Consider the following 55,395-nt stretch of genomic DNA (forward strand, 5'->3'; position numbering starts at 1 on the left):
ACGAGATTCGCCGGCTCGAGGCACAGGAGCTCGGCCTCGATGGTCCTGCTTTGCCGAAGCGGTCCGCAGAGGCGTGGAAACCGAAGCCGATGGGCCCGGGCGGCGGGGGCTACGACCCAGCGAAGCGCAGAGGCGGCGGTCGCCGGCGCTGACGGCGGGCGTCGCGCGTCGCGTCCGGCCGGCGGCGAGGCGGCCGGCCCGCGCCGGCTGTGCGATGCTGAGGCGATCGGCCCGCCCGGGCTACCGCAGCGCGTGATTGACCCTTGGGCTGCTCCGACCTATCCCTCAGTCGAACCAGGGGAGGGGACGCCATGCAGGCACCGCGCCGAACCGTTCTCGCATCCGGCCTCGCCGCGGCGGCCGCGCTCGCCGCGCCCGCTGTGCTGCGTGCCCAGCCGGCGAAGATGCGGCTTTCGCACCAGTATCCGCCCGCCCATCACATCGCACGCGTGCTCGCCGCCTTCGCGGCGGACGTGAACGCCAAGCAGGCCGGCGTCGAGGTCGAGGTATTCCCCGCCGAGCAGCTCGCCCGGATCGCCGAGAACTTCCCGGGTGTGGCCAGAGGCGCCTTCGAGGCAGCGGTTGCGACCAACTTCACCTGGGGCAACACGATCCCGGAGATGAGCGCGCCGACCATCCCGTTCCTGTTCACTGAGCTAGAGCGGATCCGCAAGTTCCCCGGCTCTGACGCCGCGCGTTTCCTGGACGAGGCGACCGCACGCCGGGCCGTCCGCTCAGTCGGCTGGCTGTTCACGACGCGGATGTCGATCTTCACCTCCGGTCGGAAGCCGATCATCACGCTGGCCGACTTCCAGGGCTTGAAGATCCGCGGCATCAATCCGCTCATCGACACGGGCCTGCGCGCGGTCGGCGCCGCGCCTGCGGCGACGCCGGCGCCGGAGGTGGTCGGCGCCCTCCAATCAGGCGTGCTCGATGCGGGGCTGACCGACGTCTCGGCTGCGGTGTCGCGCCGCTTCTACGAGGTGCAGCGCTATGGCACGGTGACACCGTTTTTCGGCGTGTTCACGCAAGTCTATGTCAATCCGCGTTTCTGGGATCAACTTGCGCCTTCTGCCCGCGCCGCACTCGAGGCAAGCCTCCGAAAGGCCGAAACCGAAGCGATCGCGGCAACCGAGGCTACGGCCGCCGCGGCCGTTGGCGAACTTCGCGGCAAGGGGATGATCATCCACGAGCAGACAGCGGAAGAGCAGGCTGCTTGGAAGGCGGCCATGCAGCCTCCCGTGATCGAGGCGTTCCGCCGCGCCGCCCCAGAGGGCGGCCCGCGCATCCTCGCCTTGCTCGAGGCTCTGTCGGCCTGACGGGGCACGCGCACGGGCGACGACTGTGCGCGTGTTTCAGATCAGCGAGATCGCGATCACCGTTCTGAGCCGGCTTGCCGCCGCGCTTGGCGCCCTCTGCGGTCTCGTCTGCTTCCTGCTCGTCTGCGTATCGGTCGCCTGGCGCTACTTCCTTGGTGCGCCGCAGCCCTGGATCGATCATGTGGCCGCTTGGCTCGTCGTCGCGCTCGTGATGTTGGCTGCGGCCGAGACGCAGCGGCGCCGCGAACACATTGGCGTTGAGGTCGTGACGGGCCGCCTCCGCGGTGTCGCGCGCAGGGCAGCGCATATCCTCGGCACCGCCTCGGTTGCCGCGGTTGCTGCCATCCTGCTCCATGAGGGACTCGAGACGGTTGCGTTCAGCCGAATGATCGGGATCGCGACCAACATCGAAGCGGTGCCGCTGTGGTGGGTGCAGCTCTTGATCCCGCTCGGGGCTGGGTTGTTGCTTGCCGTTGCGATCGTCCAGCTCGTGCAGCTGTTCGCCGGCATCGAGGCGAAGGGAGCGGCCCCCGGCGACGCGCAGTCTTTGCCCGGGCGCGAGTGAACGTCCCGTCGCCATGACGTTCTTCGCGACACTGGCGGGGCTGCTTGTGCTGCTCTACCTGGGCGTGCCGATGTTCGCGGCCATGACGCTGCTCTCGCTTGGCGTGCTGTGGGGGACCGAGGGCACGATCGCGACCCTTGGCGAGTTCGTGTTCGGCAAGCTCGACAGCTACCTGCTCGTCGCGGTGCCGCTGTTCATGCTGATGGCCGAGTTCATGGTCCGCGGGCGCGTGGTGGACGACCTCTTCCATACTGCCCACACGCTCCTGCGCCACATCCGTGGCGGTATTGGTGTCGCGACCGTCGCGGCCTGCACCGTGTTTGCCGCGATCTCCGGGTCTTCGGTCGCAACGGCTCTGACGATCGGCAAGGTCGCGATTCCGCAGATGCTTCGCTACGGCTACTCGAGGCGGGGTGCCTTCGGCGTGGTCGCTGGCGGCGGCACGCTCGGCATCCTCATCCCGCCTTCGGCCCCGATGGTGCTCTACGCCTATGTCACCGAGGCCTCGGTGGGGGCGCTGTTCGCCGCAGGCGTGCTGCCTGGGCTGATGATGGCGGCGATGTTCGCCCTCTGGTGCGTGGTGACCGAAGGCCGGCCCGTAGCCGTCGAGGGGGATGACGCGGGGCGGCCGCTCACGCGCGCACCGGCGAGAGAGATGTGGGCGGCGCTCAAGCGCAGCATCTGGGCGCTGACGCTGCCCCCCTTCGTGCTGGGCGGGATCTATTTCGGCATCTTCACCCCCACCGAAGCGGCCGGCACCGGAGCGCTTTGGGCGCTCGTCATCGCCGCCCTCGTCTATCGCCGCATGACCCTGCGCGCGCTCTGGGAGAGCCTCTCGGAGGCGACCCGCACCACCGCGATGCTGTTCATGATCATCGTCGGCGCGTCGCTCTACGGCTACATGCTGACGAAGCTTCGCGCTCCGCAGGAGCTGACGCAGCTTGTAGTCGAGCTCGGGCTTGGCCGCGCTGGGTTCCTGCTCGCTATGGCGGTGCTTCTCTTCTTGCTCGGCCTGATCCTCGAGAGCTTCTCGATCATCCTGCTGACCACTCCCGCGATCCTGCCGGTGCTTGATGCGCTTGCGATCGACAAGGTGTGGTACGGCGTGCTGCTCACGCTCAACCTCGAGCTCGCCCTGATCTCGCCACCGGTGGCGCTGAACCTCGTGGTGATCAAGGCAATCACCGGTGCGCCGCTTTCAGAGGTGAATCTTGCCGCGATTCCCTACATGGCGATGCTTGCGGCAGGCATCGTGCTCATCATCGCCGTCCCCGAGATCGCGCTCTGGCTGCCGCGCGTCGCTGGCTACTGAGGCTCAGCCCTTCAGGCCCGGAAGATGGCCAGGCCTGCCGAACAGGTGGCCCTGGCCGTGCGTGGCACCGAGTTCGCTGAGCATCGCGGCCTCCGCCTCGGTCTCCACCTGCGCGGCGATCACCTGTGCGCCTGAGGCACGGCAGAGCTGGACGATCTGGCCGAGGAGGGCGCGGTCGCGACCGCCCTGGGCCGCCCCTCTGACGAAATGGCCGTCGATCTTGACGTAGTCGACACGAAAGCGGCGCAAGTGCCGAATACCGGAGGCGCCTGCTCCGAAGTCATCGAGGCACACCGCGTAACCGCGCTGGTGCAGTGCATCGATGAGCGCAGCGGCTGCATCCGCGTCCTCGATGTCAGCGGTTTCAGTGATCTCGATCAGCAAGCGACCGGGCGCGACGGAAGCGGAGTCGAGCAGGTCGAGGCAGCGCTGGGCGAAACCTCGGTCGGACAATGAAAGCGCCGAGATGTTGACGGCGATCCGGACGGAAGCGCAGGCGGTCAACGCCTCGAGAGCGGTGGCGAGCACGGCGGCGTCGAGTGTTTGGGCGAGACCCGTCGCTTCGGCAAGCGTGGTAAAGGCCTGCGGGTCAGGACGTGTTCCGTCGGCCCCTGGGAGCGGGCGAAGCAGCGCCTCGAAATACGCAACCTTTCGGTCCTCCAGCCTGACCACCGGCTGGAACACAAGCTGGAATCGTCGGCGCGCGATCGTCGCCTCGATCTCGGCTGCCTCACCTACGAGGGTCTCAATGAAGCGCCTGAAGCCCACCGTGCCCTGATCGCCGAGCGCCTTGGCGAGCACGCTTCTCCCGCCTGCTGCGAAGCGGCTGACCATGAGCCGCAGGGCGCGCACGGCCTGGGCCGCATCACCGTCCCCGATCTCGAGAGGGATGTCGGTCGCCGTGACGTGCAGCGCGGCGGAGGCCGGCGTTCGGTCGCGTGCGAGCTGTTCGATCGCGCGCTCCAGTGCGACCGTGTCAAGCCCGCCCGAGTGGATGAGGCCCCATCTCCCCCCACCGAACTCGGCGGCAGTGCCGCCCTCTGCCGCGTGGCCGATCGCTGTGCCGATTCCGTCGAGGAGCTCCTCTCGGGCACCGTGTCCGATCATCGCTGTTGCTTCCGCTAGGCCGTCGACCTCGACCAGGGCGAGGTGTGCCGCGGCTCCACCGCAAGACTGCTCGCGCAGCCTTGGCTCGGCGATGCGAAGGAACGCGTCCCGGTCCCTGAGCACGGCGGAGAGTGCCGGAGGCGGCGCAGGGAGCTGGCCGAAGGTCAAACAGAAGCGCTCGCCGCTGCGGGCAGCGAGGCCAGCGAGAGCGAAAGGGGTGCGCGGCGGATCGGCGAGTCGCACCCAGATCGGGGCGAGCCGGCCACGCTCGCTGAGATGGGCGAGGGCGGTCTCGAGCGCGGCATGGTCCTCCGCCGCGACAAGGCGCGACAGCGGCTGGCCGAGGTAGGCATCGCCAGGGCGGCCGAGGCGTGACTGAAAGGCACCGGCAGCGAAGGTGACACGCTGGTCGAGATCGATCTCGACGAGCAGGTCGGAGGCGGCAAAGGCGAACGCCAGCAGCCGCTCGCGCAAGCTGACGTTGGCGAGCCGGATATCCGTATCACTCCGGCCGTGCTCTGGCGTTCCCGTCACTTTCCCCGGTCCATCGTCGCCTGCCGAGCATGGCCCAAGCCGGTCAAAGCAGGGTTAACAGAAGGTGTCAGTCGGATGAGAGACTTTGACCCATCGACCCTGGGATGAAGCTGTTGCGGGCGTTGCAAGGCTATGGTGCGACGGTCGAGCGTTGCGCGAGAAGCGGAGGAGGGGGCATGGCCAGAGGCGATATGGAGCGGATCCTTGGAGCGCTGATCGGGGGCGCCGCCTCGGGAGGCCTGCGGCCGTCGCGGCGGAGGCGGCGCGTGCCTCCGCCCCTGATCGATGTCCGTGTTGGCGGAACGCGAAGCGCGACACGCACGCTCGCGAGCCTGGCCGCTGCGGTGCTCGGTTCCGTTCTCAGCGGCGCCGGAAGCGGGTCGATGCCCCCGCAGCCGTCCAGGCAGGGACGCGACGCGCCGCTGGACACGGTCCAGCGCATTCCGCCTCCGCCGGCACCGCCCGGAAAAGCGCCGCAGAACCCCTGGGCGGCACCTGCGCCGCCTCGCGGGACGATATCGCGCCCCGCCCCGGAGCCGAGGGAGGCGGAGGACGCGGAGGCCCTGCTGATCCTCCGGGCCATGATCTCCTGTGCACGGGCCGATGGGTCGCTTGATGCTGACGAACGTGCGGCGATCGCAACCCAGCTCGACCAAGCCGGCCTTGACCAACAAGCGCGCGACCTCGTTCTCGCGGAGTTCGCAAGGCCGGCAGCGGTGGCCGAGATCGCCCGCGAGGTGGGTGACCCCGTGCTCGCCGCCCAGGTATATGCCGCAGCCTATCTGGCCGCCGGAGAACTCGGCCCCGCCGAGCGCGCCTGGCTCGATGCCTTCGCCACGGCCACACGGCTCGACCCGAACGCCGTGCGGTCCATCGAGGAGCGGCTCTCGGAGGGGTGATTGTTCGGAAGTAGCGTTCTCCTCCGGCGGCGGCCCACGACGCCCAATACGCGCGCGCCTTGACGATTTGATCGTCGTGCCTGCGAGTGCCTCTGGCCGCCAGCGGCTAGCAGAGGTAGGAGAGAGCGCGTGGCGGGGAGGAAACGGGGCATGGAGCTGACCGAGCGTGAAGCGGCGCTGAAGTCACGAGCGAGAGCGTTCGCTGAAGCCGTGGTCGCGCCACGGGCCGCCGAGATCGACCGCACTGAATCGTATCCTTGGGATCTTGTCGCGGCCCTGCGCGAGGCCGGTTTCCTCGGCATGACGATCCCCGAGGCGCTCGGTGGCCGCGCGGCCAGCTATTTTGATGCGGTTCTCGTGATCGAAGAGATGGCGCGGCACTGCGCCGTTGCCGGGCGGATCTGCGTCGAGGCGAACATGGGCGCGCTCGGCGCTGTGATGGCCTATGGCACCGAGGATCAGAAGCGGCTTGCCGCCGACCTCGTGCTCGGCGAGGGCGACAAGCCGGCGATCTGCATCACCGAGCCAGAGGCCGGGTCGGCCGCAACAGAGATGAGGACGCGGGCCGAGCGCCGCCAGGGTGGATGGGTGATCAATGGCCGCAAGCACTGGATCACCGGCGGCGGCGTCTCGAAGCTGCACCTCATCTTCGCCCGAGCCGTCGAGAACGGGGTGGAGCAGGGGATCGGTGGGTTCATCGCGGTGCGCCGTGGCGAAGGCGATCCGCCCGGCCTTGTGATCGGCCCGCGCCAGCACGCGATGGGGGTACGCGGCATTCCCGAGACCGTGGTCGAGCTCCGCGACCTGTTCATTCCTGACACAATGGTCCTGCCTAGTCCGGGTGGCTTCCGTCGCGGCTTCGGCGCGCTGATGGATGCCTACAACGCTCAAAGGGTTGGGGCGGCGACCGTCGCCCTTGGCATCGCCGCCGGAGCACTCGATCACGCGATCGCCTACGCCCGCAGGCGCGAGCAGTTCGGCCGGCCAATTGCTGAGTTTCAAGGCATCCAGTGGATGCTTGCCGACATGGCGGTGGCGGTGGATGCCGCTCGGGCGATGGTGCACCGCGCCGCACGGTCACGCGGTCCGAATGGCTTTCCCGATCCTGTGCTCGCGGCAAAGGCGAAGATCCTCGCCGCCGAGACGGCCGTAAAGGTAACCAACGATGCGCTCCAGATCTGGGGGAGCGCGGGTTATGCACGCGACAACCCGATGGAGCGCATGGTTCGGGATGCGCGGATGTTCACCATCGCCGGCGGCACGGCGCAGATCCTGCGCAATCTCGTCGCTTCAGATTTGCTTGGCATGAAGCTGCCGCAGACCCGGGATGGCTGGCTACGCGTCGCCGAGCGACGTGCTGCGGCCGAGTAGGAACCCTCAAAGCACGAGCGCTGCCGCCCCGTCGCGGCGCCAAGAAGCGGCAGCTCGGCGATCGGCATACCATCGATGCTCGTGACGCCGATGTCCAACGGTTCGGCATCGCGCTCTGCTTCGATCTGTGTTGTCCGACCTCACCGTCCGGGTGCTGCAGGAGCGGCTATCTCATCCGCCTACGCGACGGGGGCTCAACCACCGGGGCCAACCGTGCGTTCCAGACACCGCGGCATTCGACTGCGAACAAGGCAACACGCCGGACATCGGCCCTGGCACCGGGGATCGGTGAAGGCCTGACCTCTGTGGCTGGTCGCCCCGTTCACCCCGTTCTGGCTGAGTTTGCCAAAATCCTTCCTGCACGTTGGCCTTGGACAAAAGGGGCCGTTAAATCTTCCTCCATCCACACCAGCGATATAGGCGCAATGGAGGCCTTGGCGGGATGAAGGCTGCGCTTGCTGGTGTGGTCAACTGGTTCGGCGCATCGACAACCGAGGCGCGCGCGACCGGCTCCGCACGCCCGAAGCCGGGCGAGCGACCCCGTACAGTGCCCATGGTTGCGGAAAGCGAGCCTGAGCCGAGGCCCGATCCGCCACGTGCTTGGACCCCACGTCGGATCCAACTTGCCGCGACGCTGTGGGGCGAGGGCTTCGTCTCGCCGGGCGGCGAGGAGGAGGCGCTTCGGTTGAGCAAGCCGCTCGGCCTGCAGGAGAGCCACAGCCTGCTCAATATTGGCGCGGGGATGGGCGGCGCAGCGCGTGCCATCACGACTGCGTGGGGCACCTGGGTCAGCGGTTATGAGGAGAACGCCGACCTTGCCGCCGCTGGCGAGGCGCTCTCGAAGAAGGCCAAGCTGGAGAAGAAGGCTGAGATTAGACACTACGATCCGGCCGCACCGCAGTTCCGTCCCAACTTCTTCCATCATGCCCTCGTGCAGGAAGCTCTCTGGACCGTGGAGGACAAGCCTCGGCTGCTCGCCGCGGTGGCAGCGGCGCTCAAGCCAAACGGGCAGCTCGTGATGACCGATCTCACGCTCGGTGAGGTTCCCCTCGATCCCAACGACGAGACCGCGAGGGCCTGGGAGCGGCTCGATCGGGGGCCCGCCTGTCTCGTCCACCCGCAAGCCGAGACCGTGCTCATGGCTCGGCTCGGCTTCGACGTGCGGATCGCCGAGGACATCAGCCCCCGACACGTGCAGCAGGCAGTTGCGGCATGGCGCGGCATGTTGGAGATCCTCCTCGCTCAGCCTCCGACGCGTGCTCAGGCGCTTTCCATCCTCCAGGAGGCTGAGCTGTGGCTCAGGCGTCTCTCCTTGATCCGGTCCGGGAAGCTGAAGGTTATGCGGTGGCACGCCATCCGGCGCTGACGCCGGCTCCAAGACGCTTGGCGGTTGACAGGCCCAGGGGCTTTCCCTATTCGCCAGCGCTCGTTTGGCCCTACAGGTGCATCATGCGCATCCGGAACTCGCTCAAGTCTGCGAAGACGCGGGACAAGAACAACCGTCTCGTGCGTCGGCGGGGCCGTCTTTACGTGATCAACAAGAAGAACCCGCGGATGAAGGCCCGCCAGGGCTGACGGTCTCGCGTCGGGAGGCGCGGCCAGTTGACGCCTCTCTCTTTGCCGGCTCGCCGCCTCACGTTTAGGCCGGCGCAGCTGAGGAGAGCGGCATCACGCACTTGCGTATGTCCTGCCAAACCGTCACTTCTCGGTCATGAGGACGGGAAAGGGACTGCGCCAATGCTAGCGATGCCTGCACCGAGGGCCGAGATCCTCGCGCGCCGTGCTGAGGTCATCTCCGCTCTCGCGGAACGCGTCGGCCCAGGCAACGTGATCGCGGAACCACTGCGCCTGAAGGCCTACGAGACGGACGCGTTCACCGCTTACCGCCGGGTACCGCTCGCGGTGGTTCTGCCGGAGACGACGGCCCAGCTCGCTGCTGCGCTCAGATACTGCAACGAGCAGGGCATCCGCGTGGTGCCGCGCGCAGCCGGCACCTCGCTTTCCGGAGGAGCGCTGCCGCTGGAGGACGCGGTGGTGATCGGTGTCGCGCGCATGAACCGTATCCTTGAGGTTGACCTTGCCGATCGTTTCGCGCGCGTTCAGGCGGGAGTGACCAACATCGCCATCACCCGCGCCGTCGAGGGAGAGGGGTTCTTCTACGCGCCCGATCCCTCGAGCCAGCTCGCCTGCATGATCGCGGGCAACGTCGCGATGAACTCCGGTGGCGCCCATTGCCTTAAGTATGGTGTAACGGCGAACAACCTGCTCGGCCTCACCATGGTCACGGTCGAAGGGGAGGTGATGGAGGTCGGCGGCGCCCATCTTGACTGCGCCGGATACGACTGGCTTGGGCTTATCACCGGGTCCGAGGGCCAGCTCGGCATCGTCACGGAGGTGACGGTGCGTATCCTACGGGCCGCCGAGGGGGCGCGCGCGATGCTCGTGGGCTTTGGCGCGACGGATGTTGCCGCAGCGGCCGTGGCCGACATCATCGCGTCTGGCATCATCCCAGTGGCGCTCGAGTTCATGGACCGTGCCTGCATCCATGCGTGCGAGGCCTTCGCCCAGGCGGGCTATCCCCTCGATGCCGACGCGCTTCTGATCATCGAGGTCGAGGGTTCGGAGCAGGAGCAGGAGGTTCTGCTGGGAAAGCTCGCCGCGATCTGCGAACGGCACGCGCCGACGACGATGCGGATCGCGAAGACCGCAGAGGAGAGCGCAGCGATCTGGAAGGGGCGCAAGGGCGCGTTCGGCGCGATCGGCCGGATTAGCCCTGACTATCTCTGCATGGACGGAACGATCCCTCCAGCCAGGCTGCCTGAGGCAATGCGGGCCATCAAAACCCTCTCGGAACGGTATCGGCTCGAGGTCGCAAACGTCTTCCACGCGGGCGACGGCAACCTGCACCCGTTGATCATGTTCGACGCGAACGACGCCGATAGCTTCGCGCGTGCGGAGGCGCTCGGCGCCGACATCCTGAAGCTATGTGTCGAGCTCGGAGGATGCCTGACCGGCGAACATGGTGTTGGCGTCGAGAAGCGCGACCTGATGACGGTTCAATTCCGCGCCGTGGATCTCGATCAACAGAGGCGCATCAAGAGCGCCTTCGACCCCGGCTGGATCCTGAACCCGCACAAGGTGTTCCCCCTGGTGAGCGCCTGAGCCAATGCCACCGGGTGGGGCCGCTTCAGCGCTCGAGGCGCCGGCAGACGAGGCGGCGCTGGTGGCCCGGATCGCGGCGGCCCATGCAGCAGGGGAACCTCTCGCGATCTGGGGCAATCGGACCAAAGCGAGCCTCGGCCGGCCCGTCCAGACTGCGGCCGCCATTTCCACCCGTGCGCTCTCCGGCATCACGCTCTACAGCCCATCCGAACTCGTGATCGCCGCGCGCGCCGGTACCCCGGTGGCCGAGCTCGAGGCTGCGCTCTCTGCGGAGGGGCAGCATCTTGTCGCCGAGCCGCCCGATCTCTCGGCCCTATGTGGTCCCGAGGATGGGCCTCCTGACGGCCCTCCGACGATCGGTGGCGTCGTCGCCTGCAACCTCTCGGGACCACGCCGGATCGCGCTCGGCGCCATGCGCGACCACGTACTCGGCGTGCGTGCCGTCAATGGAGCCGGGGAGGTGATCACCTCTGGCGGGCGGGTGCTGAAGAACGTTACCGGACTCGACCTCTGCAAGCTTCTGTCGGGGAGCCGGGGGACCCTCGCGGTTCTGACGGAGGTGACGCTTAAGGTCCTGCCAGCGCCGGAAGCAACGGCCACTCTCGTGCTGCGCGGTCTGACGGCCGAGGAGGGTGTGGTGGCCCTGGCCGCTGGGCTCGGTTCTCCCTTTGGCGTTACCGGCGCTGCCTTCCTTCCCGACGAGGCGGCCGAAGCCGCACCAGCGCTCGGCCCAGGCGGCTCAGCGACCATTCTGAGGCTTGAGGAGTTCGCCGAGTTCATCCCCTACCGAGCGGAGCGGCTTTCGGCCCTGCTCGCGACTCACGGCGTGGTGCGGTGCCTTGATGATGCGACGTCCCGGGTTCTGTGGCGGTCGGTACGTGACGCTGCCCCGCTGTGCGTGAGCGCCGCCGAGGGGGTGTGGCGCCTCTCCGTGCGGCCCTCATCGGGGCCAAGGATTCTCGCGAGCCTCAAGAGCTGGGGGCTGCGCTGCCTTCTCGACTGGGGTGGGGGCCTTGTCTGGGCTACCGGGCCGGCGACGGAGTCGTCGCACATCGCGGTCTCGGCTGCTGCAGCTGCCGCGGGCGGCGCGTTTTGGACGGTGCGCGCACCCCCCTCCCTCCGTGCCGCTCTGCCCGTGGTACCGCCCGAGAGTCCAAGCGTCGCTGCATTAACACGGCGCGTCAAGGCGGCGTTCGACCCCAAAGGAATTCTCAGTCCCGGCCGCATCTTTGCCGGGATATGATCGGGACATCATGGGCCCGCGTGACGCGCCCGCGGCGATGAGGGGGGTTCTGTGACGATCCTGTTCTTTCTTCTGCTTTTGCCAGTCCTCGCGCTCGGCTTCACCGGGCTGACGCTCATGTTCCTCGACGTGCTGCATCTCGGCTCCCGCTCGCGCGCGGAGTGGGCACGCGATGCGCTTGCATTCTTCTTCGGCTTCCTCGCGCTCGCCGGTCTTGTGTGGGACATCGCCTCAGGTGAGCTGTTCCGCACCGAGAGCTTCACCATGTTCCTCGGCATCTACGGTATGAACTTCGTCCTCCTCGGGATCGCTTTCGTGCTGCTTGCGCTCCCGCACACCGGCGCGAAGCGACAGGAGTGAACCTGCGGCACCGATGCAAACCAGCTTCACAACGGAACAACTGCGCGACGCCGACACGGCTGAGGCGAACCGCATCCTCAGGACCTGCGTTCATTGCGGGTTGTGCACCGCCACTTGCCCCACGTTCCTCCTGCTCGGGGACGAGCTCGACAGCCCGCGCGGCCGCATTTACCTGATAAAGGATATGCTGGAGAACAACCGCCCAGCCACAGCCGAGGTGGTTCAGCATATCGACCGCTGCCTCTCCTGCCTTTCTTGCATGACGACGTGCCCGTCAAGCGTGCACTACATGCACCTTATCGACCACGCCCGCCGACATGTGGAGGAGACGTTCGAGCGGCCGGTCCCCGAGAGGCTGGTCCGCTCACTGCTCGCTACTGTGCTGCCGCGCGTCTGGATGTTCAGGCTCGCAGTGCTGGTTGCCTCGATCGTGAAGCCGGTTGGCCGGTTCCTTCCAGGAAGGGGTCCGTTCGCGCAACGTCTCCGCGCGATGCTTGCGCTCGCTCCTTCACGCGTGCCATCGCCGAGTGCGGTCGAGCGTCCGGGCGTGCATCCTGCAGCCGGGCGGCGCCGCTTCCGCATGGCACTGCTCGCAGGCTGCGCCCAGCAGGTGCTCGCTCCAGAAATCAATGAGGCGACGATCCGCTTGCTTACCCGCCTTGGTGTCGAGGTGGTCGTTCCGAAGGGGGCTGGTTGCTGTGGTGCACTCGTGCACCATATGAGGCGGCATGAGGCGGCGATTGCTGCCGCCAAGCGCAATGTTGCCGCTTGGTGGGCCGAGGTCGAGGGGGAGGGCCTTGATGCAATCGTGATCAACGCCTCCGGCTGTGGCACCACGGTCAAAAATTACGGCTACATGCTTCGCGAGGAGCCGGGGTGGGCGGAGAAAGCAACGAAGATTTCGGCGCTTGCGAAGGACATCACGGAGGTGCTCGAGATGGTCGGCTACGCGCCGACACGGGCTGCACCCCCCCTTCGGGTCACCTACCACGCGGCATGCTCGATGCAGCACGGGCAGAGGCTCACCGCGCTGCCAAAAGCGCTGCTAAAACGTGCTGGCTTCGCCGTAGCCGATCCGCCGGAGGGGCATATCTGCTGCGGTAGCGCCGGCACCTACAACCTGCTCCAACCGGAAATCGCCGCACAGCTGCGCGAGCGTAAGCTCGCCAACATTGCGGCCACCCGCCCGGACGTGGTGGTGACGGGGAACATCGGCTGCATAAGCCAGCTATCGGGCGGGCCTGTGCCAGTAATCCATTCCGTGTTGCTGCTCGATTGGATGTCGGGTGGCCCGGTTCCTGCGGCGCTATGCGCTCACCCTGCAGTGGGCAAGGCGGCGCTTGTGGAGCACCCCGCTTCGGGGTGATGCTTACGGTATGGCGATCCTCCGCCGCGGACTACTCCTCTGCTTGCTCAGTGCGCCTGTGCTGGCCCAGGCCCCGGCCCCAGCGCAGCGTCAGCGTCTGACGCTTGAGCAGATGTTCGAGGCGCTACGGCACGCGCCCGACGACGCCTCGGCACGCGCCGTTGAGGCTCAGATCTGGCAGGTGTGGATACAGGGCGGTTCGCCCGCGGTTCAGCTGCTCATGCGGCGAGGAATTCGCCACCTCGAGAGCAGGTCGCTCGAGGATGCGATCGAGGATTTCAACGCCGTCATCGCGCTGGCTCCGGAGCTGCCGGAGGGTTGGAACAAAAGGGCTACGGCCTATTATCTTGCGGGCGATTATCAGAACGCGCTTCGGGACATTCGCGAAACGCTGGCGAGAGAGCCAAGGCATTTCGGTGCCCTCGTCGGCCTCTCGCACATTCTCGAGGCCGATGGAGATCCTCGGGGGGCGTTGCGTGCCTATGAACAAGCGCTGGCAATCCACCCACGCCTTGCCGGGCACGAGCAACGGTTGAAGGATCTTCGCAGGAAGGCGCTCGGTGAGGAAAGTTGAGCCGAGATGGCCGTTGCGCGTAGTGGCCACGAGGCCTGCGAGGGCATCTTTGATCGCCCGCATCTCGACTAAGCAATCGTCTCTGCAAGAATCAGGCTGCAGCGCGAATTCTAGGCTCAGGACCCATTAGGCTCTGGACTCATAACCACCAAGTGACGGTTGCGGCGAGGTAGACGGCGCTGAGGAAGACGTCTGCGCGTCGGTCGTATCGCGTGGCGATGCGTCGGAAATCCTTGAGGCGGCAGAAGACGCGCTCGATCAGGTTTCGCTTGCGCCAGACGCTCCGGTCGAAGGGGTGGTGCTGTTTGCGGGTGGGGTTGTTCGGGATCACCGGCAGGATGCCGCGGGCGAGGAGGAAGCTGCGGATGCCGTTGCTGTCATAGGCAGCGTCGGCGATGCAGAGCTTCGCTGACGGCCAGGGAGCAAGCAGCGCCAGTGCCACTGGCGCATCGCCGTGCTGGCCGGCGGTCAGTTCGAAACCGATCGGGCGGCCAAGATGATCGGTCAGCGCGTGGATCTTGGTAGTCCGCCCGCCCCGCGGCGGGCCCCATCGCGGCTTGCCGCGATGGGTTCCCCGACCGCCCGATGGCTTGCGCGCGCTCCCCCCCTTTTCCACCCCCGGCGCTGCGATGGGCCTTCACATGGCTGCTGTCGAGCAAAAGCTCGGCCGGCGGGCCGCCAGCCCTGGCGAGCGCGCGGAACACGCGCTGCCACACGCCCTTGGCTCTCCAGCGCACGAAACGGTTGTACAGCGTCTTGCGCGGGCCGTAGACAGCCGGCGCATCGACCCAACGCCCGCCAGAGCGCAGCACATGGACGATGCCGCTGATCACACGCCGGTCATCCACCCGAGGCTTGCCGCGTGTGTCCGAAGGCAGCAGCGGCGCAAGTCGCTGCATCTGCGCCTCGCTCAGAGAGACACAGATCACTCATCCCGGTTCCCCTCCATCGCCGCCAAGGGAACCACCCCGAATCACACCAGCCCGCGTCGCTCAAAGAACTTTATGAACACATTATGGGTCCTGAGCCTAGAGCCGACGGCGCGGGCGCTCGCGCTGATGGACCGGCTCGGCCCGGCGCTCGAGGCGCTCGCCGAAGCCCTCGCACCGGCGGTGCCGTTCGACCCGGCGATCGATCGTCGCGACTTCCGGATCGCCTTTCAGGACGACATCGCGATCGCGCTCCTGCCGCGGCTTATGCCTGTGCTCGGGGCGGAGGCGCCGCGCTGCACGCTGACGGTCCGGCGTACGGATTGGAAGACCGCGCCCGGGCAGCTCGAAAGGGCGGAGGTCTCGATCGTCCTCGGATACCTCGCGGAGGACCTCCCGGCCAACGCCAGGCGGCGGGTCGTCGTGAACGGCCATTTCGTGGTTCTGCGGGCGGACGGCGCCCCCGAGCCGATCTCGCTCGACGAGTATTGCCGGCGTCATCACGTGCTGGTGACGCCGGCGGGCGATCTTCGGGGACGGGCAGACATGGCGCTCGAGGCCCTTGGCCGGAAGCGCCGCGTCGTGCCCAACCTGACCGATTGCACGCTTCTTCCCTCGGTGCTCGCCGGGACGGAGCTGATCGCGACCGTTCCGGATTTCGTGGCCGAGACGCTCGCCGCGCAGGGAGGACTGAGGATCGACCCCACACCCTTCGACCCCCTGCCGGCCGTGATCAGCATGGCCTGGCGCGGAACGACCGACGGCGACCCTGCAGAACGTTGGCTGCGCGGGCGGATCGTCTCGTTGCTGAAGCGGAGCTAGGTCCGGTACAGACCGGTTGCGCGGCCGCGCGCGCTGTAGCGTCGTTCGCGGATCGCTCGAGCTATCCGTGCAGCGCCTGACCGATCGTGCGGGTCAGAAGCTCACGCGGCTCTCCTCGGCGACGGTGACGGGAAAGGTCGGCAGGAGCGGCAGGAGCGGCTGGAACGTGTAGCGAGCGATCACGCGAAAGGTCATCAGCCGGTTCACGTCCACCATCCCGCACCCCTCGCAGGCGATGGCGAGGCCTTCACCGAGGAAGGGGGAGCGCGCCCGTGCGAGCGACTGGGCTTCGGTGGCGGTCTTGCCCATCGATGCCGCCCGCACCGCCTCCGCCGCGGCCTGCTGCACCGAGATGAGCGTGAAGGCGTAGCGAGAGAAATCGATGATCGCGAAGACGAGGGCGAGGAAGACGGGCATCACGACCGCGAACTCGAGGGCGGCCGCCCCCGCGCTGCAACGGGGCAGTCCGTGGGCGCGTCGCGTCCTCGGCGGTCTAGCGCACACGTGCCACCGCATCGCCACGCAGAGTTGAGGGAAGAACGAAACCGCCGAGGCCGACGATCGCGGAGAACGGACGCGTCACGGTGACCGCGATATAGGTGCCTGACGGCGCTCCGGCACACGGCGTCCCCTCGCAGGAAACGACGGCCGTTCCGCCCCCGGGGCAGGCGCAAAACGGCGCGGAGGCGGTCACGGTCGTCCCGGTGCCCGAGCCGCCGAGCGCGGCCCTCGCGGCGGCGGTGATGCCCGCCTGGTCGGTGGGGAAGCTCATCGCGAACTGCGCCCCCGCACGGGCCGCGTTTTCGAGCCGGATCGCCTGGTGCATCGCGGCTCCGATGTCGGCGAGGCCGGCAAGCAGAAGCACCATAACAGGCGCGATGAAGGCGAACTCGACCGCTGAGGCGCCGCGCCGGCAGCGGAACAACGCGCGCCGCGACGGGCCCGGGAGCCTCACGGGCCGTGTGCTCATTCGACCAGCCTCACGACACGGATCTGCGGAAGATCGTTTCGCGGGTCGAGCCCGAGCGCCCCGCAGCCATCGACAGCGATGGTCTGGGTCGTCGTCCCGACGAGCTCGATCGATTCCGCAATGAAGGCCTTGCAGGTCGAGTTCACGCCGCCGAAATTGCCGTTGATCCTGAGGTCGGCCGAGGGGAAGTAAAACAGGCCCTGGGTTGTGATGCCTGCGCCGCCATTCAGCGTCACGTCGTTGCCGGAAGCCGCCCGCGGGTCCTGGTACATCAGGATGCCCCGGTAGATGCCGGACCCGCCGATGAGGTTGATGGTCGCCCCGCCGTTGATCCTCGGCCCGCCGACCATCCTTGGGTTGCCGGTGAACACGAAGGTCACGCCCTGCCCCGGCGAGCAGGACGGGCAGGAAATGTTGGCCTGCGCGTTGACCTCGAGATTGCCGTTCTGGATCACGTAGACTCCGGGCGTCATCGTCACTGTGCCTGCGAGCCTCACCCGGCCGCAGTAGCGGCCGGGTGACATGGTCGCGCGGGCGTTGGAGCCGACGGTGTAGTTCGTCTGAGTGCAGGTACCTGTCGGTTCCGGCAGCGGAATGCCCGTTCCCGGCACATCCGGCGCGAACGGGTCGGGGATCGGGGGCTGGAACGACGCGGCGGGGCGTTGGAGGGTGACGTTTTCCTCGCAGCCGATCTCGATCGTGCCGACAGCGCTCATGGTGTAGGCGTTCACGGAGGCGGTGCCGAACTGGCGGATCGAAGTGTTCGAGGCAAGGCTGCAATTCGGCGCATTCACGGTCGCCGTGCCGCCGGCTTCGAGGTCACTCTCCTGTGTGAGCGCGCCGCCCGCCCGGCCGAGGGCGAGCACGCAGGCCGTGCCGGAGTCGATCGTGAGCGCGGTGGCGACGGCACGTGCACGCACCGTCGCTCTCCGGTCGAGGAACAGGGACGCGAGCTGCAGCGGCAGCTCGCGTTCCACGATCACCTCGACCGCGCGCGTGTTGCCGGCGTTCAGCCCCGAGAGCGGCGGGCGGTTCACGATCACGCGGGTGCCGCCGGCGCCGTCGCTGAACCCGTTGCGTGCGCTCGTCTCGCGCGCGGCCGCGACTGCGTCCCGCCCGAACGCGACGGCAATTGCACCCGCTTGGGCGGCCGTATCCGCGGCCGTCTGCGCCTCACGTCGGGCGAGGTACCAGGCACCTCCCTCTGTCGCGAGGCCGGCGAAGCCGATCAGAGCGGTCGCCATCACTCCGAAGGCGATCGCGGCCGTCATGTTGACCATTGGCGAACAACTTCGGGACACGTTCGGCACGGTTCGTGATGCGCTCCAACAGGGCACGGAGCAGTAGTCAACCGCGGATGGGGTTCGGGCGTGACGGCAGATCAGTCACACTGAAGAGCCCGCTTCGTCGTGCGGGGCCGCCCAAGGGCGGCCTCGTGTTGTTTACGGTCCGCAAACACGCTCTCCCGCATCCTGAGAGCAGTGCCCTATGGCCACGCTGCTCGCGCTTGCGATCATCCTCTGCCTCATCGCCGCGGCCTGGCGTGATCTCGCGGTGCGGCGTATCCCGAACGGCCTCGCCGCCGTAGTCGCTGTCGCCGGAGCCGCGCTTCGCACGCTCGAGGGGCCGGCAGCGTTCGCCGCGACCGCCGCAACGTCGGCGCTTCTCTTCGCCGCCCTTTTCCTCCTGTTCGCCCGCGGCTGGCTCGGCGGGGGCGATGTCAAGCTCGCCACCCCCGTCGCACTCGGCCTTCCGCCGGAGGCCGTCTGGCCGTTCATCGTCCTCACGGCGCTCGCCGGCGGCGTTCTCTCGGCAGTCTACCTTCTCGCGATCCGTGCGAGGCCGCGGCAGCCCTCACCGCAAGGCCGAGGCCGCTCCGTGCTTCGGCGCGTTCTGGCTGCTGAGTGTTGGCGGGTCAGGCGTCGCGGGCCTTTACCGTATGGTATCGCATTGTGTGCGAGTGGTGTGCTGCTGATCGCAAACGGCCAGCTGCAGGGTTGACCGACGGCCATTTGCATCGTCCTGATCGGTCTGATCGTCCTCTCCGCGACGGCGCTTGCGATCATCGGCGCGCGAATGATCTTTCCTCCCCGCACCGTTGTCACCGTCGTCGAGCCGTCCGCTCCGACCGCTGCACCGGCCGCCACGACGGTCAGGGTGCTCGTGGCCGCCCGTCCTCTCCCGGCCGGAACGCTTCTCCGCGGCGAGGACATCGCGGTTCGCGAGCTTGCGGAGGCCGACGCGGCCGAGGGATTGATCCGTGACAGCGCCGAGACGCGCACGGAACTCGGGGGCGCTCTGGTCCGCCGCTTCCTCGACAAGGGTGAACCGCTCGTGCTCGGCGACGTTCTTCGGCCGCGCGACCGCGGCTTCCTCGCCGCCGTGCTGATGCCGAACCGGAGGGCGATCACGGTCGGCGTCGATGCTGTCACGGGCGCGGCGGGCCTGATCTGGCCTGGAGACCGCGTGGATCTCTTGCTGACGCAGACGCTCGATGAGCGCGTGGCGGTGCTGTCGCGACGTGTCGTCGGCGAAACGGTGCTGCACGATGTCCGGGTCATCGCGGTCGACCAGCAGCTGACCCAGGGCGCGGCGGGTGCGAGCGCGAGCCCTGACGGCAGGGTCGCCCGCACCGTCACGCTCGAGGTTACCCCGGAGGAGGCGGAGCGTGTGGCGGTCGCCGCGCAGCTCGGCCGGCTGTCGCTGACGATCCGCTCCATGGCCATCGAGACGGCCGATCCGCCCCCGGCGCGTCGTTCGGTGTTCGGAGGCGACGTCTCACCCGCCTTGGCACAGACGGATCCGGCAGATCGGCCCGTCGGCGCGAGGCTTCGGATCATCCAGGGTGACGACCGCCAGGACATCGTCTTCCCATGACGCGCGCCGCGCTCCGTCGCCTCTGTTTCCCGTTGGCGCTCGCGGTGGCGGTGCTCGCCGCCGGCCTCTGCCTTCCTGTCGCGGCGGAGGCGCAGACCCGGCAAGCCGTCTCGGTCGAGCTCGGCGGCGGACAGCTCGTGACCCTGCCGCGCGCCGCATCCACCGTTTTCGCCGCCGATCCGCGCGTGGCCCGCGTTCAGGCGGCCTCTCCCACCACGCTGTTCATCTCCGGCGTCGGGCGCGGGCGAACCGTGGTGGTCGCGACCGCGGCGGATGGCAGCGAGATCGCAACCTACGAGGTGACCGTCGGCGGTCCCGCCGGCGCGGCGGCAGCAGCGGCCGCTGGTGGTAGCCCGCGCGCAGCTGCGGCAACCGCCGCGGCCATCGAGGCGGCAATCCGAGCGGCCATCCCGCGCGCCTCCGTCTCGGCACGTCGCGTCCCCGGCGGCATCGTGCTCGCGGGCGAGGTGCCGACACCGGCGGACGCTCAGCTCGCCCTTGGGATCGCGCGCAACGGCTTGGGCGAGAACGAGCGCGTGTTCGACCAGCTGCGTACGCAGAGCGTGATGCAGGTGAATCTGCGCGTGCGCGTCGCCGAGGTCTCACGCGTCGTCACGCGCGAACTCGGCTTCAACTGGCAGGTGCTCGGGAGTTCCGGAAACTTCGCCTTCGGGCTGGTCACGGGAGGGCTTGCCGGTAGCGAGATCGGCCGGCCGATCAGCGGCACCGTCAACGGCCTTCTCGGCGCCGGCTACAGCGGCGGCTCCTGGGACGTCAATCTGCTGATCGATGCGCTTGCGCAGGATCAGCTGATCTCGATCCTCGCCGAGCCGAACCTCGTGGCCCAAAGCGGCGAGACCGCCTCGTTCCTCGCAGGCGGCGAGTTCCCCGTTCCGGTCGCGTCACAGAATGACCGGGTGACGGTCGAGTTCAAGCAGTTCGGCGTCTCGCTCGCCTTCGTTCCCACCGTACTCGACAATGGCCGGATAAGCCTCCGCGTCCGCCCCGAGGTCAGCGAGCTGACGAATGACGGCGCGATCAGGCTGCCGCTTGCGGGTGGCGTCGTCGAGATCCCGGCGCTCCGCGTCCGCCGCGCCGAGACGACGGTCGAGCTCGGCAGCGGGCAGTCCTTCGCGATCGCGGGGCTGCTTCAGGACGGCTCGCGCATGACCGGCGCTGGTCTGCCCTATCTCAGCGAGCTTCCCGTGATCGGCGCCCTGTTCCGCTCTGACCGGTTCCGACGTAACGAGACCGAGCTCGTCATCATCATCATCACGCCCTATCTCGTCCAGCCCGTCTCCGACCCGCGTGCGCTGCGGCTGCCGACAGACGGGTTCAAGCCGGCGAACGACATCGAGCGGATCCTGCTCAACCGGCAGCGGGCACGCACGGCGCCGCCGCCGCGCGTTCCCGGCCAGGCCGGATTCATTCTGGAGTGAGCGTCATGCGGCGATGGCGGAGCGGTCCTCTCTTGGCGGTGCTGCTGGTCGCCGGCTGCGCCGGTCTCTCGGATCCGTTCGAACGCCCTGGCACCTGGACGGTGCGGGGGGTGAACGAGTCGAACCTCAGGGCGATGATCGTGAACCCGGCCGATCTCGAGCGCGGCGAGGGCGACCCGCGCGGCCGGTCGCGTCAGGCTGCGGGCGCGATCGAACGGCTCGAGGACGACGCGGTGAAGCCTCTTCCGGAGGTGCGCACCTCGCCGGCTTTCGGGCGCGGCGCGTCGGGGGGCGGCGGTGCACAGAACTGAAAGCGCAGCCGCGGCGGAGGAGAACGAGGCATCGGCCGGGCGGCCAGCCTCGCCCAACCGCCCCTTCGCCGTTGCCTACACGGCCGATTCGGCATCGGAGGCCGCGCTCCGCGCCGGCCTGTCCGAAGTCCCGAGCGGTATCGTGTTCCGTCGCGGCACGATCCAGGCGGCAATCCGCGACCTTTCGCGCAGCCCCACGCCGCAGGTGTTGATCGTCGACGTCTCCGGGGCGAGCGATCCCCTCGTCGCGCTCGATGATCTCGCCAATGTCTGCGAGCCGGATGTGAAGGTTCTTGTCACCGGCGATCGCACCGATGTGGGCTTCTACCGGGAGATCACCCGCAGCCTCGGCGTCGTCGAATATCTCTCCAAGCCGCTGACGCGCGACGGCGTCGCCCGGCTCTTCCTTCCCGTGCTCAAGGGACGGCTTCCCGCAGGCGGCCAGCAGCCGGGCGGCCGCGTCATCACCGTCACGGCCGCCCATGGCGGAGCGGGTGCGACGACGGTTGCGACCAACCTCGCGATCCTGCTCGCGGAGATCTCGCGCGGCTATGTCGCGCTCGTCGATCTCAATCTCCAGGATGGCGCTGCCGCCCTTGCCCTCGGCGTTGCCCCAGGTGCGGGTCTGCGCGTCGCGCTCGAGGATCCCGCGCGTGTGGACGCGCTGTTCCTCGACCGCACGGCGGTGACAGTCAACGAGCGGCTTCGGCTGCTTGCGGCGGACGAGGCGCTCGAGGAAGCGCCCGAGCCGACGCTCGAGGGGGTCGCGCGGCTGATGACCCTGTTGCGGCGTCGGTTCAATTACGTGGTCCTCGACATGCCCAACCCCGCCGGGCCGGCGCTGCGGTCGATCTACGCTCTCGCGCAAACCAGGCTGCTCGTGGTGACGCCCGATCTTCTGTCGCTGCGCGGTGCGAAGCGATTCCGCGGCATGCTGGCTGCGACGGCCGGCGACGACCGCGCGATCCCGCTGCTCAACCATGCCGGAATGCCAGGCGCGCTGACGCCGGCGCTCATCGAGCAGGGGCTCGGCGAGAAGCCTGCGCTCTCGCTGCCACATCTGCCGAAGCCGCTGCTCGCTGCCGCCAATCTCGGTGTGGCGGCGGTGACGCGCAGCAAGGCCTTCCGCTTGGCCATGCTGGAGGTCACGCGGGAGGTGTCGGGGCAGCGCCTCGGGAAAGAGGGGTGGCTTGCGCGCCTGATGCGCCGATGAGCGGGTTCGGTCGCCGCTGCCCAGCATCTGGCTCCTCGGCCGTGCCCCTGCCGGCGGTGGACGGGGTAGCTCCGCAGGCCGAAGCGCCCGTCGCGAAGCCTCCGCGCGAGGCGCAGGGCCGCGATGTGGCGACGATGCGGCTGTGGTCGCTCGTGCTCGAGCAGGTCGATCCTGCGGTCGCTGCGGAGATGCCTGTCGCCGAGTTGCGCGACCAGCTCGAGCGGCTCATCCACCAACTCGCCGACACGCATCGGATCGAGCTCACGGCGCGGGAGCAGGCCGCGCTCGCCCGCGACATCGCCGACGACATGGTGGGCCTTGGTCCGCTCGAGCCGCTGCTTGCGGACGAGAGTGTCACCGACATCATGGTCAACGGCCACGACAACATCTACGTGGAGCGGGCGGGGCGTCTCGAGCGCGTCACCGTCCGCTTCCGCGACGCCGCGCATGCCACCGCGGTGGCCCAGAAGATCGCCGCCGCCGTCGGACGCCGGGTCGACGAATCAAGCCCGATGGTCGATGCGCGCCTCGCCGACGGAAGCCGCGTCAACATCATCCTGCCGCCGCTTGCGCTCGACGGACCCTGCATCTCGATCCGCAAGTTCGCGCGCCGGCGGATCGACTTCGCGCGGATGGTGGAGCTCGGATCGCTCAACGCGCCGCTCGCGCGCCTGCTCGAGATCGCGGCGCGGTGCCGGCTGAACATCCTGATCTCGGGTGGCACCGGCTCTGGCAAGACGACGCTTCTGAACGCCATGAGCCGGATGATCGACCACGGTGAGCGGATCGTCACGATCGAGGACGCGGCTGAGCTGCAGCTGCAGCAGCCGCATGTCGTCCGGCTCGAGACCAGGCCGCCCAACCTCGAGGGCCGCGGCGAGATCACGCAGCGCGATCTCGTCCGCAACGCGCTTCGCATGCGCCCCGATCGGATCATCCTCGGCGAGGTGCGCGGCGCCGAGGCCTTCGACATGCTGCAGGCGATGAACACGGGCCATGACGGCTCGCTCGGCACGCTGCACGCGAACACCACCCGCGATGCGCTGACCCGCCTCGAGAACATGGTTCAGATGGGCAATCTCGGCCTGCCTGTGAAGGCGATCCGCACTCAGATCGCCTCCGCCCTCGACCTGATCGTCCAGGTCGAGCGGATGCGCGACGGCGTGCGTCGGGTGGTTCAGCTGAGCGAGGTCAGGGGCCTCGAGGGGGACGTGATCACGATGAACGATCTCGTCACCTTCGAGTTCGACGGCGAGGACGCGCGCGGCCGGATCCAGGGCGTCTGGCGCGCCGCAAGCATCAAGCCGGGCTTCTCCGAAAGGCTTGCCTATTTCGGGCTCGAGCATGCGTGGTCGCAGGCGGTGGCCGCCTTCGGCGGAGGGTGAACATGCTCGGGCTGAGCCCTGCCGCCCTCGCACTCCTCCTGCTCTCCCTCGTGATCGTCCTATCGCTCGCGCTTCTGATCATCGACGGGCGGCAGCGACGGATGGAGCGACGGCTCGCCGATGCGGCGCGCGCCGCACGCGGCGAGCCCCAGCAGCCGAAGCCTCAGCGCAGCATCCGGCTCGCCGAACGCCCGGGCGGCGGGCGGCTTGCCTGGCTCACGCGCTTGATCGCGCTCGATCTCGGCCGGCCGCAGGAGCATCCGGCGCCGTGGCCGATCGTGATCCTTGGTGCGCTGGCTGGGGGCGCACTCGCGTCCGTCTTTTTCGGCGTCCTGTTCGGTCCTGCCGCCGCCCTGCCGCTCGGCATCGCCGCGGCGGTGCTGCTTGCGCGCGCCGCGTTCTTGCGCGGAACCTCCCGCTATCGCGACCAGCTGTTCGTGCAGCTTCCGGATGCGCTCGGGATGGTGGTGCGGGCGCTCAAGGCCGGCATTCCGGTCAACGAGGCGATCCGGACGATCGCACGCGAGAGCCCCGAGCCGACGCGGCGGGAGTTCGCCCAGGTCGCCGCGGAGCAGGCGATCGGCGTTCCTCTCGAGACGAGCCTGCTCGGCCTCTATCAGCGCACGAGCTTGCGCGAATACGGGTTCTTCGCGGTGACGATCGCGCTGCAGCAGCAGACCGGCGGCAGCCTGACCGAGACGCTCGACAATCTCGCCAACGTGGTGCGCAAGCGCGTGCAGATCGCGGCGCGCGGCCGTGCACTTGCTGGCCAAGCGCGCGCCTCGGCGACGATCCTCACCGCCATTCCCTTCGTCGCGCTCGCCGCGCTTGCGGTGCTGAACCCGCGCTACATCGCCTTCTACGTCACCCACGAGAAGGGTCCGTTCATCGCCGCGCTGGCGCTGGCGCTGCTCGGCACCGGCATCCTGGTGATGCAGCTGATGATCCGCAGGAGCCTCGCGCTTCGATGACCCGGCTTGCGGAGCTTGCCGACCCGATCGTCATCAGGGCGGTTCTCACGCTTGGCCTCGCCGTGGTCGTTCTCGTCGTGGCCGCTGCCTGGCTGTCCGCGAGGCATGGCATCGAGCGCAGGCTCTCGGGGAGGATCGCCGCCCTCGGCGCGGTGGGATCGGCCACGGCTGCGCGTCGAACCCGCCGCCCTGATGCGATCGCGGTGCTGCGGGCAATCGGGGAGGCGCTCGGGCGCACGGCGCTGATCTCGCCGCGCGACCGGCGCGAGCTTGAACGCTCGGTCGCCGCCGCCGGGCTGAAGCCTGGCTCGGTCGTTCCGGTAGTGATCGGCCTTAAGCTCGTGCTGCTGGTCGCGGTGCCGACGGCGCTGTGGAGCGTCACCGTCCTGCGCGGCATTGCTGGCGTGCAGCAGATCGCGATCGTTGCGGTCGGGGTGATGGTCGGGCTTCTCGGGCCGAACTGGGTGCTCGGCTGGATGCATGCCCGCCACATCAGGCAGATCCGCACCGGTCTGCCCGACACGCTTGACCTGATGGTGATCTGTGCCGAGGCGGGGCTCGGGCTCGAGAGCATGGTGGAGCGCGTGGCGAGCGAGATGGCGCCCTCGAATGGCCCGATCGCGGCCGAGTTCGCCCTGCTCTCGAGCGAGCTTCGCCTTCTGTCGGACCGCCGCCAGGCGCTTCTCAACCTCGGCCAGCGCACGGACGTGGACGGTCTGCGCAGGCTTGCGACGACGCTTGCGCAGACCATCCAGTACGGCACGCCGCTCGGCCAGGCGCTTCGGACGCTCGCCTCCGAGATGCGGCAGGAGCGCCTGACGGCGTTCGAGGAGCGCGCGGCGAAGCTGCCCGCCCTGCTCGTCCTGCCGCTGACGCTGTTCATCCTGCCCTGCCTCGTGCTGCTGCTCGCCGGCCCGTCCTTCGTGCAGCTCTTCGGGTCGTTCAAGTCGTGAGGAGGCACCCGATGCGAAGCCTGATCCTCTGCCTCGCCGCCCTGCTGCTCGCCCCAGGCTGCAGCCTGCTCGGCGGCCGAGGCGGCGAAGGCCCGACCACCGCGAACCGCCTCCGCCTTGCCGCGGTCGCCGAGGCGAACAACAACCGCGAGGTCGCGCTCACGATCTACCGAAACGCCGCGGCCGCTGACCCGGACAATCCCGAGGTCGTCGAGCGATATGCGCGCGCGCTCGCCGACCAGGGGGCCGCCGTCGAGGCGCTGCGCGTCGTCGAGGAGGCGCTCGGGCGCAAGCCGGGCGAGCGCCGGCTCGTGCTCGCGCTCGGCAGGACCTATCTGCGTCTCGGCGACACGGCGAACGCCAAGGCGACGTTCGAGCGGCAGCTGGCCCGAACCCCGCGCGACCCGGATGCGCTGAACGGCCTCGGCGTCGCCGCTGACCTCGAAGGAGACCACGCGGCGGCGCAGCGATGGTATCGCGAAGCGCTCGCTGCCGCACCGAAGCATGTCGGGGTGCGGAACAATCTCGCGCTCTCGCTCGCCCTCTCCGGCGCCACAGAGGAGGCGCGGCAGCTCCTGCGCACGCTTCGCGCCGAAGGGAACGTGACGGTTCGTGTACGCCACAATCTCGGGCTTGTCTCCGCGATCGCCGGCGACACGGCGACGGCAAGACAGTTGTACGCGCCTGAGCTCACCAGCGATGAGCTCGACACGATCATCCGCGTCGCTGCGTCGCTCAGGGAGGGGCGGTGATGGGTGCGCTTCGGCGCTGCTCCGCCGACCGCCGCCGCGCATCGCCGGCAGGCAGGGCGGTTCAAGTGCGAGGATGAGGCGGATGCGCGCCGAAGGGGCGACAAGGCGATGCGGTCCGACCACGACAATGTGAGCGGGTTCCTTCCCGAGGAGACGACCGGGGCGCCGCCGAGGCACGCGGGCCGCACCGACCGGCTGTGGCTGCTCGCCTTCGCCAACGATTCGCGGTCGGACCAGATCCTGCGGGAGGTGCTTCTCGCCGCGGGCCCCGATCGTGCCGAGGTGCGCCGCGGCGACGTGGCGGCCGCCACACGGCTGCTCGCCCATGCCCCAACGCCATCGATCCTGATTGTCGACATCGCCGGGGTGGAGGCGCCGCTCGTTGCGCTCGACGATCTCGCCCGTGTCTGCGAGCCCGATGTGAAGGTGCTCGTGATCGGCGACCGTGACGAGGTGGATTTCTACCGTGACCTGACGCGGACGCTCGGCGTGACGGAGTATCTAGCAAAGCCGCTCACCCGCGAGCTGGTCGCCTCCTATTTCCTGCCGCATGTGACCGAAGAGAGGCGAGCCGCGCCGGCGCAGCGCGGCGGGCGGCTGGTGATGGTCACCGGCGCCCGCGGCGGCGTCGGAGCGTCGACGATCGCGGCCAACCTCGCGGTCCACCTCGCTTCCGAGGGCAGGCGGCATGTCGCGTTGCTCGATCTCGATCTCCATCGCGGGTCGATCGCTCTCCTGCTCGGCAGCCAGCCCTCGGCCGGGCTGCGGCTTGCACTCGAGACACCTGAGGTGATCGACCACCTCTTCCTCGACCGGATCTCCGCGCCGGTCGGCGACCGGCTTCGGATTTTTGCCTCCAAGGAGCCGATCGATTCGCCGCTCGCACCGCGGCCGGCTGCCGTCGGGAAGCTGCTTGAGCTGTTGCGAGAGCGGTTCAACCATGTCGTCGTCGATGTGCCTGCGGCGTGCACGCCCATGCTCCAGGCGGTTCTCGGCCAGACGCATCAGCGGGTGTTCGTGACCGCGCCGGACCTTCCGAATGTTCGTGACCTCTTGCGCCTGCACGCGGTCGCGCCTGCGCCGGTGCAGACGGGGCGCCCGCTCGTCGTCGTCAACCAGTGCGGCAGGCCAGGCGCTCTCTCGGCCGAGGCGCTGAAGCGGGCTCTCGGCTTCGCGCCCGACATCGCCGTGCCGCACCTGCCGCGCCAAGTCACGGCGGCGGCGACCCTCGGTGTGCCGGTGCTCTCCCGCTCACGACCGTTCCGGGAGGCCATCAGGGCGCTCGCCGAGGAGATCGTGCCGGGGCGACCCGCTCCGCCCGCGCGCGGGCTGATCGCTCGGCTGTTGCGACGCTGACGGCAATCGGGCCGCCGCCGGCACCGTGGCTGCAGGGGCCTCGCCTTCCGCCGGGCCGCGTGCGAGTGGTTCCTTCCGAACGGTCTCGCGCTCATGACGAAGCGCAACCGAACGCCGCCGAGGCGACGATCCAGGCCAGACGGCCGCGGCGAGCAGCGAATCCAGTCGGAAGATCGGCTGCCGCGGCCGGGTCGTCAGGGGGCGGTGGTCGCCTCGTGCGGCTGCCAGTGGCGCAGCACAGCGGCCCGCGCCTTCTGGAACGTCGTGTTCTCGCGGATCAGCGTGGGCTGGCCGCTGCGTGCCCAGCGAAGCGCGAACTCGCGCAGTTCCTCGTCGGCGAGCGTCGTCGCGACGAGATCATTGTAGAGGGCGGTCAGCACCTCTGGCGGCGCCTCCTCGTCCTCTCCGCCGGTGACCTGGGAGGCGACGGCGCGCGCAAACGCGATCGCGTCCAGGATCGCGGCCGCCTCCTCCTGCGAGTAGTCGTGCAGGTCGCGGCAGGGAGGGGCAGGGACCACCCGAGCCTCCATCAGCGCCTCGACCTGGTCGTCGGTCGCAGACCCCGGCTTGCCGATCCGCGGCATCTGCGGCCAGGGCGGTTCGGCTGTTGCGCCCTCGGCGTCAGGCGGCGGCGCCAGGGCCGACAGACCGCTACGGCGCCCGAACCAGCGCCAGGGCATCGCGAGGAGCGCAGCGAGGGAGGCGAGCCAAACAACGAGGCTCCCGAGCCAGCGCACCAGGGTCATCGCGTCTTATTCCCCGTCGGTCGCGGACCCTCGGCCGTCGCGTCCAGGCCGCGTCAGCACCAGCAACGAACAGGGCCACGGCGATGGCCATAGCCCGGTTGCGAATTCCTGTGGCTGCTTCGGAGCGGCCATCGCGCCGTGCCGCGACGCGGAGCGGGGCGTCAGAAGCCCTCGCGCTCGAGCCGCTTGCGCTCCAGCTTGCGTGCCCGTCGGATCGCCTCGGCGCGCTCGCGGGCGCGGCGTTCGGACGGCTTCTCGTAGTGCCGGCGCAACTTCATCTCGCGGAAGATTCCCTCCCGCTGCATCTTCTTCTTGAGCGCCTTCAGCGCCTGATCGACATTGTTGTCGCGAACCAGAACCTGCACGTGCCGGTAACCCTCCATCAGCTTGCGCTTCCCTGCCCGGGATGGGCTCGTTCCGTGGGCGCATGAACGGAAACGCGCCTCAGGAGGCCCAAGGCGCGGTTCTCGGTAAATAGCACAGCCCGCCTGCCTGGGCAAAGAGGGCTGTTGTGCGGCGCGGGCACCCTCCATATCAGAGGCGCGCGATTGCGCCGCGCGGGGGAGACGACGCAGGGACACGCGATGGCCATCCTGAAGATCGCCCGCATGGGCAACCCGATTCTCCTGCAGACCGCCGAGCCGGTGCCGGACCCGACAGCGCCGGAGATACGCCGACTCGTCGCCGACATGGTGGAGACGCTGCTCGACGCCGATGCGGCGGGGCTCGCCGCCCCCCAGGTGCATGTTCCGCTTCGGCTCTTCGTCTTTCGCGTCCGTCCGGAACGTGTCACGGCGCTTGCCGAGGATACGCCCACAGGGCCCGGTGTCGTCGCCCTGATCAACCCGGTGGTCGAACCCGCAGGCGAACGGATCGTGGTCGAGTGGGAGGGGTGCCTCTCGATCCCGGGGCTCAGGGGGGCAGTTCCGCGGCTCGAGCGCATTCGCTACCGCGGCGTGACACCCTCAGGCGAGCCGGTTGACGCCACCGTGTCCGGCTTCCACGCCCGCGTCGTTCAGCACGAGATGGACCATCTCGACGGCATCCTCTACCCGATGCGGATGGAGGACTTCGCCCTGTTCGGCTTCATCGAGGAACTGACGCGCGCCGCGGCCGCTTCCGTGCACGCCCCGCGCGAGGGAGGACGCGATGGCTGAGATCGAGCGCAGCCTCGAGCGTGACCAGGCGGTGCTCGCCACCCTGCCGCACGTGCCGCTCGATGGCTGGACGCGGCGGGCGCTGCGCGCCGGCTTGCGCGACTGCGGCCTCGACCCCCGCGACCTCGACTTGCTCTTTCCCCAGGGTCCTGTCGAGGCGATCGAGGTCTGGTGCGACCTCGCCGACCGGCGGATGGCCGAGGCGCTCGCCGCGGAGGACCTCGCGGCGATGAAGATCCGCGCCCGCGTCGCCCGCGCGGTGATGCTTCGGCTCGGCGCTGTGCGCGGGCACAAGGAGGCGGTCAGCCGCGCGGTGGCGCTGCTCACCCTGCCGCAGAATGCTCCGGCAGCGGCGCGCACCGCCTTCCGCACCGTGGACACGATCTGGCGCGCGATCGGCGACCGATCCTCCGACTTCTCCTGGTACACCAAGCGCGCCTCGCTCGGCGCCATCTACGGCGCCACACTGCTCTACTGGCTGAACGATGACAGCGAGGATGACGCGCGCACGGCCGCCTTCCTCGATCGCCGCATCGAGGCGCTGATGCTGATCCCGAAGGTTCAGGGGCGGCTGCGCGCGCTCGGCGAACGCCTGCCCGACCCGTTCGCGCTCCTGCGCCGCCTCCGGCCCGCCGGGTGAGCGGTGCCGCGCGTCGCCATACGCCACCGGACGGAGTATCGCTACGCCGCTCCGGTGAGCTTCGGTGACCACAGGCTGATGACGCGGCCGCGCGACAGCCATGATCTGAGGCTCATCGAGGCGACGCTCTCCTTCAGCCCGCACGCGACCTTGCGCTGGAAGCACGACGTGTTCGGCAACTCGGTGGCTGTGGCGTCCTTCGCCGAGGCGGCGGACACGCTCCTGATCGAGAGCCGGATCGTGCTCGACCACTTCCCCCGAGAGCCGGCCGACCTCGCCGCCATGGTCGAGCCCTATGCGGAAACGATCCCCTTCGCCTATGCGCCCGAGGAGGTGCCTGATCTCGGCCGCATGGCCGAGCGCCACTTCCCCGACCCTGACCACGCCGTCGATCTCTGGGCGAAGAAGTTCCTCTCGACCGAGGGCCCGACGCGGACGGCCGATCTGCTCGTCGCGATGACGCACGCGATCAAGAGCGACTTCACCTACGAGGCGCGCGACGAGGAGGGAACCCGGCCGCCGACCGAGACGCTCGCGCTCAGCCGCGGCGCCTGCCGCGACTTCGCTCTCCTGATGATGGAGGCGTGCCGGTCGCTCGGCCTCGCCGCGCGGTTCGTCTCAGGCTACCTCTACGATGCCGCGCTCGCCGAGAGCGACACGCCTGTGGTCGGCGGCGGGGCGACGCATGCCTGGGTGGATGTGTACGTCCCGGGAGCCGGCTGGGTGGAGTTCGACCCGACCAACGGCCTGATCGGCGGGCGAAACCTCGTGCGCGTGGCGGTGGCGCGTCAACCCGCGCAGGCGATCCCGATCAGCGGCTCCTTCATCGGCCGGCCGGATGACTTCCTCGGCCTCTCGGTAGAGGTGACGGTCGAGGTGGGGCAGGGCGGAGCGACGCCGCCGCCCGCGCCGGAGCCGGCGGCGGTCGAGACAGCCTGAGCGATCAGCCGGTTTCGAGCGGCGCGAAGGCTTGCGCGATCACGTCGTCGTCGGGCAGCCCGCCGCGCGGGAAAAGGCGGGTGACGTGGCCCATCTTCCGGCCCGGCCTCGCTTCCGCCTTGCCGTAATGGTGGGGGATCAGCCCTGGCGTCGCGAGCAGCGCCGGCAGGGCCTCGATCTCGTCCCCGATCAGGTTCTTCATCAGCGCATCGCTGTGGCGGGAGGGGTCGCCGAGCGGCAGGCCGGCCACCGCGCGGATCTGCTGTTCGAACTGGCTCACCGCGCAGGCCTCGATCGTCCAGTGGCCGGAGTTGTGCGGCCGTGGCGCGATCTCGTTGGCGAGCACGCGGCCCGAGCGGGTGACGAAGAACTCGACGCATAGCAGGCCCACGAGCCCGATCGCCTCGGCCACGCGCCGCGCTGCCGCCTGCGCCGCCTCGGCCACGGTCGCGGGCACACGCGCCGGAGCGATGGTGAGGTCGAGGATGTGGTTTCGGTGGCGGTTCTCCACCGTGTCGTAGGCGGCGATCCGGCCGTCACGGTCACGCGCGACCACGACACTGATCTCGCAGGCGAAATCGACGAACGCCTCGGCGATCAGCGGGCGGAAGCCTCCGTCCGCCCCAGCGAGCCGGGCAAGGGCGGGGCCGAGCGCGTCGGGGCTGCGAAGTGTGGCCTGACCCTTGCCGTCATAGCCGAGCCGTGTGGTCTTCAGCACGCAAGGCAAGCCGACCTTGGCGACGGCCGCCTCCGCCTGCCCGGGCGAGGCCACCGGAGCCCAGGCGCCGACGGCGACGCCTGCGCCTTCGAGGAAGGTCTTCTCGGCGATCCTGTCCTGGCAGATCCGCAGAACCGCGGGGGAGGGGGCAACGGGAACCCGCGCGGCCATCCGCTCGAGCGCCTCCCCTGGCACGTTCTCGAACTCGACCGTCACGACATCGACCGCGCCCGCGAAGCGCTCGAGCGCATCCTTGTCCGACCAATCCGCCACGGTGGCGCCGGCAGAGACCTGGGCGGCCGGGCTGTCCGGCTCTGGCGTGAAGATGTGGACGCGGAAGCCGAGCCGGGCGGCTGCGATCGCCGCCATGCGGCCGAGCTGGCCTCCGCCCATGATGCCGATGGTCGCCCCCGGCGAGAGGGGGCGGGTGAGCGCGTGCATCGCCCTCAGCCGTCCTCGACCGTCTCGGGAACCGCGGCGGTCTGCGCCGCGCGGAAGGCGGCGAGCCGCTCGGCGAGAGCCGGGTCGGAGAGGGCGAGGATCGACGCGGCCAGCAAGGCGGCGTTGATCGCCCCCGCCCGGCCGATCGCAAGCGTGCCGACGGGCACGCCGCCGGGCATCTGCACAATCGAAAGAAGGCTGTCCAAACCCTTGAGAGTGTGGGATTCGACCGGAACGCCAAGAACCGGAAGGGTGGTCATCGACGCGGCCATGCCGGGCAGGTGCGCCGCCCCACCCGCGCCGGCGATGATCACCTTGAGCCCTCTGGCCGCCGCACCGGAGGCATAGGCATAAAGACGATCGGGTGTGCGATGCGCGGAGACGACACGCGCCTCGTGCGGCACCGACAGCCGCGTCAGCGTCTCGGCCGCCTCGCGCAGCGTTGGCCAGTCCGAGCGGCTTCCCATGATGATCCCGACGACCGGGCGCTCCGTCATGGCGCAAGCGTCACGCGATGATGTTCGGGATCAGCCGATCCTCGATCCAGGCGATCTCGTCCTTCAGCTTGAGCTTGCGCTTCTTCAGCCGCGCGAGGTGGATCTGGTCGGCCATCGCGTCCTGGGAGAGGCGCGCGATCACCGTGTCGAGGTCGCGATGCTCCGACCGGAGCGTGTTCAGCCGCGCGATCAGCGCGTCACGGTCCTCGTCCATCATGGCCGGGGCGGTTCGGTCCTCTGCATCGGCGCGTCCATAGCACGGCGTTGCCGTGGCGTAACGCGTGACCCTGTACCTATGCTCGCGGCTCTGGAAAAGAGGGACGACTCGGGTGGAGGGCATGCAGCACGCGGGCATGAGGCGGATCGGGGTGATGACGACGGGCGGCGACTGCGCGGGGCTGAACGCGGCCATACGCGCCGTGGTGCGTCGTGCGGTCGGGCATCACGGCCTCGAGGTGATCGGGATCCACCAGGGGACGATGGGGCTTCTCGAGGATCCGCCCCGGGCCGAGCCGCTGACCCTCGCGATGGCGGATGCGGGGCTGTTGCGCGCCGGCGGCACCATCCTCGGCAGCGTCAACCGGGGCACCCCCTTCTCCTTTCCCCTGCCCGACGGCGGGGTGACGGACCTTTCGGCGAAGATCCACGCCGGGGTGGCGAAGCTCGGGCTCGATGCGATCATCGGCATCGGCGGCGACGGCTCGATGCGGATCATGCACCGGCTGATGCAGACGGGGCATTTCCCTTTCGTCGGCATCCCCAAGACGATCGACAACGACCTCGGCGCCACGGAATACGCGATCGGCCACCACACCGCCGTCGAGGTGGCGATGGAGGCGCTCGATCGGCTTCAGCCGACAGCGGCGAGCCACAACCGAATCATGGTGCTCGAGGTGATGGGGCGCGATGCCGGCCACATCGCCCTCGCCGCCGGGATCGCTGGCGGGGCCGACGTGATCCTCATCCCCGAGATCCCCTGGCGCATGGCCCCTGTCGCCGCCGCGATCCGGGCGCTGCGGGAGCGGGGTCGGAACTTCGCCCTCGTGGTGGTGGCGGAGGCGGTGCGCACGGCAGAAGGGGAGACCGTTTTCGCCGGGCCCTCTGCGCCCGGGGCGATGCCGCGGCTCGGCGGCGTGGGGGCGCGGATCGCCAACGCTCTCGAGAAGGCGACCGGGGCAGAGGCGCGGGTGACCGTTCTCGGCCATGTGCAGCGGGGCGGCTCGCCCGGGGCGCTCGACCGGATCGTCGCCTCCTCGATGGGGGTGCACGCGGTCGACCTTGCCGTCGCGGGCCGGTTCGGCCGGATCGTCGTCTGGGCGGAGGGGCGGGTCGGCGATGCCCCGGTCGACCAGGCGGCCGGTGCGGCACGGCCGGTCGATCCTGAGGGCGACATGGTCAGGGTGGCGCGGGGCTTGGGGATCTGCCTGGGCGACCGCTGAGCCGTGCAGCCACTTTCGGGCGGTTGTCTGAAGACAAGATGACCACCCGAAAAGATTGTGATGGCAGCCGCACCCCCGCGGCGGCTAGCATGGTTGGCACGGAAGGAGGCGCCGCGAGCGGCGCTTCGCCGGGCAGCGGCCATCATCCACACTGGGGAGGTCTGCATGAGCCTTCAGAGCCGGCTTGTCACGCTAAGTGAGCGCCACGCGGCGCTCGAGCTGCGCATCGCCGAGGAGGGAGGGCGCCCGCGCCCGAACGAGACGGCGCTCGCCGCCCTCAAGCGCGAGAAGCTTCGCCTGAAGGAGGAGATGGAGCGATTGAAGCGGACCCGCCCCGCCTCCTGACGCGCGGACCCACGCTCTGGCCCGGCTCCGCGTGAGCCGCTCCGGCCGAGGGCAGGGGCGTTGCCTGTTGGCCGGCCGTCAGGCGGCGGAGGTGCCGGTGTCTGCCGGAGCCTGCGCCACCGGCCTGCCTTCCCGCTCCGCTCGCTCGATCGCTGCCTGGATCTCACGGTTCAGGTCGGTCTGGCTGCACAGACCGAGGATCACCGGGTCGCGCGGCTTGATGTTGGCGCTGTTCCAGTGGGTCTTGTCACGCACCTTGGCGATCGTCTCCTTGGTGGTGCCGAGCAGCCGGCTGATCTGCTGGTCCGACAGCATCGGGCAGTTCCGCAACAGCCAGGCGATCGCATCCGGCCGGTCGTTGCGCTTCGAGACGGGCGTGTAGCGTGCGCCCTTTCCCTTGGGCTTGGGCAGAACCACCGCGCTCTCGGCGAGCCGCAACCGGGCCGTCGGATCGGCCTCGCAGCGGGCGATCTCCTCGCGCGTGAGCTGGCCCGAGGCGATCGGGTCGAGGCCGACAATGCCGACCGCCACTTCGCCATCGGCGATCGCCTGGATCTCGAGCGGGTGCATGCCGACGAAGTCCGCGATCTGCTCGAAGGAGAGCGCGGTCTTCTCGATCAGCCACACGGCGGTGGCCTTGGGCATCAGGGGCAGCGTCATTCTCGGGACCTCTCGTGCCTCGCTTCGGGTCCGCGCGTCAGGCGCTCCCGGGAGCGGTCTCGCGGGCACCATAGGCCGCGCGGGCTTCCGGTCAACGGCGTTTCATGCACCGATATGGGGTGAGATTCGGTGCGCCGCCAGGGCAGGGCCAGGAGGAGGAGCATGCCGGGCGAGGAGGAGGAGACCCCCCGAAAGAGACCGCGGTTCGACCCGCTCCCGCTCGAGGGGATGAGCCGCGAGGAGATGGAGGCCTACATCGCCGCGCTCGAGGTCGAGATCGCGCGCGTGAAGGCGACCATCGCCGCCCGCGAGAGCCATCGCGGAGCGGCCGAGGCCCTGTTCCGAAAGACCGCAGGTCTTGACTAAGGGAACAAAAACAAAACTCTGATCTTGCATAATCTTTTGACGGAGGCCTCCCGCGTCGGAGGCCGCGCCGTACGGCCGGGGAGGCAGGCTTGGACGCGCCACATCCGCTCATCACGACCATCGGCCTCGGCCTGCTCTACGCGCTTGTGTGCGGCACGCTGGCCGCACTGGCTCGGCTGCCGCCGATCGTCGGCTACCTGCTCGCGGGCATCCTGCTCGGGCCGCACACACCAGGCGTCGTGGGTGACCCTCGGACGGCGCAGGAGCTTGCCGAGCTCGGCGTGATCCTCCTGATGTTCGGTGTCGGCCTGCATTTCTCCCCGGCTGAGCTCCTTTCGGTTCGGCGCGTCGCGCTGCCCGGAGCGGTCACGCAGATGGCGGTTGCCACCGCGCTTGGGGCCTTGCTCGCACGGCAGTGGGACTATTCCTGGGTCGAGGCGCTGCTGTTCGGCGTCTCGCTGTCGGTCGCCTCGACGGTGGTTCTGCTCCGCGCTCTCGCCGAGCGGGATGCGACCGGCACCCCCGCCGGGAGGATCGCCGTCGGATGGCTCGTGGTCGAGGATCTCGCCGTCCTCCTCGTGCTCGTGATGCTGCCCGCGCTTGCGGGGCTGTTCGGCGGCGCCACGTCCGGGCTCGCTGCGCGGATGCCGGGGGAGAACCCGCTCGTCACCGTCGCCATCGCCTTCGGAAAGGTGGTGCTGTTCATCGCACTTGCCGTGCCGCTCGGGCGTCGCGTCATCCCGTGGGCGCTCGTGATGATCGCGCATCTGCGCTCGCGCGAGTTGTTCACCCTGGCCACGCTCGCCTTCTCGATCGGCATCGCCTTCGCTGCGGCGAAGATCTTCGGCGTGTCCTTCGCTCTCGGCGCCTTCTTCGCCGGCATGGTGATGCACGGCTCCGGGATGGCCGCGCGCGCGGCAGAGCAGAGCCTTCCCTTCCGCGATGCCTTTGCGGTGCTGTTCTTCGTCTCGGTCGGCATGCTGTTCGACCCGGCGGTGCTCGTCCACCGGCCGGGAGCAGTGCTGGCGACCCTTGCCGTGGTCGTGCTCGGCAAGGCCCTCGCCGCGGCAACGATCATGCTGATCCTCCGCCAGGGCTTCGCCGCGACCGCGACCGTCACGGCCGCGCTCGCGCAGATCGGCGAGTTCAGCCTGGTGCTCGCCGAGCAGGGGATCGGGCTTGGGCTTCTGCCGGCCGAGGCGCGCGACCCGATCCTCGCCACTGTCGTCGGGTCGATCGCGCTCAACCCCGGCGTGTTCTGGCTCTCGCGGCGGGCGATCGGGGCGTGGGAGACGAGGACTGGGGCAAGCGAAAAGGCCGGGTCAGCGGCCTGACCCGGCCCGCATCACACCCGCTCGGAGACGCCGCGATCAGGCGGCCTTCGAGGCGGTCGTCTCGATGACCTTCGGGCTGCCGGTGCTGATCGGGATCTGCCGCGGCTTCAGGCTCTCGGGCACAACCCGCTTGAGAGCGATGTGCAGAAGCCCGTTCTCGAGGGTCGCCCCGTCAACCACGATATGATCGGCGAGCTCGAAGCGCCGCTCGAACGCCCGCCGCGCGATGCCGCGATGCAGATACTGCCGCGGCGTCTCGTCCTTCGGCGCCCGGCCGGAGATAACGAGGGCGGACTGCTTCTGCGTGATCTCGAGATCGGACTCCGAGAAGCCTGCGACCGCCATCGTCAGGCGATAGTCGTCGTCGGACAGCTTCTCGATGTTGTAGGGCGGGTAGGACGTCGCCTCGGCGGACGCGAGCGTTGCATCCATCAGGCGCGACAGGCGGTCGAAGCCGATCGTCGAACGGAAAAGGGGAGAGAAGTCGAAGGTGGTCATTGGTCGGTCCTCCTGGTTCCAGCAAGGTCCGTCGGTCGGCGCAGTGCCGAGGGTCGGCCAAAGCCCGACCACGGGTGTCGCCGGCCCCGAAGGCACCGGCGACACCTTCGATTTGGGATCGCGGCAAGGCTGCTTCAAGAGGGGCAGGGCGAGGCCGAACCCCGCACCGTGCCCCAGGGCACAGCATCTCGCCGACGCCCGCGCCTCGCGAGCCGGGCCGAACGCGCGGCGCGACGTCCCTGATCGACGGCGAGGGGCGCAAGGCCTCCTCCGTCGCGGGACGGGGCCGAGGCCTACTTCTTCTTCTTGGCCGGGGCGGCGCCCTTCGCCGGAGCCGCGGCGGCCTTTGGCGCCGTGCCCTTGTTGATCGAGGCGGCCGGCTTGATGTTCATCTTCGACATGTCGACGGCGAAGCGCTTGGAGAACTTCGCCACTTGCCCTGCGGTGTCCACCACCATGCGCTGCTGGCCGGTCCAGGCCGGATGGGACTTCGGGTCGATGTCGAGCCGAAGCGTGTCGCCCGGCTTGCCGTAGCACGAGCGTGTGGTGAAGCTCGTGCCGTCCGTCATGATGACGGTGATCTCGTGGTAGTCGGGGTGGATGCCCTGCTTCATGGCGACCTTCCAGGCGCTTTGCCGCGCCGATGCCGACCGGCGCGCGAGCTCGGCGTGGTAGCGGAACTCGCCGTCGGGCGCAACGGGCGTCACTGCCGCGCCGGCAGCGTGGTCAGCACCACCCCGCCGAGCACGAGCGCCGAGCCGATGGCGAAGGCAAGCCCGACGCCATCGCCGAACATGAGCGAGGAGGCGGCAACACCCACGAGCGGCTGGAAATACTGCGCCCCCGCCGCGACACGCGCCGGCACCGTGCGCAGGAGCCGAAGCCAGAGCCACAGCCCGCCCGCGCTCACGAGCACGCCGAGATAGAGAATGACCGCGATCCCGACCGGCCCCGGCCAGCGCGGCGCGGCCGCAAGCTCCCAGGCAGCGGGAGGAACGAGAAGCACCGCCCCGGCCAGCGAGCTCCAGGCCGAGACGACGGCCGGCCCGTGCGCCGCCGCGACCTCCGCCATCAGCACATAGGACAGCGCGACGGCGACGGCGGAGACGAGCATGAGCGCCTCCCCGGCGAGGCCGCTGCGTTCCGGCCCCGGCCCGCCGCCCGCCACCAGCGCCACACTGACGATCGCAAGAACGAGGCCGAGGAGGTGCACCGCGCGGATTCGCTGCCGCAGGCGCAGCACCGCGAAGACGACCACGAGCAGCGGGATCAGCGCCGAGATGATGGTGGCGACCGAGGCGGAGGCGCGTTCGACGCCGAGCGCCTGCGCCACCTGGCCCGCCCTGATGCCGAGGGCACCGAGCGTCGCCATGTGGAGGAGGGCGCGCGGCGGCGGCAGGCGCCGGCCGACCAGCACGGGCGCGAAGCATGGCACAGCGGCGGCGTAGCGGAGCGCCGTCAGCGTAAGCGGCCCGGTCTCGGCGAGGCCGAGCTTGGTCAGGGGGATCGACAGCCCCCAGATGACGACGAGGAGGATCAGCCGCCGATGGCGCGGAGCGGCACCCCCGTGCCATGGCCGGTGGCCTCTGCGCCCGGGTCAGGCATCGTTGAGGAGAAGGCGTCGGCCCGGGGGAGGAGCGCCGCCCCGCCGCGCCGCTCACACGAGGTTCGCCCGCTCGTATTGCACCGGCCAGTCGATCTCCGCCCCCAGAGCCTTCGCCGCGCGAAGCGGCCAGGCAGGGTCAGCGAGCATCGCGCGCCCGATCAGGACGATGTCGGCTCGGCCGTTCGCCAGGATCTCTGCGGCGTGGTCGGGACATGAGATCAACCCCACCGCTCCGGTCGCGATCCCGGCGGCACGAACCGCCTCCGAATAGGGAACCTGGTAGCCGGGATGGGCGGAGGGAGGGCGCGCGTCCGGCGTGATTCCGCCCGAGGAGCAATCGACGAGGTCGACATCGCCGCGTGCGGCGAGCCAGCGCGCGATCGTCACCGTGTCGTCGATCGTGAGGCCGCCCGAAAGATGGTCGACGCAGGAGAGGCGGACGAACAGCGGAAGCTCTTCCGGCCACTCGGCGCGCACCGCATCGATCACCTCCATCAAGAGGCGCGCGCGCGCCCGGAGGTGGCCGCCGTAGGAGTCCGAGCGGGTGTTGGCGACCGGGGAAAGGAAGGAGTGGATCAGGTAGCCGTGCGCGCCGTGGATTTCGAGGAGACGGAACCCGGCGTCGCGCGCCCGGCGCGCCGCCCTGCCGAAGGCCTCGACGGCGGCGGCGACTCCGCCCGGGTCGAGCGGAACGGGCGGCGTGTGGCCAGGCGCGAAGGGCTCGTCCGTCGGCCCTACCGGAACCCAGCCCTCCGGCGCTTCCGGCGGGATCGGCTTCGTTCCCTCCCATGGCCGGGTCACGGACGCCTTGCGCCCGGCATGGGCGAGCTGGATCCCCGGGACCGCGCCCATCCGAGCGATCATTGCGGCAAGGCGGGCGAGCGCCTCCGTGTGCGCGTCCGACCAGATGCCGAGGCAGCCGGGCGTGATCCGCGCGTGCGGCGCGACATGGGTCGCCTCCGTGATGACGATGCCCGCCCCGCCTGCCGCGCGCGCGCCGAGATGCTGCAGGTGCCAGTCGTTCGGCAGGCCGTCCTCGGCGGAGTACTGGCACATCGGCGAGAGCGCGATCCGGTTCCGCGCGGTGACGGACCGGAAGCTGATCGGCTGGAACAGAAGCGGGCGCTTGTCGCGCACGAGCACGCGTCGGTCGGTCTCTCGCATCGGGGCCTCGGCGGGTGAGGGGAAGGCGAGCGTCGCGGCTCAGGCGCTGCGGCGCAAGCGGGGCGGGGTGGTCGCCGAGACCGCGTGCGGTCAGAGGGAGGTGGGCCGAACCTCGCCGCGCTCGATCAGGAACGCGCTGTCGACCATCGGCTTGAGCAGATCGGGGTTGCTCTCGCTGATCAGCACGGCAAGCCCAGGCTCCGCCTCGCGCAGCCTCAGAAGCGCCTCGCCGTAGCGTTTCGCGAGCGCTGGGGCGAGGCCCTGGAACGGTTCGTCAAGCAGGACGAGTTTGGTGCCGACCATCAGCGCGCGCCCGAGCGCGACCATCTTGCCCTGCCCGCCGGAGAGGCCGCCGGCGCGCCGGACGGCGAGATCCCTCAGCTCGGGAAGGATGGCGTAAGCCTTCTCGAGCCGGCGCGCGATCTCGGCCTCAGGCAGCTTCAGCACCTCGGCGGGAAGGCGCAGGTTCTGCTCCACGGTGAAGGTCGGGAACAGCCTCCGCTCCTCCGGCGCATAGCCGATGCCGAGGGCGGTGCGCTTGTGCGCGGGCACCTCGGCGAGGTTGGTGTCGGCGAAGCCGATCCGTCCGGCGGTGAGCGGAACGAGGCCCATGATCGCGCGTAAGGTGGTGGTCTTGCCCGCGCCGTTTCGGCCGACGAGGGCGACGCGCGCGCCCGCGTCGATCCTGAGCGAAACCCCGCGCAGCACCCGCGTGCCGGCGATCGCGACGTCGACACCGTCAAGCGCGAGCATCGCCGCCCCCAGGGCCCGTGGCGTGCTTCACCTCGACGCCGATCACCTCGCGCAGCACCGCCGCATCGTTCAGCACCTGCGCCGGCGGGCCGGAGGCGAGGATCCGCCCCTGGCTCCACACCGCTACGCGGTCGGCATAGCGCTCGACCACCTCCATGTCGTGCTCGACGAACACGGCGGTCACACCGCGGGCGCGCAGGGCGGCGACCAGCGTGTCCATGATGGCGAACTTCTCCGCGCTTGCGACTCCCGACGTCGGCTCGTCCATCAGGAGAACGCGCGGTTCCAGCGCCATCGCCATCGCGATGTCGGTGAGCTTGCGCGCCCCCTCGTTGAGTTCAGTGGCCCGCGCGGTGGCGACGTCGCGCAGCCCGAACCGGTCAAGGATCGCCATCGCCGCTGCCGTGGTCGGCCCATCGAGCAGCGGGCGGAAGCCATGCCAGAAGCCCCGATGCGCGGCGACCTTGAGGGCCACGTTCTCGATCACGGTGTGTTCGGTGAAGAGCTGCGGGATCTGGAAGCTGCGGGCGATTCCGCGCCGAACGATCTCCCGCGGCGCAAGCCCGGTGATCGTCGCCCCGTCAAAGGTGATGGTTCCGGCCTGCGGGTGCAGATAGCCGGTCGTCATGTTGATGAAGGTCGTCTTGCCTGCGCCGTTCGGCCCGATGATGGCGACGATCTCGCCCTCGGCGATGTCGAGGTCGATTCCGTCGGCCGCCTTGACGCCGCCAAAGGCGATCTTGAGCCCGCGCGCCGACAGAAGCGGCGCGCTCATGGCCGCGCGCCCCGGCGTGACACGAGATCCTCGTAGAGCCCCCAGAGACCGCGCGAGGCGAACAGGATGATGCCGAGCAGCACGGCACCGAGGATCATCTGCCACGCATCGGGGAAGGCGGCGGAGGCATAGACGCGCACGAGCTCGAACACGATCGCGCCCAGGAACGGCCCGAGCACGGAACCACCGCCGCCAAGGATGGCGATGAAGACGAGCTCACCCGAATGCGTCCAGTAGGCGAGCAGCGGCGTCACATGCAGGGTGGTCACGGCGATGATGCCGCCGGCGAGGCCGGCGAGCGCTGCCGAGGCGACGTAGGCGATGAGCAGAACGCGCCGCGCCGAGATCCCGGCGAACTCGAGCCGTGTTTCGCGCGTCTTGATCGCGGGCAGGGCCTGGCCGAGCGGCGAGGCGAGGAAGACGCGGGCGAGCGCGCCGAGGCCGAGCGACAGCGCGAGAACGAGCGCGAGCATCACCCACTCGTAGGGCACGCGGTCGAGCAGAATGCCCGCAAAGCTCGGCCGATCGACGCGGATGCCGTCTGTGCCGTGGGTGTAGGTGTAGAGCTTCTCGAGCAGGGAGTAGAACACCATGCTGAAGGCGAGGTTCAGCATGCCGAAGAAGATGTCGCGGTAGCGGGCGACGAACAGACCGACGAGGAACCCCACCGCGGTCGCGGAAGCGACGGCGAGGGGCAGCAGAACGAGAAGCTCACCGATGCCGGGTCGTGCGAAGGCAACCGTATAGGCGCCGACGGCCACATAGAGCGCATGCCCGAAGCTCACCTGGCCCGCGCGGAGCAGGAGCAGGATGCCGAGCACCGCGAGCCCCTTCGCGAGCGCGATGGTGAAGACGAACTTCAGCCACGGCGCCGCGGCCGCAAGCCCGACAACAAGCGCGACGCCGGCAGCGGCGGGAAGGGCGAGGCGAGGTTCCATCTAGACGCGCCGCAGCTCGGGCGAGCCGAAGATTCCGTAGGGGCGGACGAGCAGCACCACCACCATGATGATGTAGGGGATCACCACCTCGAACTCGGGCGCGAAATAGACGGCGACCGACCGCCCGAGCCCGATCAGGAGCGCGGTGAGCGCCGCCCCCTCGATCTGGCCGAGCCCGGCGGTCGCCACCACCGCGAAGGAGAGCACGATCATGTTCACGCCGATGCCTGGAACGAGGCTCGTCGTCGGCGAGGCGAGAGCGCCGCCGAGGGCGGCGAGCATCGTACCGAAGGTGAACGTGAGGAGATACACACGCTGCGCATCGATCCCCATCGCGGTGGCCGCCTCGCGGTCATGCGTGACCGCGACGATGACGCGGCCCGTCAGTGTTCTTCTGAGGAACCACATGAGCCCGATGAGGGTGACTGCGGCTACGCCGGGAAGCAGGAACAGCTGATAGCGCGTATATACGATGTCGCCGACCTCGACGGGCCCGAGTGCCTTCACCGCCGCGTCCTGGAAGATCGGCTGCACGCCCCAGATCAGCTTCTGCACGTCCTCGAGGACCATGAAGAGGGCGAAGGTCACAAGCAGCTGGAGCACGTGGTCCTTCACATAGATCCGGCTGAGCAACAGCTTCTCGACGACCGGCCCGAGCGCGCCGCCAACGAGCACCGCGGCAAGGAGCAACACAGGGAGCGCGAGCGCCGGCGCCGCGGCCGTGGCGGCGGCAGCGGTGCCGAGGGTGGCCGCGACATAGGCGCCGATCGCGAAGAACGATCCGTGCGCGATGTTGAGCACGCGCAGCACGCCGAACACGAGCGTCAAGCCGACCGCCACCATGAAGACGAGGGCGGCGTAGGCGAGCCCGTCCAGGATCGCGAGCAGGAGAAGCAGCGTCATGCATCGACCGGGGAGGCAGCGAAGCCTCCCCGGCCCTCACCATCGGGGATCGCGGAGCCCCTCACGCGCGCCAGGCGATCGGCGCCGGCGCACGCCGAACGGCAGCGGGTGTGAGAAGCCGAACCCATTCGACTCCCTTCGTCCCGGTCGGGTTCATCACGAGCTCGGGCGGATAGAGGATCATCTGGTCGAGCACGGGGAAGGGATAGGAATCGACGTGGCGGGTGACGCCGACGAGCATCGGCTCGAGACCCTGGCCGTCGTCACGGATCTTCATCGTTCCGGTCAAGTGCCTGAATTCGAGCCCGCGCATCGTGTCCATCAGTTGTTCGCGCGAGGGCCAGCGCCCGCCATTCGCCGCGATCGCCTTCTCGTAGCCCGCCTTGAGCCCGTAGAGCGCCTGCGCCATGTGGAAGGTCGGGTAGATCGGGTAGAGGTTGAAGCGCCGGCGGTAGGCCTCGGTAAAGTTTTTAAGGAGCTCGGTGTCGCGGGCGGTGGGGTGCAGGAACCAGTGGTCGCCGCGGGCACCGACGATCACCCCGGGCGGCAGCGTCTTGCCCACACGTTCGAGCGAGCTCTCGGCGAGCGGCAGAACGAAGGTGGATCGCTCGAACAGCCGCCGCTCAGCCGCCTGGCGGATGAAGGTGTCGAGCTCGCCGCCCCAGGAAGTGGAGAAGATCACGTCCGGGCGGAGCGCCTGCAGCCGCGTGATTTCGGTCGAGAAGTCGGTAGCGCCGAAGCGGGGGAAGAGCTCGGCGACGACGCGAACGCCGGGCTTGATCGCGTCCATCGCTCCTTTCCAGATCGCCCAGGAGTCACGGCCCCAGGCATAGTCCTGGTTCACAACGGCGAGGGTGCTGAACTCGGGGCGAGCGCGCAGCAGGTAGAGCAGCGGGGCGACGATCTCGGGCACCGCATTCGCCTGGGTGCGCACGGCGTAACGGAAACTGTTCTCCTCGAAGATCCGCTGGGTGCCGCAGTCCCAAAGGATCGTCGGCAGGCGGAGCTGTTCCGCAAGCGGAGCCACCGCAAGGCAGGAGCCCGAGGAGATCGAGGCGAGCATCACATCAACGCCCTCGTTCTGGGCGAGGCGCCGGCATTCGCCGAGCAGGAAGTCCACGCCCGGGGCCTCGTCGATCACCACCGAGCGGATCGGCACGCCGCCGATTCCACCGGAGGCGTTCAGCTGCTCGATCAGGAGGTCGGCCGCATTGCGGCCTGGCACGCCGAACACGGAGGATGGGCCGGAGAGGAAGGTGGAGATGCCGAGGCGAAGTTCCGACGGCCGCTGCTGCGCGATGGCGTTGCGCGGCAGGATCGTCGGCGCGGCAAGGGTTGCGGCGGCGGCCGACAGAGCGGCGCGGCGTGTGAGGCGCATCTTGGCTTCTCCCGTTCGGCGTTGTGGTTGCGAAAGAGGTAGCCCGAAGCGGGCCGCGCGCCAAGGTCTTGCCGCGATGGTCGGGGCGGGGCTAGCTTCCGCCGCTCCAACGCGGGGGAGGAAACGATGCGTCTTCAGGGGAAGGTCGCCGTCGTGACGGGGGCGGCGTCAGGGTTCGGCGAGGGGATCGCGCGCGCCTATGTCGCGGAGGGTGCGCGCGTCGTCGTCGCCGACATCAACGAGGAGGGGGCACGGCGTGTTGCCGACTCGCTCGGCGCGGCAGCGGTCGCGATCGGCGGCGATGTCTCGAAGGGTCCCGACTGCGCCGCGATCGTCGACCGTGCCGTGAGTGCTTTCGGCGGGCTCGACATCGTCGTCAACAACGCCGGAACGACGCACCGGAACAAGCCGCTGCTCGAGGTCACCGAGGCCGAGTTCGACCGCGTCTATGCGGTGAATGTGAAGAGCATCTACTGGATGACGCAGGCCGCGGTGCCGGTGCTGCGCCAGCAGGGGCGCGGCGGGTCGATCATCAACATCGGCTCGACCGCTGGCATACGCCCGCGACCGGGGCTCACCTGGTACAACGGCTCCAAGGGGGCGGTGAACACGATCACCCTCTCGATGGCGCAGGAGCTCGCACGCGACAACATCCGCGTGAACTCGATCTGCCCGGTGATCGGCGCCACGGCCCTGCTCGAGGAGTTCATGGGCATGCCGGACACGCCGGAGAACCGCGCCCGGTTCCTCGCCACCATCCCGCTTGGGCGGATGAGCACGCCCGCCGACGTCGCGAACGCCGCCGTTTGGCTTGCCGATCCGGCCTCCTCCTTCATCACCGGGATCCTCCTGCCGGTGGACGGCGGCCGGACGGCCTGAACGGCGCTCACCTGGGGAAGCTGCGGCGCAGCAGCGCCTTTTCCGCCTCGAGCACCAGGAACACCACCGCGCCGAGGGCGGCCGTCATCGCGAGCGGTGCGGGACCGAGGCCCTCGGTCGAGAACAGGGCCTGCAGAGGCGGTGCCCAGACGAATAGCGCCTGCGAGGCGAACACGCCCGCGAGCGACACCCACACCGCCTTCGTGCCGAAGGCACGCTTCAGGGTAAGCGACGGTGCGCGCAGGAAGCGGACGGAGAAGAGATACCACGTCTCCATCGCGACGAGAGCGCAGACGGCGGTGGTGCGCGCCGCCTCAAGCGAGGCACCGGCCGAGAGCATCACGTGAAACGCGAAGGTGATTCCGGAAACGAACAGAACCGACACGAGCACGATCCGCCAGACGAGGAAGCGGTCGAGCAAACTCTCGTCGCGCGGCCGTGGCGGGCGTGCCATCACGTCTGGCTCCTCCGGCTCGAAGGCGAGGCTCATCGCGAGGATGGCGGAGGAGACCATGTTCACCCAGAGGATCTGCAGCGGCGTGATCGGCATGGTCACGCCGGCGAGGATGGCGGCAAGCACCGCAAGACACTCCCCGCCATTGACCGGCAACAGGAACAGGATCGCCTTGCGGAGATTGTCATAGATGTGCCGGCCTTCGCGCACGGCGGCGGCGATGGTGGCGAAATTGTCGTCGGCGAGCACCATCTCGGCTGCCTGGCGCGCCGCCTCGGTTCCCCCTCTTCCCATCGCCACGCCGATGTCGGCGCGCTTGAGCGCGACCGCGTCGTTCACCCCATCCCCCGTCATCGCCACGATATGGCCCCGCGCCTGCAGCGCCTCAACGAGCTCGAGCTTGCCAAGGGGAGAGACGCGCGCGAACACGTCGCAGCGCTCGGCGAGGGCGGGCCGGTCGCTCTCGGCGGCTGCCTCGAAGGCCTTGCCCTCGATCACCACAGGCGCCTCAGCGATGCCGACGGCGCGCGCGATCGCCGCCGCCGTTTCGGCGTGGTCGCCGGTGATCATCTTGACGCGTATCCCGGCCGCGCGACAGTCGGCGACGGCGGCAGCCGCCTCCGGTCGCGGCGGGTCGATCAGGCCGCAGAGCCCGAGGAACGTCATGTCCTGCGCCACGTCCTCGGCGTCGAGCGCGGCGGTGCGATGCGGGAGCGCGCGTTCGGCGAAGGCGATCACGCGCATGCCCTCGGCGGCGAGTGCCGCGACCGCCGCTCGCGCGTCCTCCGTCGCATCGACGCAGCGCGGCAGCACGACTTCCGGGGCGCCCTTCAGCACCGCAAGCGCCGTTCCCTCCGAATCATGGTGCAGGGTGGCCATGAACCGGTGCGCCGGGTCGAACGGGATCACGTCGCGCCGCGGCCAGGCCTCGCGCGCACCCTCCGCTCCGGCCTTGAAGCCGAAGGCGAGCAGCGCCCCCTCCATCGGGTCGCCGGCAACGGTCCAGCCCTCCGCGCCTTCCTCGAGAGCGGCATCGTTGCAGAGAACGGCGGCGCGGGCGAGCCGTGCGACGCGATCGGACAGGGCGAAGGTGACATCCTCGCCCGCTGCCGTCTCGATCGCCCCGCGCGGCGCATAGCCCTCTCCCGTCACGGTGTAGAGGCCATCGGGCGTGGCGAGAGCGCGCACGGTCATCGCGTTGGCCGTCAGCGTGCCGGTCTTGTCGGTGCAGATGACGTCGACGCTGCCCAGGGCCTCCACGGCGGGAAGCCGGCGGACGATCGCATTGCGCGCGGCCATGCGTTGCACGCCGATCGCAAGCGTCACGGTGAGGATGGCCGCCAATCCCTCGGGGATGGCAGCGACGAACAGAGCGACGGCGGCGAGGGCCATCTCCGCCACCGGAATGCCGACGACCCACACCCCCCAGGCGAAAGCCGCGAGCCCGACCGCCAGCATCACCACGGTCAGCTGTTTCGCGAACTCGCCCATGCGGCGGACGAGCGGCGTCGTCGGCGCCGCGGTTTCGCGCATCGCGCGCCCGATCCGCCCGACCTCGGTGTCGTCCCCGGTCGCGACCACGAGGCCGAGGCCTGCGCCCGCGGCGACGATCGTTCCGGCGAAGGCGAGCGAGGCGCGATCGGCGAGCGCGGCCTCGGCCGCGACGGGTTCAGTGTGCTTGGCCGACGGCACGGCCTCGCCGGTCAGCGCCGCCTCCTCGATGGTCAGAGCGCGCGCCTCGATCAGCCTCAGGTCCGCCGGCACACGGTCACCCGGCTCGAGCACCACGATGTCGCCGGGAACGATCTGCTCTGCCGGCACGGTGCGCCGGCGCCCCGCCCGAAGCACGGTCGCCGCCGGCGCGAGCATGCCCGAGATCGCGGCGAGCGCCCGCTCCGCCCTGCCCTCCTGGATGAAGCCGATCACGGCGTTGGCGACCACGACGAGCAGGATCACGGCCGCGTCCTTGAGGTCGCCCACGATGGTGGCGATCAGGGCGGCCGCGATCAGCACAAGGATCAGGAGGTTGGCGAACTGCGCCGCGAAGCGCGCGAGCGCGGTGCGCTGCGGCGCGCGGGTCAACGCGTTCGGGCCGAACCGGGCAAGACGCGCTTCCGCCTCCGCCGCCTCGAGCCCCGATCGCGTCGCCTGCAGGGCAGACAACGCCTCGGCCACGGTCAGTGCGTGCCACGCTGGGCGTGGCCCAGCGTCTCCCGGTCCCGACATCGGCTTCTCCTTCGCGCCCGACCGTGCTGCGGGCAGGTGGGCTCCGCCTTGCGGTCGATCAAACGATGCGGCGGCGGGACGTGACAAGCGCGCCCGGCCGCTTCATCATCGCGAGCGCGTGAAGCACAACGGATGGGGAGCGACGGGGATGGAGCTCGGAGCGGTGTTCCGGCGGGGCGTTCTGGCGGCTGCGGTCGGAACCGTGGCGTTGGCGCAAGGAGCGGCGGCGCAGACCTGGGAGATGGTCGCGGGCGCGCTCGGGGGCGGCTGGTACACGATGGCCACAGGCATGGCCGCCATCATCCAGGAGAACAATCCAGGCTTGACGATCCGCGTGGTGCCTGGCGGGGGCCTGGGCAATCCCACCCGGGTTCAGAACGGGGTGAGCCAGATCGGCTTCGGTCTCGACTTCCTCGTCTCCACGGCGGTGAAAGGCGGCGAGCCCTATCGCATGCCGCATGACCGGATCGCCCATATCGGCGTCGGCTACTCCCCGACCGAGCACCATATGCTCCGCCGAACCGATGGCGGGCCAACCGACATGAAGGCGATCCTGACCATGCCGGGCTTGCGCATCGGCGCGCCGCAGGGAACCTCCTCCGACACGCTGACGCTGATCTACATCCTCCGCCATCTCGGCACGAGCTTCGACCAGATCCGCGCCAATGGCGGGCGCGTGGTTCAGGGCAGCTACACCGATCTCGCCGCGGCCTATGCCGACGGACAGGTCGACTATCTCTATGTCGCGCTCGCCCGGCCCGCGGCCATGGTGAACGAGATCCAGCGCGGCCGACGCCCGGCGACGCTCGTTTCCTTCCCGCAGGACATCCGGGACCATCTCTCGAAGGAGTACGGATTCAGCCAGGGAACGATCCCGGCGGGCACCTATCCCGCGCCGATGCAGACGGGGGAGGTGCCGGTGACGACGATGGACACGGTGCTCGTGGTGTCGACGACGCTTCCCGAGGAGGCGGTGTACCGGATGGTCAGCACCATCATCCGGAACAAGGACAAGCTTCCGGCGATCCATCCCTCGATGGCGGCGTTCAACCCGGCCGTCGCGTGCAAGTATCCGGGCGCGCCCCTGCACCCTGGCGCGCGACGTGCGTTCGCCGAAGCGGGCTGCACGATGTGAGTTCCGGCGGGCGCGGCGCCCCCGCCCGCCCGACGTGAGCGCCCACCCTGATGCGTGATCTCGCCGGGGCGGCGCGCCGGGTCGTGCTCGGTTATGCCGTTCTTGTCTCCTTCGCGCATCTCTGGCTCGGAGGCACGTCCGCCCTCGAGCTCGCCGCGCGCAGCTTCGGCCTCGGCGGGGCGGTGCGCGCCTTCCTGGGCGTTCCTGATCCGCTCGAGCTGCGCGGCTTCCATCTCGCGGCGCTCATGCCGCTCGCCTTCCTGCTCTATCCCGCGCGGCCGGGCCGCAGCCCCGCACGACGGCCAAGCTTCCCCGACTGGGCGCTCGCGACCGCGTCCGTGCTGCCCTCGCTCTACATCCTGATCAACGCCCAAGGCATCAACGCGCGGATGGAGTTCATCGATCCGCTTACGGATCTGCAGTTCTGGCTCGGCGCTCTCGCCATCGTGCTTCTGCTCGAGGCGATACGCCGCGCCGTCGCGCCGGTGCTCGCGGGGATCGTGCTTGCCTCGCTCGCCTACATGTATCTCGGGCGTTGGCTTCCGGGCGTGCTGAACACGCGGCCGTTCGACATCCAGGCGATCGTCGAGACGACCTACATCGTGCCGATCGTGGGCGGGATCTACGGGCCGCTCACCGGCATCGTCGCCTCGACGATCGCGATGTTCATCCTGTTCGGCGCCTTCGTTCAGGGCTCCGGCACGGGGCGCCTGTTCTCGAATTTCGGCGCCGCCGTGGCGGGGCGTTACGCCGGCGGGCCGGCCAAGGTCGCCGTCATCACTTCAGGCCTGTTCGGCACGATGAGTGGCTCGACCGTGTCGAACGTCGTCACCACGGGTGCGATCACAATCCCGATGATGCGGAGGCTCGGCTATGCTCCGGCTGTCGCGGGCGGGATCGAGGCTGCGGCGAGCACAGGGGGGGCGCTGATGCCGCCGGTGATGGGGGCGGCCGCCTTCGTGATGAGCGAGATCACGCAGATCCCTTACGGCGATATCATCCTCGCCGCGTTGATCGGTGCGGTCCTTTATTATTTCGCGATCTTCGTCTCGGTGCATTTCGAGGCCAAGCGCCTCGGCCTCGCGGCGATGGCGCCGCACGAGATCCCCTCCTGGCGCGAGGTCGCGGCGGATGGTCATCTCGTGCTGCCGATCGCGGTGCTCGTGTGGCTCTTGATGGAGCGCTGGTCCGGCAACTTCGCCGCCTTTGGAGCGATCGTCACCTCCATTGCCTGTGCGGCATTGAAGCGGCGCACGCGCATGGGCGTGCGCGCACTGATCGAGGCGCTGACCTCGGCCGCCGGAACCATGGCCGTGCTCGCCGTCGCGGTCGCCGGCGCGGGCGTGATCACGTCGGCGCTGACCGTGACTGGCCTCGTCGTCGCCTTCGGCGGCATCGTGAAGGGGCTCGCGGGGGGAAGCCTCGCGCTTCTCTGCGTGCTGCTGATGGTCACGGCGCTCGTGCTCGGCATGGGCGTGCCGACGACGCCGGCCTACATCATCACCGCAGCGCTCGGCAGCCCGATCCTGCGCGAGTTCGGCGTCGACCTGCTCTCGGCCCACCTCTTCATGTTCTATTTCGCCGTGCTCGCCGACGCCACCCCGCCGGTCGCGGTCGCCTCCTATGCCGCGGCGGCGATCGCCGGCGCGAACCCGATCGTGACGGGGCTGCACGCGCTACGCTTCGCTCTCGCCGGCTTCGCGGTCGGCTATGCCTTCGTGTATGACCCTGGCGTGATGCTGCGTGGCGGGTTGGGCGGAATCATCGAGGAGACGCTTGCGCTCGCCTGTGCACTGACTCTGATCGGCGCCGGCTTCTCCCGCCATCTGCGCACCCATCTCTCCCGCCCCGCGGCGCTCCTCTCGATCGCAGTCGGCTGCCTTGTGGCGTTCGGCCACATGCTTCCCGATGCGGCAAGGCTCGCGCTCGCGGCAGGAGCGCTTGCGGTCATGTCCCTCCTGCCGCGGCTATTTGCGCCGAGGGGGCGATGACGGACAGGATCGCGCGGCTGCGCATCACCCGCATCGACAGCCCGATCGCGATGCGCCGCGCGCACGGGTCGGGCACGATCGCGGGCACGGTCGGCCGGGTGATCCTGCGCATCGAGACGGAAGACGGGGTGCTGGGCCTCGGCGAGGCAGCGCCCTGGGCGCCCTTCGGCAACACCGCCGACACCACGGCAGCGGCGCTCGATGGCCCGCTGCGCGCGGCGCTGATGGGGGCGGATCCGTCGCAAATCATCGGTCTCGCCGCGGCGATGGACCATGCGCTCGCCGGCCACCCGGAGGCGAAGGCCGCCGCCGAGATGGCGCTGTGGGACATCGCCGGCAAGCGCGCCGGGCTGCCACTGCACGCTCTTTTGGGCGGCGCGGTGCGGGAGACGATTCCGCTCTCGTTCTCGATCGCCGATCCCGATTTCGACGCCGATCTCGACCGCGCCCGCGCGCTCGCGGCGGACGGTGTGCGGCTGTTCAAGGTCAAAACCGGCTTCGCGGGGGCGGCCGAGGATATCCGCCGCCTCGAGCTTCTCCGTGCTGCCGTGCCGGAGGCGGAGCTGCGGGCCGACTACAACCAGGGCCTCGCCCCGCACGAGGCGATGCGGATCTGCCGCGCGCTCGACGGAATGGGCCTCGGATTCATCGAGCAGCCCGTGCCGCGCGGGCAGGAGGCCACGCTCGCCGCTCTCGCCGCCGCGCTCGACACGCCCGTGATGGTGGATGAGAGCGTCTATTCCGCGAACGAGATGCTCGCCTGCGCACGCTTGGGCTGGGCCGACTGCGTCTCGATCAAGCTCGCCAAGTCAGGCGGTATCCTCGCTGCGCGGGCGGCGGACGCGGTCGCTGCGGCGGCGGGGCTGCCGACCTATGGCGGCACGCTATGGGAGGGCGGAATCGCGCTCGCCGCAGCGGCGCACCTGATCGCGGCGAGCCCGAACATGTCGCTCGGCTGCGAATTCTACATGCCGCGGCACGTTCTCGTGCACGACGTCACCGCCGAGCCGTTCCCGAGTGCGGCCGGGGTCGTGCACGTGCCCAAGGGCCCCGGCCTCGGGGTCACGCTCGACGAAAACGCGCTCCGCGCCGCCACGATCGCGGAACGGGGCTAGCAGCGTGCGGCCTGTCGCGCCGCGACGGTGCGGAGGATGCAGTCGCCGTAGCGGTCGTTGAACGCCGGCTCGGCACCGGCACCGTGGCCGTAGAGTCCCGCTGGCCGATCGATCACGAGAACAGGGCCCTCGCGGTTTCCGAGCGCCATCCGAAGCATCGCGGCGCTTCGCGCCGGCCAGGGCAGGAGAGGATCGCCCGCGAACATCGCCACCACCACCGCCGCCTCGGTGTCGCGCACGCGCTCGAGCAAGGCCGGGAAGTCGAGCCGGCCCACCTGACCTGGCGGAGGCTGATAGAGGCCGGCGCCGGCGATCGCGATCGCGCCGTCGAGAAGCCGAGGCGTATCGAGCGCTGCGAGCGCCGCCCACCCGCCAGCCGACTGCCCCGCCGCGACCACCCGAGCATAGCCGGCCTCGCGCAGGAGCTGCGCCGCGGTGCGGAGGCTCGCATCGGCAAAGGAGAGAACCGGGTCGTAGTTCACGTCGTGCGCGGGGTCGCGCACCAGAACCCACACATCCCAGCCGGCATTGTTGAAGCGCTGCACGAACGGAAGCGGCGTCGGCAGCCTCTCGGCCGCACCGTCGCGGCGCATGTCGGAGCCGCGGCCGTGGGTCCAGAGGATCGCCCCGACGGCATCGCGGCCGTGGCGGAGGAAGCCCGGGGCCTGGGTGAGCAGCCAGCCTTCTCCGGCGATGGCGATTGGGCTCGGCTCCACGGGGGCGGGGCCGTCCCACACCACGTGCTGGTCGCGGGCATAGAGCCGGCATGGCCTGCCTCCGTTTGCCCGGAGGCACTGGGCAAGCGCCCGTTGTTCCGCTTCCGTGCTGTCGCGTGCGTTGGCGGCCCAGGCGAGGCCTCCCTCCGAGCCGAGCGCGAAGGCGCGCGGGGCGGGGTAGGTGAGGAAGCGGGCATAGCTGCGTCGCCCCGCCTCGGTCAGCCCTGGCACGCGCTCGATCTCGAGCACGGTTCGCGCCGAGACGCTGTCGGTGACCGTCAGACGCGGAACCGGCGGGAGCGGGGGCCCCTGCACCACCGTCTCCTGCGAGGGCAGGGCGCAGGCCGAAAGCGTGAACGCGAGCAGGACCGGGAACCGCACGCCTGCGGCGGATCTGTCAGGGCCCGGTCCCGCCGGGCGGTCGCCCGTCGCCGCATGAGACGCGCTCGACGCAGGCTCAGCCACGCTGGAGCCTCCCGCGATCGCCTGGACGCGGCCGGCCGGGCGCGACGCGCCTCTCCTTATCCTCCTTCCGGATCATCAGCGCATTGAAACGCCGTTCCGGCCTTGGCACGACCACGAGGCCCTTGCGCGCCGCCGGGGCGAGCACCACGCGGCAGCGGCTCGCTAAACGCCGCCCAGTGCCGCGACATCCGACCACGCCTCCGCACGGCCGACGCTGCGCCGAACAACCGATCCGGGCCACGCGAGGAGCGGCTGCATGTGCGTGGGCTGCGCCCACGCCTCAATGTGTCGAGGCGGGCGCGTGCGGCGTGGTGAACACCGCGCTCGCGAACGCCTCCTCCCAGGTGCCCTGGGTGCTCGCCCGCGAGTATTCCGTGGCGCGGTTCTCGAAGAAGTTGGTGTGCTCGACGGCGCCGAGGATCTCGTCCAGCCACGGGAGCGGGTTCTTGCCGATGTGGTAGATCGGGGCAAGACCGAGCTGCTGCAGCCGTCGGTCGGCGATAAAGCGGATGTAGCGCTTGACCTCTTCGGCCGTCAGGCCCTGCACGCCGCCGAGTTCGAAGGCGAGGTCGATGAAGGCGTCCTCATGGTGAACGATGGTGGTGCAGATCGTGCCGATCTCGCGCTTGAGCTGTTCGGTCCAGATCTCCGGGTTCTCCTGCACAAAGGTCCTGAACAGGCGGATCACGGAGAGGCAGTGCAGGGTCTCGTCGCGCACGCTCCAGGAGACGATCTGCCCCATCCCTTTCATTTTGTTGAAGCGAGGGAAGTTCATCAGGATCGCGAACGAGGCGAAGAGTTGCAGGCCTTCGGTGAAGGCACCGAAGGCTGCAAGCGTCTTGGCGATCTCCGGCTTGCTGTCCACCGTAAACGACTGCATGTAGTCGTACTTATCCTTCATCTCCTTGTAGCGAAGGAAGGCTTGGTATTCGATCTCGGGCATGCCGATAGTATCGAGCAGGTGCGAATAGGCGGCGATGTGGATCGTCTCGATATTGCTGAAGGCCGACAGCATCATGAGCACTTCCGTCGGCTTAAACACCTGGGCGTAGTGCTTCATGTAACAATTGTTCACTTCCACATCGGCCTGAGTAAAGAAGCGGAAGATCTGTGTAAGCAGGTTGCGTTCCGCAGGTGTGAGGTTCCTCTGCCAATCCTTCACATCGTCGGCGAGCGGCACCTCCTCCGGCAACCAGTGAATGCGCTGCTGGGTCAGCCAGGCGTCATAGGCCCATGGGTAGCGGAAGGGCTTGTAGACGGGGTTGGCCGTCAGCAGGTCGAAGCGCGCAGGAGGGGTATCGGGTTGAACGGCGTCCGGCATGGATTT

At 69.4% G+C, this 55,395-nt stretch carries 56 protein-coding genes and 2 pseudogenes (1 of these 58 running past the window's edge); 35 read left to right on the forward strand and 23 right to left on the reverse strand.

What is annotated here, in order from left to right; translation table 11 throughout:
* From uvrB to KO353_RS14730, 4 genes are all read left to right on the forward strand, one after another.
* A protein-coding gene (uvrB, locus tag KO353_RS14715; RefSeq protein ID WP_218285531.1) for an excinuclease ABC subunit UvrB crosses the window boundary here: on the forward strand, positions 1-152 show its 3' portion. Its footprint begins 2,020 nt before the window's first position; 152 of the gene's 2,172 nt are visible here — the last part of the coding sequence; its start codon lies off the left edge, out of view; its stop codon occupies positions 150-152.
* 159 nt (positions 153-311) lie between these two features.
* Positions 312-1,319 (forward strand): TRAP transporter substrate-binding protein DctP, encoded by a 1,008-nt coding sequence (gene dctP / locus KO353_RS14720; RefSeq protein WP_218285532.1) that lies wholly within the window; start codon positions 312-314, stop codon positions 1,317-1,319.
* Between the two features lie 31 nt (positions 1,320-1,350).
* Positions 1,351-1,884, forward strand: a complete 534-nt coding sequence (locus KO353_RS14725; protein ID WP_218285533.1) for a TRAP transporter small permease — start codon at positions 1,351-1,353, stop codon at positions 1,882-1,884.
* 13 nt (positions 1,885-1,897) lie between these two features.
* Positions 1,898-3,196 carry a TRAP transporter large permease gene (locus KO353_RS14730; protein ID WP_218285534.1) on the forward strand — a complete coding sequence of 433 codons (1,299 nt, stop codon included), beginning with the start codon at positions 1,898-1,900 and terminating at the stop codon, positions 3,194-3,196.
* A 3-nt stretch (positions 3,197-3,199) separates the two neighbouring features.
* On the opposite strand, the gene KO353_RS14735 is transcribed toward KO353_RS14730, so the two are convergent.
* Positions 3,200-4,837, reverse strand: a complete 1,638-nt coding sequence (locus tag KO353_RS14735; RefSeq protein WP_218285535.1) for an EAL domain-containing protein — start codon at positions 4,835-4,837, stop codon at positions 3,200-3,202.
* A 383-nt stretch (positions 4,838-5,220) separates the two neighbouring features.
* Here KO353_RS14735 and KO353_RS14740 point away from each other — a divergent pair, with 383 nt between their 5' ends.
* The 9 genes from KO353_RS14740 to KO353_RS14780 all read left to right on the forward strand — a co-directional run bounded on the left by KO353_RS14740 (position 5,221) and on the right by KO353_RS14780 (position 13,812).
* Positions 5,221-5,736: a tellurite resistance TerB family protein gene (locus KO353_RS14740; protein WP_235692133.1), complete on the forward strand. Its 516-nt coding sequence runs from the start codon at positions 5,221-5,223 to the stop codon at positions 5,734-5,736.
* 150 nt (positions 5,737-5,886) lie between these two features.
* Positions 5,887-7,107 carry a 3-sulfinopropanoyl-CoA desulfinase gene (acdA, locus tag KO353_RS14745; RefSeq protein ID WP_218285537.1) on the forward strand — a complete coding sequence of 407 codons (1,221 nt, stop codon included), beginning with the start codon at positions 5,887-5,889 and terminating at the stop codon, positions 7,105-7,107.
* A 685-nt stretch (positions 7,108-7,792) separates the two neighbouring features.
* On the forward strand, positions 7,793-8,473 hold the full coding sequence (locus KO353_RS14750) for a methyltransferase domain-containing protein (protein ID WP_218285538.1): 681 nt from the start codon (positions 7,793-7,795) through the stop codon (positions 8,471-8,473).
* Positions 8,474-8,556: 83 nt separating this feature from the next.
* Positions 8,557-8,682, forward strand: coding sequence for a type B 50S ribosomal protein L36 (gene ykgO / locus KO353_RS14755; RefSeq protein ID WP_218285539.1), 126 nt, complete (start codon positions 8,557-8,559; stop codon positions 8,680-8,682).
* A 162-nt stretch (positions 8,683-8,844) separates the two neighbouring features.
* Positions 8,845-10,269, forward strand: coding sequence for an FAD-linked oxidase C-terminal domain-containing protein (locus KO353_RS14760; RefSeq protein WP_218285540.1), 1,425 nt, complete (start codon positions 8,845-8,847; stop codon positions 10,267-10,269).
* A 4-nt stretch (positions 10,270-10,273) separates the two neighbouring features.
* A complete protein-coding gene (locus KO353_RS14765) occupies positions 10,274-11,512 on the forward strand; it encodes an FAD-binding protein (RefSeq protein WP_218285541.1) in 1,239 nt (412 codons plus the stop codon).
* 51 nt (positions 11,513-11,563) lie between these two features.
* Complete coding sequence (locus KO353_RS14770) at positions 11,564-11,872, forward strand: hypothetical protein (RefSeq protein WP_218285542.1); 309 nt, start codon at positions 11,564-11,566, stop codon at positions 11,870-11,872.
* Between the two features lie 13 nt (positions 11,873-11,885).
* A complete protein-coding gene (glcF, locus tag KO353_RS14775) occupies positions 11,886-13,238 on the forward strand; it encodes a glycolate oxidase subunit GlcF (RefSeq protein WP_218285543.1) in 1,353 nt (450 codons plus the stop codon).
* Positions 13,239-13,248: 10 nt separating this feature from the next.
* Positions 13,249-13,812 (forward strand): tetratricopeptide repeat protein, encoded by a 564-nt coding sequence (locus KO353_RS14780; RefSeq protein WP_218285544.1) that lies wholly within the window; start codon positions 13,249-13,251, stop codon positions 13,810-13,812.
* 139 nt (positions 13,813-13,951) lie between these two features.
* Here KO353_RS14780 and KO353_RS14785 read toward each other — a convergent pair.
* A pseudogene (locus KO353_RS14785) lies at positions 13,952-14,711 on the reverse strand (IS5 family transposase).
* A 105-nt stretch (positions 14,712-14,816) separates the two neighbouring features.
* Here KO353_RS14785 and KO353_RS14790 point away from each other — a divergent pair.
* Entirely contained in the window at positions 14,817-15,563 is a 747-nt protein-coding gene (locus KO353_RS14790; protein ID WP_218285545.1) for a LysR substrate-binding domain-containing protein, read from the forward strand.
* A gap of 93 nt (positions 15,564-15,656) precedes the next feature.
* Here the strand turns inward: KO353_RS14790 and KO353_RS14795 are convergent, their stop codons facing one another.
* From KO353_RS14795 to KO353_RS14805, 3 genes are read right to left on the reverse strand one after another with little or no spacing between them, the layout of a single operon-like run.
* A complete protein-coding gene (locus KO353_RS14795) occupies positions 15,657-16,079 on the reverse strand; it encodes a TadE family protein (protein WP_268906239.1) in 423 nt (140 codons plus the stop codon).
* Positions 16,057-16,533 (reverse strand): TadE/TadG family type IV pilus assembly protein, encoded by a 477-nt coding sequence (locus KO353_RS14800; protein ID WP_218285547.1) that lies wholly within the window; start codon positions 16,531-16,533, stop codon positions 16,057-16,059. The genes KO353_RS14795 and KO353_RS14800 overlap by 23 nt, the downstream gene beginning before the upstream one ends.
* Positions 16,530-17,813: a pilus assembly protein TadG-related protein gene (locus KO353_RS14805; RefSeq protein ID WP_218285548.1), complete on the reverse strand. Its 1,284-nt coding sequence runs from the start codon at positions 17,811-17,813 to the stop codon at positions 16,530-16,532. Before KO353_RS14805 ends, KO353_RS14800 begins: the two co-directional genes overlap by 4 nt.
* Before the next feature lie 208 nt (positions 17,814-18,021).
* Between KO353_RS14805 and KO353_RS14810 the strand changes: the two genes are divergently transcribed.
* Genes KO353_RS14810 through KO353_RS14855 form a run of 10 tightly spaced genes read left to right on the forward strand, consistent with a single transcriptional unit; the run spans position 18,022 to position 27,790 of the window.
* Entirely contained in the window at positions 18,022-18,534 is a 513-nt protein-coding gene (locus KO353_RS14810) for an A24 family peptidase (RefSeq protein WP_218285549.1), read from the forward strand.
* A 33-nt stretch (positions 18,535-18,567) separates the two neighbouring features.
* Complete coding sequence (gene cpaB / locus KO353_RS14815) at positions 18,568-19,410, forward strand: Flp pilus assembly protein CpaB (RefSeq protein ID WP_268906240.1); 843 nt, start codon at positions 18,568-18,570, stop codon at positions 19,408-19,410.
* On the forward strand, positions 19,407-20,849 hold the full coding sequence (locus KO353_RS14820) for a type II and III secretion system protein family protein (RefSeq protein ID WP_218285550.1): 1,443 nt from the start codon (positions 19,407-19,409) through the stop codon (positions 20,847-20,849). Before cpaB ends, KO353_RS14820 begins: the two co-directional genes overlap by 4 nt.
* Positions 20,850-20,881: 32 nt before the next feature.
* Positions 20,882-21,160, forward strand: a complete 279-nt coding sequence (locus KO353_RS14825) for a hypothetical protein (protein ID WP_218285551.1) — start codon at positions 20,882-20,884, stop codon at positions 21,158-21,160.
* Positions 21,147-22,373: an AAA family ATPase gene (locus KO353_RS14830; protein ID WP_218285552.1), complete on the forward strand. Its 1,227-nt coding sequence runs from the start codon at positions 21,147-21,149 to the stop codon at positions 22,371-22,373. Before KO353_RS14825 ends, KO353_RS14830 begins: the two co-directional genes overlap by 14 nt.
* Positions 22,370-23,758 (forward strand): CpaF family protein, encoded by a 1,389-nt coding sequence (locus tag KO353_RS14835; protein WP_218285553.1) that lies wholly within the window; start codon positions 22,370-22,372, stop codon positions 23,756-23,758. Before KO353_RS14830 ends, KO353_RS14835 begins: the two co-directional genes overlap by 4 nt.
* Before the next feature lie 2 nt (positions 23,759-23,760).
* A complete protein-coding gene (locus tag KO353_RS14840) occupies positions 23,761-24,729 on the forward strand; it encodes a type II secretion system F family protein (RefSeq protein ID WP_218285554.1) in 969 nt (322 codons plus the stop codon).
* Positions 24,726-25,682, forward strand: coding sequence for a type II secretion system F family protein (locus tag KO353_RS14845; RefSeq protein WP_218285555.1), 957 nt, complete (start codon positions 24,726-24,728; stop codon positions 25,680-25,682). Before KO353_RS14840 ends, KO353_RS14845 begins: the two co-directional genes overlap by 4 nt.
* Before the next feature lie 11 nt (positions 25,683-25,693).
* Positions 25,694-26,434 (forward strand): tetratricopeptide repeat protein, encoded by a 741-nt coding sequence (locus KO353_RS14850; RefSeq protein ID WP_218285556.1) that lies wholly within the window; start codon positions 25,694-25,696, stop codon positions 26,432-26,434.
* A 3-nt stretch (positions 26,435-26,437) separates the two neighbouring features.
* A complete protein-coding gene (locus tag KO353_RS14855; RefSeq protein ID WP_218285557.1) occupies positions 26,438-27,790 on the forward strand; it encodes an AAA family ATPase in 1,353 nt (450 codons plus the stop codon).
* Positions 27,791-27,984: 194 nt separating this feature from the next.
* Here KO353_RS14855 and KO353_RS14860 read toward each other — a convergent pair whose 3' ends face one another.
* Entirely contained in the window at positions 27,985-28,536 is a 552-nt protein-coding gene (locus KO353_RS14860) for a hypothetical protein (RefSeq protein ID WP_218285558.1), read from the reverse strand.
* Positions 28,537-28,697: 161 nt separating this feature from the next.
* The gene (gene rpsU / locus KO353_RS14865) at positions 28,698-28,901 is read right to left on the reverse strand and encodes a 30S ribosomal protein S21 (protein WP_218287417.1); all 204 of its coding nucleotides are present in this window, start codon (positions 28,899-28,901) and stop codon (positions 28,698-28,700) included.
* A 219-nt stretch (positions 28,902-29,120) separates the two neighbouring features.
* Here rpsU and def point away from each other — a divergent pair, with 219 nt between their 5' ends.
* Genes def through KO353_RS14880 form a run of 3 tightly spaced genes read left to right on the forward strand, consistent with a single transcriptional unit; the run spans position 29,121 to position 31,272 of the window.
* Positions 29,121-29,693, forward strand: coding sequence for a peptide deformylase (def, locus tag KO353_RS14870; protein WP_218285559.1), 573 nt, complete (start codon positions 29,121-29,123; stop codon positions 29,691-29,693).
* Positions 29,686-30,333, forward strand: a complete 648-nt coding sequence (locus tag KO353_RS14875; RefSeq protein ID WP_218285560.1) for a COQ9 family protein — start codon at positions 29,686-29,688, stop codon at positions 30,331-30,333. Before def ends, KO353_RS14875 begins: the two co-directional genes overlap by 8 nt.
* A gap of 3 nt (positions 30,334-30,336) precedes the next feature.
* Complete coding sequence (locus KO353_RS14880) at positions 30,337-31,272, forward strand: transglutaminase family protein (RefSeq protein WP_218285561.1); 936 nt, start codon at positions 30,337-30,339, stop codon at positions 31,270-31,272.
* A 4-nt stretch (positions 31,273-31,276) separates the two neighbouring features.
* On the opposite strand, the gene KO353_RS14885 is transcribed toward KO353_RS14880, so the two are convergent.
* Genes KO353_RS14885 through KO353_RS14895 form a run of 3 tightly spaced genes read right to left on the reverse strand, consistent with a single transcriptional unit; the run spans position 31,277 to position 33,142 of the window.
* Positions 31,277-32,431, reverse strand: a complete 1,155-nt coding sequence (locus KO353_RS14885) for a 5-(carboxyamino)imidazole ribonucleotide synthase (protein WP_218285562.1) — start codon at positions 32,429-32,431, stop codon at positions 31,277-31,279.
* 5 nt (positions 32,432-32,436) lie between these two features.
* The gene (purE, locus tag KO353_RS14890; protein ID WP_235691907.1) at positions 32,437-32,928 is read right to left on the reverse strand and encodes a 5-(carboxyamino)imidazole ribonucleotide mutase; all 492 of its coding nucleotides are present in this window, start codon (positions 32,926-32,928) and stop codon (positions 32,437-32,439) included.
* A gap of 10 nt (positions 32,929-32,938) precedes the next feature.
* Positions 32,939-33,142: a YdcH family protein gene (locus KO353_RS14895; protein ID WP_218287419.1), complete on the reverse strand. Its 204-nt coding sequence runs from the start codon at positions 33,140-33,142 to the stop codon at positions 32,939-32,941.
* A gap of 139 nt (positions 33,143-33,281) precedes the next feature.
* On the opposite strand from KO353_RS14895, the gene KO353_RS14900 reads away from it, so the two are divergent.
* Positions 33,282-34,367, forward strand: coding sequence for an ATP-dependent 6-phosphofructokinase (locus KO353_RS14900; protein WP_235691909.1), 1,086 nt, complete (start codon positions 33,282-33,284; stop codon positions 34,365-34,367).
* Positions 34,368-34,532: 165 nt separating this feature from the next.
* Entirely contained in the window at positions 34,533-34,712 is a 180-nt protein-coding gene (locus KO353_RS14905; protein WP_218285564.1) for a YdcH family protein, read from the forward strand.
* Positions 34,713-34,790: 78 nt separating this feature from the next.
* Here KO353_RS14905 and KO353_RS14910 read toward each other — a convergent pair whose 3' ends face one another.
* A complete protein-coding gene (locus KO353_RS14910) occupies positions 34,791-35,372 on the reverse strand; it encodes a DUF1013 domain-containing protein (protein WP_218285565.1) in 582 nt (193 codons plus the stop codon).
* Between the two features lie 162 nt (positions 35,373-35,534).
* Between KO353_RS14910 and KO353_RS14915 the strand changes: the two genes are divergently transcribed.
* The gene (locus KO353_RS14915) at positions 35,535-35,738 is read left to right on the forward strand and encodes a DUF1192 domain-containing protein (RefSeq protein ID WP_218285566.1); all 204 of its coding nucleotides are present in this window, start codon (positions 35,535-35,537) and stop codon (positions 35,736-35,738) included.
* Between the two features lie 89 nt (positions 35,739-35,827).
* Positions 35,828-37,072 carry a cation:proton antiporter domain-containing protein gene (locus KO353_RS14920; RefSeq protein WP_218285567.1) on the forward strand — a complete coding sequence of 415 codons (1,245 nt, stop codon included), beginning with the start codon at positions 35,828-35,830 and terminating at the stop codon, positions 37,070-37,072.
* Between the two features lie 36 nt (positions 37,073-37,108).
* On the opposite strand, the gene KO353_RS14925 is transcribed toward KO353_RS14920, so the two are convergent.
* The 9 genes and pseudogenes from KO353_RS14925 to KO353_RS14965 form a co-directional block, all read right to left on the reverse strand.
* The gene (locus KO353_RS14925; protein WP_218285568.1) at positions 37,109-37,570 is read right to left on the reverse strand and encodes an Hsp20 family protein; all 462 of its coding nucleotides are present in this window, start codon (positions 37,568-37,570) and stop codon (positions 37,109-37,111) included.
* A gap of 407 nt (positions 37,571-37,977) precedes the next feature.
* A pseudogene (gene rpmE / locus KO353_RS16560) lies at positions 37,978-38,184 on the reverse strand (50S ribosomal protein L31); the annotation flags it as partial.
* Between the two features lie 89 nt (positions 38,185-38,273).
* Complete coding sequence (locus tag KO353_RS14935; protein ID WP_328774533.1) at positions 38,274-39,110, reverse strand: DMT family transporter; 837 nt, start codon at positions 39,108-39,110, stop codon at positions 38,274-38,276.
* Positions 39,111-39,227: 117 nt separating this feature from the next.
* Entirely contained in the window at positions 39,228-40,340 is a 1,113-nt protein-coding gene (locus tag KO353_RS14940; protein ID WP_218285570.1) for an NADH:flavin oxidoreductase/NADH oxidase, read from the reverse strand.
* A gap of 90 nt (positions 40,341-40,430) precedes the next feature.
* Positions 40,431-41,093, reverse strand: coding sequence for an ABC transporter ATP-binding protein (locus KO353_RS14945; protein ID WP_218285571.1), 663 nt, complete (start codon positions 41,091-41,093; stop codon positions 40,431-40,433).
* Positions 41,080-41,868: an ABC transporter ATP-binding protein gene (locus KO353_RS14950; RefSeq protein WP_218285572.1), complete on the reverse strand. Its 789-nt coding sequence runs from the start codon at positions 41,866-41,868 to the stop codon at positions 41,080-41,082. Before KO353_RS14950 ends, KO353_RS14945 begins: the two co-directional genes overlap by 14 nt.
* Complete coding sequence (locus KO353_RS14955) at positions 41,865-42,806, reverse strand: branched-chain amino acid ABC transporter permease (RefSeq protein WP_218285573.1); 942 nt, start codon at positions 42,804-42,806, stop codon at positions 41,865-41,867. The genes KO353_RS14950 and KO353_RS14955 overlap by 4 nt, the downstream gene beginning before the upstream one ends.
* Positions 42,807-43,709, reverse strand: a complete 903-nt coding sequence (locus KO353_RS14960; protein ID WP_218285574.1) for a branched-chain amino acid ABC transporter permease — start codon at positions 43,707-43,709, stop codon at positions 42,807-42,809.
* A 61-nt stretch (positions 43,710-43,770) separates the two neighbouring features.
* On the reverse strand, positions 43,771-45,087 hold the full coding sequence (locus tag KO353_RS14965) for an ABC transporter substrate-binding protein (RefSeq protein ID WP_218285575.1): 1,317 nt from the start codon (positions 45,085-45,087) through the stop codon (positions 43,771-43,773).
* A gap of 126 nt (positions 45,088-45,213) precedes the next feature.
* On the opposite strand from KO353_RS14965, the gene KO353_RS14970 reads away from it, so the two are divergent.
* Complete coding sequence (locus KO353_RS14970; RefSeq protein ID WP_218285576.1) at positions 45,214-45,966, forward strand: glucose 1-dehydrogenase; 753 nt, start codon at positions 45,214-45,216, stop codon at positions 45,964-45,966.
* Between the two features lie 7 nt (positions 45,967-45,973).
* Here the strand turns inward: KO353_RS14970 and KO353_RS14975 are convergent, their stop codons facing one another.
* Complete coding sequence (locus tag KO353_RS14975; protein ID WP_218285577.1) at positions 45,974-48,646, reverse strand: cation-translocating P-type ATPase; 2,673 nt, start codon at positions 48,644-48,646, stop codon at positions 45,974-45,976.
* 148 nt (positions 48,647-48,794) lie between these two features.
* On the opposite strand from KO353_RS14975, the gene KO353_RS14980 reads away from it, so the two are divergent.
* The 3 genes from KO353_RS14980 to KO353_RS14990 are packed head-to-tail and all read left to right on the forward strand — an operon-like array spanning position 48,795 to position 52,887.
* On the forward strand, positions 48,795-49,781 hold the full coding sequence (locus KO353_RS14980; RefSeq protein ID WP_218285578.1) for a TAXI family TRAP transporter solute-binding subunit: 987 nt from the start codon (positions 48,795-48,797) through the stop codon (positions 49,779-49,781).
* A 50-nt stretch (positions 49,782-49,831) separates the two neighbouring features.
* Positions 49,832-51,772 (forward strand): TRAP transporter permease, encoded by a 1,941-nt coding sequence (locus KO353_RS14985; protein WP_218285579.1) that lies wholly within the window; start codon positions 49,832-49,834, stop codon positions 51,770-51,772.
* Positions 51,769-52,887, forward strand: a complete 1,119-nt coding sequence (locus KO353_RS14990) for an enolase C-terminal domain-like protein (RefSeq protein WP_218285580.1) — start codon at positions 51,769-51,771, stop codon at positions 52,885-52,887. Before KO353_RS14985 ends, KO353_RS14990 begins: the two co-directional genes overlap by 4 nt.
* Here the strand turns inward: KO353_RS14990 and KO353_RS14995 are convergent.
* Positions 52,884-53,984, reverse strand: a complete 1,101-nt coding sequence (locus KO353_RS14995) for a hypothetical protein (protein WP_218285581.1) — start codon at positions 53,982-53,984, stop codon at positions 52,884-52,886. The two genes, KO353_RS14990 and KO353_RS14995, sit on opposite strands and share 4 nt — an antisense overlap.
* A 364-nt stretch (positions 53,985-54,348) precedes the next feature.
* Complete coding sequence (locus KO353_RS15000) at positions 54,349-55,389, reverse strand: ribonucleotide-diphosphate reductase subunit beta (protein ID WP_218285582.1); 1,041 nt, start codon at positions 55,387-55,389, stop codon at positions 54,349-54,351.
* Positions 55,390-55,395 lie beyond the last annotated feature (6 nt).

Source organism: Elioraea tepida (assembly GCF_019203965.1).
GTDB classification, from domain to species: Bacteria; Pseudomonadota; Alphaproteobacteria; order Acetobacterales; family Acetobacteraceae; genus Elioraea_A; species Elioraea_A tepida.

Coding starts and splice junctions, on each gene's coding strand:
- dctP (WP_218285532.1), top strand. CDS start 312: ATGCAGGCACCGCGCCGAACCGTTCTCGCATCCGGCCTCGCCGCGGCG.
- KO353_RS14730 (WP_218285534.1), top strand. CDS start 1,898: ATGACGTTCTTCGCGACACTGGCGGGGCTGCTTGTGCTGCTCTACCTG.
- KO353_RS14740 (WP_235692133.1), top strand. CDS start 5,221: ATGCCCCCGCAGCCGTCCAGGCAGGGACGCGACGCGCCGCTGGACACG.
- acdA (WP_218285537.1), top strand. CDS start 5,887: ATGGAGCTGACCGAGCGTGAAGCGGCGCTGAAGTCACGAGCGAGAGCG.
- ykgO (WP_218285539.1), top strand. CDS start 8,557: ATGCGCATCCGGAACTCGCTCAAGTCTGCGAAGACGCGGGACAAGAAC.
- KO353_RS14760 (WP_218285540.1), top strand. CDS start 8,845: ATGCTAGCGATGCCTGCACCGAGGGCCGAGATCCTCGCGCGCCGTGCT.
- KO353_RS14765 (WP_218285541.1), top strand. CDS start 10,274: ATGCCACCGGGTGGGGCCGCTTCAGCGCTCGAGGCGCCGGCAGACGAG.
- glcF (WP_218285543.1), top strand. CDS start 11,886: ATGCAAACCAGCTTCACAACGGAACAACTGCGCGACGCCGACACGGCT.
- KO353_RS14780 (WP_218285544.1), top strand. CDS start 13,249: ATGGCGATCCTCCGCCGCGGACTACTCCTCTGCTTGCTCAGTGCGCCT.
- KO353_RS14790 (WP_218285545.1), top strand. CDS start 14,817: ATGAACACATTATGGGTCCTGAGCCTAGAGCCGACGGCGCGGGCGCTC.
- KO353_RS14795 (WP_268906239.1), bottom strand. CDS start 16,079: ATGCGGTGGCACGTGTGCGCTAGACCGCCGAGGACGCGACGCGCCCAC.
- KO353_RS14800 (WP_218285547.1), bottom strand. CDS start 16,533: ATGAGCACACGGCCCGTGAGGCTCCCGGGCCCGTCGCGGCGCGCGTTG.
- KO353_RS14805 (WP_218285548.1), bottom strand. CDS start 17,813: ATGGTCAACATGACGGCCGCGATCGCCTTCGGAGTGATGGCGACCGCT.
- KO353_RS14810 (WP_218285549.1), top strand. CDS start 18,022: ATGGCCACGCTGCTCGCGCTTGCGATCATCCTCTGCCTCATCGCCGCG.
- KO353_RS14820 (WP_218285550.1), top strand. CDS start 19,407: ATGACGCGCGCCGCGCTCCGTCGCCTCTGTTTCCCGTTGGCGCTCGCG.
- KO353_RS14835 (WP_218285553.1), top strand. CDS start 22,370: ATGAGCGGGTTCGGTCGCCGCTGCCCAGCATCTGGCTCCTCGGCCGTG.
- KO353_RS14840 (WP_218285554.1), top strand. CDS start 23,761: ATGCTCGGGCTGAGCCCTGCCGCCCTCGCACTCCTCCTGCTCTCCCTC.
- KO353_RS14845 (WP_218285555.1), top strand. CDS start 24,726: ATGACCCGGCTTGCGGAGCTTGCCGACCCGATCGTCATCAGGGCGGTT.
- KO353_RS14850 (WP_218285556.1), top strand. CDS start 25,694: ATGCGAAGCCTGATCCTCTGCCTCGCCGCCCTGCTGCTCGCCCCAGGC.
- KO353_RS14860 (WP_218285558.1), bottom strand. CDS start 28,536: ATGACCCTGGTGCGCTGGCTCGGGAGCCTCGTTGTTTGGCTCGCCTCC.
- def (WP_218285559.1), top strand. CDS start 29,121: ATGGCCATCCTGAAGATCGCCCGCATGGGCAACCCGATTCTCCTGCAG.
- KO353_RS14875 (WP_218285560.1), top strand. CDS start 29,686: ATGGCTGAGATCGAGCGCAGCCTCGAGCGTGACCAGGCGGTGCTCGCC.
- KO353_RS14885 (WP_218285562.1), bottom strand. CDS start 32,431: ATGCACGCGCTCACCCGCCCCCTCTCGCCGGGGGCGACCATCGGCATC.
- purE (WP_235691907.1), bottom strand. CDS start 32,928: ATGACGGAGCGCCCGGTCGTCGGGATCATCATGGGAAGCCGCTCGGAC.
- KO353_RS14895 (WP_218287419.1), bottom strand. CDS start 33,142: ATGGACGAGGACCGTGACGCGCTGATCGCGCGGCTGAACACGCTCCGG.
- KO353_RS14900 (WP_235691909.1), top strand. CDS start 33,282: ATGAGGCGGATCGGGGTGATGACGACGGGCGGCGACTGCGCGGGGCTG.
- KO353_RS14905 (WP_218285564.1), top strand. CDS start 34,533: ATGAGCCTTCAGAGCCGGCTTGTCACGCTAAGTGAGCGCCACGCGGCG.
- KO353_RS14910 (WP_218285565.1), bottom strand. CDS start 35,372: ATGACGCTGCCCCTGATGCCCAAGGCCACCGCCGTGTGGCTGATCGAG.
- KO353_RS14915 (WP_218285566.1), top strand. CDS start 35,535: ATGCCGGGCGAGGAGGAGGAGACCCCCCGAAAGAGACCGCGGTTCGAC.
- KO353_RS14925 (WP_218285568.1), bottom strand. CDS start 37,570: ATGACCACCTTCGACTTCTCTCCCCTTTTCCGTTCGACGATCGGCTTC.
- KO353_RS14940 (WP_218285570.1), bottom strand. CDS start 40,340: ATGCGAGAGACCGACCGACGCGTGCTCGTGCGCGACAAGCGCCCGCTT.
- KO353_RS14945 (WP_218285571.1), bottom strand. CDS start 41,093: ATGCTCGCGCTTGACGGTGTCGACGTCGCGATCGCCGGCACGCGGGTG.
- KO353_RS14950 (WP_218285572.1), bottom strand. CDS start 41,868: ATGAGCGCGCCGCTTCTGTCGGCGCGCGGGCTCAAGATCGCCTTTGGC.
- KO353_RS14955 (WP_218285573.1), bottom strand. CDS start 42,806: ATGGAACCTCGCCTCGCCCTTCCCGCCGCTGCCGGCGTCGCGCTTGTT.
- KO353_RS14960 (WP_218285574.1), bottom strand. CDS start 43,709: ATGACGCTGCTTCTCCTGCTCGCGATCCTGGACGGGCTCGCCTACGCC.
- KO353_RS14965 (WP_218285575.1), bottom strand. CDS start 45,087: ATGCGCCTCACACGCCGCGCCGCTCTGTCGGCCGCCGCCGCAACCCTT.
- KO353_RS14970 (WP_218285576.1), top strand. CDS start 45,214: ATGCGTCTTCAGGGGAAGGTCGCCGTCGTGACGGGGGCGGCGTCAGGG.
- KO353_RS14975 (WP_218285577.1), bottom strand. CDS start 48,646: ATGTCGGGACCGGGAGACGCTGGGCCACGCCCAGCGTGGCACGCACTG.
- KO353_RS14980 (WP_218285578.1), top strand. CDS start 48,795: ATGGAGCTCGGAGCGGTGTTCCGGCGGGGCGTTCTGGCGGCTGCGGTC.
- KO353_RS14985 (WP_218285579.1), top strand. CDS start 49,832: ATGCGTGATCTCGCCGGGGCGGCGCGCCGGGTCGTGCTCGGTTATGCC.
- KO353_RS14990 (WP_218285580.1), top strand. CDS start 51,769: ATGACGGACAGGATCGCGCGGCTGCGCATCACCCGCATCGACAGCCCG.
- KO353_RS15000 (WP_218285582.1), bottom strand. CDS start 55,389: ATGCCGGACGCCGTTCAACCCGATACCCCTCCTGCGCGCTTCGACCTG.